The organism is Haloferax gibbonsii ATCC 33959 (assembly GCF_000336775.1).
GTDB classification, from domain to species: domain Archaea; phylum Halobacteriota; class Halobacteria; order Halobacteriales; family Haloferacaceae; genus Haloferax; species Haloferax gibbonsii.
In genome coordinates, this window is record NZ_AOLJ01000022.1 from 1 (window position 1) to 56,023 (window position 56,023).

General features: G+C 67.5%; 57 protein-coding genes and 2 tRNA genes (1 of these 59 cut by a window edge). 34 read left to right on the forward strand and 25 right to left on the reverse strand.

Annotation, left to right across the window (positions count from 1 at the left end):
- Positions 1–167 precede the first annotated feature (167 nt).
- Both C454_RS13860 and C454_RS13865 read right to left on the reverse strand, forming a co-directional pair.
- On the reverse strand, positions 168–1,325 hold the full coding sequence (locus C454_RS13860; RefSeq protein WP_004976563.1) for a hypothetical protein: 1,158 nt from the start codon (positions 1,323–1,325) through the stop codon (positions 168–170).
- A 127-nt stretch (positions 1,326–1,452) separates the two neighbouring features.
- A complete protein-coding gene (locus tag C454_RS13865) occupies positions 1,453–3,804 on the reverse strand; it encodes a DEAD/DEAH box helicase (RefSeq protein WP_004976565.1) in 2,352 nt (783 codons plus the stop codon).
- 106 nt (positions 3,805–3,910) lie between these two features.
- Between C454_RS13865 and C454_RS13870 the strand changes: the two genes are divergently transcribed.
- The 4 genes from C454_RS13870 (at position 3,911) to C454_RS13885 (ending at position 7,127) form a co-directional block, all read left to right on the forward strand.
- Entirely contained in the window at positions 3,911–4,342 is a 432-nt protein-coding gene (locus C454_RS13870; protein WP_004976567.1) for a DCC1-like thiol-disulfide oxidoreductase family protein, read from the forward strand.
- Between the two features lie 21 nt (positions 4,343–4,363).
- The gene (locus tag C454_RS13875) at positions 4,364–4,909 is read left to right on the forward strand and encodes a GIY-YIG nuclease family protein (RefSeq protein WP_004976568.1); all 546 of its coding nucleotides are present in this window, start codon (positions 4,364–4,366) and stop codon (positions 4,907–4,909) included.
- A gap of 234 nt (positions 4,910–5,143) precedes the next feature.
- Positions 5,144–5,932 carry a helix-turn-helix transcriptional regulator gene (locus C454_RS13880; RefSeq protein WP_004976569.1) on the forward strand — a complete coding sequence of 263 codons (789 nt, stop codon included), beginning with the start codon at positions 5,144–5,146 and terminating at the stop codon, positions 5,930–5,932.
- Positions 5,933–6,002: 70 nt separating this feature from the next.
- Entirely contained in the window at positions 6,003–7,127 is a 1,125-nt protein-coding gene (locus C454_RS13885; RefSeq protein WP_004976570.1) for a pyridoxal phosphate-dependent aminotransferase, read from the forward strand.
- Between the two features lie 45 nt (positions 7,128–7,172).
- On the opposite strand, the gene C454_RS13890 is transcribed toward C454_RS13885, so the two are convergent.
- From C454_RS13890 to C454_RS13900, 3 genes are all read right to left on the reverse strand, one after another.
- On the reverse strand, positions 7,173–7,961 hold the full coding sequence (locus tag C454_RS13890; RefSeq protein ID WP_049905186.1) for a CBS domain-containing protein: 789 nt from the start codon (positions 7,959–7,961) through the stop codon (positions 7,173–7,175).
- 187 nt (positions 7,962–8,148) lie between these two features.
- Complete coding sequence (locus tag C454_RS13895) at positions 8,149–11,229, reverse strand: FAD-binding and (Fe-S)-binding domain-containing protein (protein ID WP_004976572.1); 3,081 nt, start codon at positions 11,227–11,229, stop codon at positions 8,149–8,151.
- Positions 11,230–11,408: 179 nt separating this feature from the next.
- Positions 11,409–13,121 carry an L-lactate permease gene (locus C454_RS13900; protein WP_004976573.1) on the reverse strand — a complete coding sequence of 571 codons (1,713 nt, stop codon included), beginning with the start codon at positions 13,119–13,121 and terminating at the stop codon, positions 11,409–11,411.
- Between the two features lie 372 nt (positions 13,122–13,493).
- Here C454_RS13900 and C454_RS13905 point away from each other — a divergent pair, with 372 nt between their 5' ends.
- From C454_RS13905 to C454_RS13925, 5 genes are all read left to right on the forward strand, one after another.
- The gene (locus C454_RS13905; RefSeq protein ID WP_004976574.1) at positions 13,494–14,132 is read left to right on the forward strand and encodes a helix-turn-helix domain-containing protein; all 639 of its coding nucleotides are present in this window, start codon (positions 13,494–13,496) and stop codon (positions 14,130–14,132) included.
- Between the two features lie 122 nt (positions 14,133–14,254).
- A complete protein-coding gene (locus C454_RS13910) occupies positions 14,255–16,087 on the forward strand; it encodes an Nramp family divalent metal transporter (protein ID WP_004976575.1) in 1,833 nt (610 codons plus the stop codon).
- 78 nt (positions 16,088–16,165) lie between these two features.
- Complete coding sequence (locus C454_RS13915; RefSeq protein WP_004976576.1) at positions 16,166–16,669, forward strand: LutC/YkgG family protein; 504 nt, start codon at positions 16,166–16,168, stop codon at positions 16,667–16,669.
- Positions 16,662–18,863, forward strand: coding sequence for an LUD domain-containing protein (locus C454_RS13920; RefSeq protein WP_049905187.1), 2,202 nt, complete (start codon positions 16,662–16,664; stop codon positions 18,861–18,863). The genes C454_RS13915 and C454_RS13920 overlap by 8 nt, the downstream gene beginning before the upstream one ends.
- A gap of 171 nt (positions 18,864–19,034) precedes the next feature.
- Positions 19,035–19,328 (forward strand): PRC-barrel domain-containing protein, encoded by a 294-nt coding sequence (locus tag C454_RS13925; protein ID WP_004976578.1) that lies wholly within the window; start codon positions 19,035–19,037, stop codon positions 19,326–19,328.
- 4 nt (positions 19,329–19,332) lie between these two features.
- Here the strand turns inward: C454_RS13925 and C454_RS13930 are convergent, their stop codons facing one another.
- Positions 19,333–20,790, reverse strand: coding sequence for a DHH family phosphoesterase (locus C454_RS13930; RefSeq protein ID WP_004976579.1), 1,458 nt, complete (start codon positions 20,788–20,790; stop codon positions 19,333–19,335).
- 132 nt (positions 20,791–20,922) lie between these two features.
- Here C454_RS13930 and C454_RS13935 point away from each other — a divergent pair.
- Both C454_RS13935 and C454_RS13940 read left to right on the forward strand, forming a co-directional pair.
- Positions 20,923–20,996: transfer RNA gene (locus C454_RS13935), tRNA-Lys, on the forward strand.
- Between the two features lie 256 nt (positions 20,997–21,252).
- Entirely contained in the window at positions 21,253–21,483 is a 231-nt protein-coding gene (locus C454_RS13940) for a hypothetical protein (protein WP_004976582.1), read from the forward strand.
- A 1-nt stretch (position 21,484) separates the two neighbouring features.
- Here C454_RS13940 and C454_RS13945 read toward each other — a convergent pair whose 3' ends face one another.
- Positions 21,485–21,736 carry a hypothetical protein gene (locus tag C454_RS13945; protein WP_049905188.1) on the reverse strand — a complete coding sequence of 84 codons (252 nt, stop codon included), beginning with the start codon at positions 21,734–21,736 and terminating at the stop codon, positions 21,485–21,487.
- Positions 21,737–21,854: 118 nt separating this feature from the next.
- On the opposite strand from C454_RS13945, the gene C454_RS13950 reads away from it, so the two are divergent.
- The 3 genes from C454_RS13950 to C454_RS13960 all read left to right on the forward strand — a co-directional run bounded on the left by C454_RS13950 (position 21,855) and on the right by C454_RS13960 (position 25,308).
- Positions 21,855–23,162 carry an MFS transporter gene (locus C454_RS13950; RefSeq protein WP_004976586.1) on the forward strand — a complete coding sequence of 436 codons (1,308 nt, stop codon included), beginning with the start codon at positions 21,855–21,857 and terminating at the stop codon, positions 23,160–23,162.
- A 38-nt stretch (positions 23,163–23,200) separates the two neighbouring features.
- Complete coding sequence (locus C454_RS13955) at positions 23,201–23,698, forward strand: pyridoxamine 5'-phosphate oxidase family protein (protein WP_004976587.1); 498 nt, start codon at positions 23,201–23,203, stop codon at positions 23,696–23,698.
- A gap of 170 nt (positions 23,699–23,868) precedes the next feature.
- Positions 23,869–25,308 carry an alpha/beta hydrolase family protein gene (locus C454_RS13960; RefSeq protein WP_004976590.1) on the forward strand — a complete coding sequence of 480 codons (1,440 nt, stop codon included), beginning with the start codon at positions 23,869–23,871 and terminating at the stop codon, positions 25,306–25,308.
- A 14-nt stretch (positions 25,309–25,322) separates the two neighbouring features.
- On the opposite strand, the gene thrS is transcribed toward C454_RS13960, so the two are convergent.
- A complete protein-coding gene (gene thrS, locus C454_RS13965; protein WP_004976593.1) occupies positions 25,323–27,254 on the reverse strand; it encodes a threonine--tRNA ligase in 1,932 nt (643 codons plus the stop codon).
- 206 nt (positions 27,255–27,460) lie between these two features.
- Here thrS and malQ point away from each other — a divergent pair, with 206 nt between their 5' ends.
- The 4 genes from malQ to C454_RS13985 all read left to right on the forward strand — a co-directional run bounded on the left by malQ (position 27,461) and on the right by C454_RS13985 (position 31,506).
- On the forward strand, positions 27,461–28,951 hold the full coding sequence (malQ, locus tag C454_RS13970; protein ID WP_049905189.1) for a 4-alpha-glucanotransferase: 1,491 nt from the start codon (positions 27,461–27,463) through the stop codon (positions 28,949–28,951).
- A gap of 66 nt (positions 28,952–29,017) precedes the next feature.
- A complete protein-coding gene (locus C454_RS13975; RefSeq protein ID WP_004976598.1) occupies positions 29,018–29,962 on the forward strand; it encodes a mechanosensitive ion channel family protein in 945 nt (314 codons plus the stop codon).
- 129 nt (positions 29,963–30,091) lie between these two features.
- Positions 30,092–31,006, forward strand: coding sequence for a DNA-3-methyladenine glycosylase family protein (locus C454_RS13980; protein WP_004976600.1), 915 nt, complete (start codon positions 30,092–30,094; stop codon positions 31,004–31,006).
- A 62-nt stretch (positions 31,007–31,068) separates the two neighbouring features.
- Entirely contained in the window at positions 31,069–31,506 is a 438-nt protein-coding gene (locus C454_RS13985; RefSeq protein WP_004976603.1) for a DUF555 domain-containing protein, read from the forward strand.
- 186 nt (positions 31,507–31,692) lie between these two features.
- Here C454_RS13985 and C454_RS13990 read toward each other — a convergent pair whose 3' ends face one another.
- Positions 31,693–31,929, reverse strand: a complete 237-nt coding sequence (locus C454_RS13990) for a UPF0058 family protein (RefSeq protein ID WP_004041569.1) — start codon at positions 31,927–31,929, stop codon at positions 31,693–31,695.
- A gap of 266 nt (positions 31,930–32,195) precedes the next feature.
- On the opposite strand from C454_RS13990, the gene C454_RS13995 reads away from it, so the two are divergent.
- Complete coding sequence (locus tag C454_RS13995) at positions 32,196–32,603, forward strand: translation initiation factor IF-2 subunit beta (RefSeq protein WP_004976605.1); 408 nt, start codon at positions 32,196–32,198, stop codon at positions 32,601–32,603.
- Between the two features lie 58 nt (positions 32,604–32,661).
- Here C454_RS13995 and C454_RS14000 read toward each other — a convergent pair whose 3' ends face one another.
- From C454_RS14000 to C454_RS21260, 8 genes are all read right to left on the reverse strand, one after another.
- Positions 32,662–32,841: a DUF7836 family putative zinc-binding protein gene (locus C454_RS14000; RefSeq protein WP_004976607.1), complete on the reverse strand. Its 180-nt coding sequence runs from the start codon at positions 32,839–32,841 to the stop codon at positions 32,662–32,664.
- A gap of 89 nt (positions 32,842–32,930) precedes the next feature.
- On the reverse strand, positions 32,931–33,929 hold the full coding sequence (locus tag C454_RS14005; RefSeq protein ID WP_004976608.1) for a transcription initiation factor IIB: 999 nt from the start codon (positions 33,927–33,929) through the stop codon (positions 32,931–32,933).
- A 222-nt stretch (positions 33,930–34,151) separates the two neighbouring features.
- Positions 34,152–35,135 (reverse strand): magnesium/cobalt transporter CorA, encoded by a 984-nt coding sequence (gene corA, locus C454_RS14010; RefSeq protein WP_004976611.1) that lies wholly within the window; start codon positions 35,133–35,135, stop codon positions 34,152–34,154.
- Positions 35,132–35,287 carry a hypothetical protein gene (locus C454_RS20805; protein WP_004976613.1) on the reverse strand — a complete coding sequence of 52 codons (156 nt, stop codon included), beginning with the start codon at positions 35,285–35,287 and terminating at the stop codon, positions 35,132–35,134. Before C454_RS20805 ends, corA begins: the two co-directional genes overlap by 4 nt.
- Positions 35,288–35,334: 47 nt before the next feature.
- Positions 35,335–35,961 carry a DUF6517 family protein gene (locus C454_RS14015; RefSeq protein ID WP_004976617.1) on the reverse strand — a complete coding sequence of 209 codons (627 nt, stop codon included), beginning with the start codon at positions 35,959–35,961 and terminating at the stop codon, positions 35,335–35,337.
- Between the two features lie 117 nt (positions 35,962–36,078).
- Positions 36,079–36,450, reverse strand: coding sequence for a hypothetical protein (locus C454_RS14020; protein ID WP_004976619.1), 372 nt, complete (start codon positions 36,448–36,450; stop codon positions 36,079–36,081).
- Between the two features lie 39 nt (positions 36,451–36,489).
- Entirely contained in the window at positions 36,490–36,912 is a 423-nt protein-coding gene (locus tag C454_RS14025) for a hypothetical protein (protein WP_004976620.1), read from the reverse strand.
- Complete coding sequence (locus C454_RS21260) at positions 36,909–37,043, reverse strand: rubrerythrin-like domain-containing protein (RefSeq protein ID WP_115804898.1); 135 nt, start codon at positions 37,041–37,043, stop codon at positions 36,909–36,911. Before C454_RS21260 ends, C454_RS14025 begins: the two co-directional genes overlap by 4 nt.
- A 112-nt stretch (positions 37,044–37,155) precedes the next feature.
- Between C454_RS21260 and C454_RS14030 the strand changes: the two genes are divergently transcribed.
- From C454_RS14030 to C454_RS14055, 6 genes are all read left to right on the forward strand, one after another.
- A complete protein-coding gene (locus C454_RS14030; protein ID WP_004976622.1) occupies positions 37,156–37,998 on the forward strand; it encodes an NOP5/NOP56 family protein in 843 nt (280 codons plus the stop codon).
- Positions 37,995–38,657, forward strand: coding sequence for a fibrillarin-like rRNA/tRNA 2'-O-methyltransferase (locus C454_RS14035; protein WP_004976623.1), 663 nt, complete (start codon positions 37,995–37,997; stop codon positions 38,655–38,657). Before C454_RS14030 ends, C454_RS14035 begins: the two co-directional genes overlap by 4 nt.
- A 157-nt stretch (positions 38,658–38,814) precedes the next feature.
- A complete protein-coding gene (locus tag C454_RS14040; protein ID WP_004976625.1) occupies positions 38,815–39,891 on the forward strand; it encodes a glutamate--cysteine ligase in 1,077 nt (358 codons plus the stop codon).
- Positions 39,892–39,958: 67 nt separating this feature from the next.
- Positions 39,959–40,423 (forward strand): winged helix-turn-helix domain-containing protein, encoded by a 465-nt coding sequence (locus tag C454_RS14045; RefSeq protein WP_004976627.1) that lies wholly within the window; start codon positions 39,959–39,961, stop codon positions 40,421–40,423.
- Positions 40,424–40,545: 122 nt separating this feature from the next.
- Entirely contained in the window at positions 40,546–41,046 is a 501-nt protein-coding gene (locus C454_RS14050; RefSeq protein ID WP_004976630.1) for a phosphopantetheine adenylyltransferase, read from the forward strand.
- 29 nt (positions 41,047–41,075) lie between these two features.
- A complete protein-coding gene (locus C454_RS14055; protein WP_004976638.1) occupies positions 41,076–41,282 on the forward strand; it encodes a hypothetical protein in 207 nt (68 codons plus the stop codon).
- Between the two features lie 4 nt (positions 41,283–41,286).
- Here C454_RS14055 and C454_RS14060 read toward each other — a convergent pair whose 3' ends face one another.
- A complete protein-coding gene (locus C454_RS14060) occupies positions 41,287–41,595 on the reverse strand; it encodes a cyclin family protein (RefSeq protein WP_004976640.1) in 309 nt (102 codons plus the stop codon).
- A gap of 106 nt (positions 41,596–41,701) precedes the next feature.
- On the opposite strand from C454_RS14060, the gene C454_RS14065 reads away from it, so the two are divergent.
- From C454_RS14065 to C454_RS14095, 6 genes are all read left to right on the forward strand, one after another.
- A tRNA-Leu gene (locus C454_RS14065) sits at positions 41,702–41,784 on the forward strand.
- 867 nt (positions 41,785–42,651) lie between these two features.
- Positions 42,652–43,014 carry a group I truncated hemoglobin gene (locus C454_RS14075; protein ID WP_004976644.1) on the forward strand — a complete coding sequence of 121 codons (363 nt, stop codon included), beginning with the start codon at positions 42,652–42,654 and terminating at the stop codon, positions 43,012–43,014.
- 116 nt (positions 43,015–43,130) lie between these two features.
- The gene (dacZ, locus tag C454_RS14080; protein WP_004976646.1) at positions 43,131–43,940 is read left to right on the forward strand and encodes a diadenylate cyclase; all 810 of its coding nucleotides are present in this window, start codon (positions 43,131–43,133) and stop codon (positions 43,938–43,940) included.
- A 1-nt stretch (position 43,941) separates the two neighbouring features.
- Positions 43,942–44,814, forward strand: a complete 873-nt coding sequence (locus tag C454_RS14085) for a mechanosensitive ion channel family protein (RefSeq protein WP_004976648.1) — start codon at positions 43,942–43,944, stop codon at positions 44,812–44,814.
- A 202-nt stretch (positions 44,815–45,016) separates the two neighbouring features.
- Positions 45,017–45,634 carry a hypothetical protein gene (locus C454_RS14090; RefSeq protein WP_049905191.1) on the forward strand — a complete coding sequence of 206 codons (618 nt, stop codon included), beginning with the start codon at positions 45,017–45,019 and terminating at the stop codon, positions 45,632–45,634.
- A 119-nt stretch (positions 45,635–45,753) separates the two neighbouring features.
- Positions 45,754–46,785, forward strand: coding sequence for a sensor histidine kinase (locus C454_RS14095; protein ID WP_049905192.1), 1,032 nt, complete (start codon positions 45,754–45,756; stop codon positions 46,783–46,785).
- A 36-nt stretch (positions 46,786–46,821) separates the two neighbouring features.
- Here the strand turns inward: C454_RS14095 and C454_RS14100 are convergent, their stop codons facing one another.
- Complete coding sequence (locus tag C454_RS14100) at positions 46,822–47,364, reverse strand: acyltransferase (RefSeq protein ID WP_004976655.1); 543 nt, start codon at positions 47,362–47,364, stop codon at positions 46,822–46,824.
- Positions 47,365–47,453: 89 nt separating this feature from the next.
- Positions 47,454–48,740 (reverse strand): phosphoribosylamine--glycine ligase, encoded by a 1,287-nt coding sequence (gene purD / locus C454_RS14105; RefSeq protein WP_004976657.1) that lies wholly within the window; start codon positions 48,738–48,740, stop codon positions 47,454–47,456.
- 177 nt (positions 48,741–48,917) lie between these two features.
- Here purD and C454_RS14110 point away from each other — a divergent pair, with 177 nt between their 5' ends.
- Entirely contained in the window at positions 48,918–51,047 is a 2,130-nt protein-coding gene (locus tag C454_RS14110; RefSeq protein ID WP_004976659.1) for a thioredoxin domain-containing protein, read from the forward strand.
- A gap of 14 nt (positions 51,048–51,061) precedes the next feature.
- Here C454_RS14110 and C454_RS14115 read toward each other — a convergent pair whose 3' ends face one another.
- Both C454_RS14115 and C454_RS14120 read right to left on the reverse strand, forming a co-directional pair.
- On the reverse strand, positions 51,062–51,832 hold the full coding sequence (locus tag C454_RS14115) for a hypothetical protein (RefSeq protein ID WP_004976661.1): 771 nt from the start codon (positions 51,830–51,832) through the stop codon (positions 51,062–51,064).
- 106 nt (positions 51,833–51,938) lie between these two features.
- On the reverse strand, positions 51,939–52,319 hold the full coding sequence (locus C454_RS14120; protein WP_004976664.1) for a thioredoxin family protein: 381 nt from the start codon (positions 52,317–52,319) through the stop codon (positions 51,939–51,941).
- 128 nt (positions 52,320–52,447) lie between these two features.
- On the opposite strand from C454_RS14120, the gene C454_RS14125 reads away from it, so the two are divergent.
- Positions 52,448–53,368, forward strand: coding sequence for a PLP-dependent cysteine synthase family protein (locus tag C454_RS14125; RefSeq protein WP_004976666.1), 921 nt, complete (start codon positions 52,448–52,450; stop codon positions 53,366–53,368).
- A gap of 21 nt (positions 53,369–53,389) precedes the next feature.
- On the opposite strand, the gene C454_RS14130 is transcribed toward C454_RS14125, so the two are convergent.
- From C454_RS14130 to thiI, 3 genes are all read right to left on the reverse strand, one after another.
- Positions 53,390–53,842 (reverse strand): DUF5804 family protein, encoded by a 453-nt coding sequence (locus tag C454_RS14130; protein ID WP_004976670.1) that lies wholly within the window; start codon positions 53,840–53,842, stop codon positions 53,390–53,392.
- A 42-nt stretch (positions 53,843–53,884) separates the two neighbouring features.
- Positions 53,885–54,139, reverse strand: coding sequence for a hypothetical protein (locus C454_RS14135; RefSeq protein WP_004976672.1), 255 nt, complete (start codon positions 54,137–54,139; stop codon positions 53,885–53,887).
- 200 nt (positions 54,140–54,339) lie between these two features.
- Positions 54,340–55,515, reverse strand: a complete 1,176-nt coding sequence (thiI, locus tag C454_RS14140) for a tRNA uracil 4-sulfurtransferase ThiI (protein ID WP_004976676.1) — start codon at positions 55,513–55,515, stop codon at positions 54,340–54,342.
- A 254-nt stretch (positions 55,516–55,769) separates the two neighbouring features.
- Between thiI and ppk1 the strand changes: the two genes are divergently transcribed.
- On the forward strand, positions 55,770–56,023 hold the 5' portion of the coding sequence (gene ppk1 / locus C454_RS14145) for a polyphosphate kinase 1 (RefSeq protein ID WP_004976679.1). The gene runs 2,281 nt beyond the window's last position; 254 of the gene's 2,535 nt are visible here — the first part of the coding sequence; the start codon lies at positions 55,770–55,772; the stop codon falls past the right edge of the window.

Below are 56,023 nucleotides of genomic sequence, written 5' to 3' on the forward strand. Positions count from 1 at the left end.
GCCATCAGAGATGTGTATAAGAGACAGCATTGATTTAGGTCTCCCTAAATCATTTATACCTACCGATTCGTCGGGCGAAGCGGGCGAATCGCGGGACAAAGAGACGATTGCCGGTCCGCCGGCGCGGGTCGGTCGGCCGACCGATTGGTCACCCGTCGGGCAATCAGTCAGTCGTCAGCCGGCGCGGCGGCCCGCGGCGCGGCGAGGGCGTCGAGGCAGTCCAGCCAGTCGCGCATGTGCTCGCCGACGTAGTTGAAGAAGTCGCCGTTGCGGTAGTCGGACCAGTCGCCGTCCGCGAGGGCGTCGGCCATCGCCTCGAAGACGCCGGCGTAGCTGTCGGCGTCGTCGCCGACCGCGTCGACGACCTCCCAGAGGTGCTCGTTGAGTTCGAGGCCCGGCACCTCGTTGTTGAGGTCGTCGAACGTCGGGCGGGCGGCCTTGTTGTGCTCGCACAGCGGGTAGCCGGTGAGCACGTCCTTTCCGAGCACGTCGGCGGCGCGCTTGAGGAAGACGCCCGACCAGATGTCGTCGAAGCGGCCGACCTCCCACTCGTTGTCGTCCATCGGTAGCTGGTAGAACGCCGGGATGACTTCGCGTTCGAACGCGAGGTTCATCGAGCAGACGGTGAGGTACTGGCCCTCCTCGGCCACGAAGTCGTCGTCGAAGTCGTCGAAGTCGGTCCGGGTCTGAGCCTGCCCTTCGAGGTCGCCGTCCATCAGGATGCGGACCGCGTCGAGGTCGGGGACGTTCGTCCACAGCCCCTGCGAGGCGACCACGTCGCGGAGTTCCCGCGTCCCGGTCTCGACCGTCTCGTCCATCGCCGAGTAGGGGTACCCGCGGGGGTACAGCCCGTGCTCGTCGGCGTTCTGGTAGAGGACGTTCACCCAACGCTCGTCGCTCGACACCGACTCCACCTCGTCGGTGCGGTCGAGGTTCGCCATGTGGCGGCCGAAGAAGTCCCACTCGTCGTGCGGGAGCGTGTCGTCGTCGATGAAGACGCCGTAGTCGAACTCGGGGTGCGCCCACATGTACAGCAGGCCGAAGCTCGTCTGGGCGTGACTCGCCGCCGGGACGAGATGCGAGTACTCCGAGACGTCGTGTTCGTCGTACCACTCCTCGCGGGCGGTCCCGTCGAAGACCGCGCCCGCGACGCCCTCGTCGTCCAGCATCGACTCCATTCCCTCGGCGTCGCAGAAGTCCTCCGTGACGAGGAGGACGAAGAGCCGGTCGAGGTCGAACCCGTGTTCGCGCGCGTTGTCGAAGTACGACCGCATGCACTCGTACTCCCGAATAGTCGGGACGACCACGCAGATGTCCGCGTTCATTGCTCCTATGAATTTAGGCTTCCCAAAAATAGCTGTTGGTTCCGAATAGCGGGCCTGAAATGCCGATGTAGTGATAATTAACCCGGCGGGTCGGCGAGGGCGGGCGATTCACGGCCGTCTCGCTGCCTCAGGCTCGCGTCCCCGTCAACGACTCCAACAGCAGGACCGCCGTGTCCTTCGCCAGCGGGTCGTTCGCGTTCCCGCACTGCGGCGACTGCACGCAGGAGGGACAGCCGTCCTCGCAGTCGCAGTCGGAAATCAGTTCGGCGGTCTGTCGCATCAGTCCCTCGGCGATGTCGTAGCCGGCGCGCGTGATGCCGACCCCGCCGGGGTGGCCGTCGTAGATGAAGATTGTCGATTGGTCGGTGTGGCTGTGGTACGGGGTCGAGAGCCCGCCGATGTCGCCGCGGTCACAGAGCAGTCGGAGCGGAAACAGCGAAATCATCCCGTGTTCCGCGGCGTGGATGCCGCCGTTGAAGCCGTAGTCGCGCCCCTCCGCGCGGTCGCTCGATAGCTCGCGCATCTCCGCTTCCACGTCGCCGGGGACGGTGAAGTACAGCGCCTTCGTCCGCAGGCTCGTCTCCGGCAGGTCGAGCAGTTGCTGGCCGATGGTCGTCCCGCGCTTCGGGTCGCGGCGTTCGAACCCCGTAATCTGCTTGCGCATCGTCACCTCGGCGAACCGGACCTCCACGTCGGACCGTGCCGACAGCGGCTTCGACAGGATGTCCCGCTCGACCGTGATGTGCTTGTCGTGGAGGACGCGGGTGTAGTAGTCCGCCCACGTCGGCTGGAGTCGGGCCACGTCGCGGTCCAAATCGAGCTCCGCGACCTCGTACGTCTGTCCCTGATGGTGGTAGACCGCGCCGGGATGGGCGTCTCGAAGCACGTCGTCGAACGCCAGCGTGGCGATGGTCTCGTCGTTCCGCGTGTCCATCAGTTGCACCTCGCGGTCGGTGATGGTTCGGAGGCTCATCGCGTGCTGCGGGCTCTCGCTTCCGTCGTGGGTCCACCGGAGCCCGTCGTCCGTCTCCCGGCGCGCCAGCGTTCCGTCGGCTTCGAGGTCCGAGACGACGCCGGGGAACGACCCGCCGAAGTACGACTCGTCCCCGGTCGAGAGCCAGTTCTCGGCGGCCGCGCAGGCGACGTGCGAGGGGAGCAGGTGGTCGTTTTCCGGGTCCGAGACGGCCCGCTCGGGGTCGCCGTCGAAGAACTCCGCGGGGTGGTTCAGCAGGTACTGGTCGAGTTGGTCTTCGCCGCCGACGAGGACGACCAAGGCGGGCCTGTCGCCGCGACCCGCCCGCCCGGCCTGTTGCCACGCGGACATCCGCGTGCCGGGGTAGCCGTCGATGAGCACCACGTCGAGTCCGCCCACGTCGACGCCGAGTTCGAGCGCGTTGGTGCTCCAGACGCCCGTGATGTCGCCGTCGTGCAGGCCGGCTTCTATCTCCCGTCGCCGGTCGTGAGTCAGGGAGGCCTGATACGCCGCAATCTCGCCGGCGAGCGCGTGTTCGCCGCGGCTCCTGAGGTCGCTCGCGCTCTCGGAGGCGTACCGTTCGGCCGCCTGTCGGGCGCGGGTGAACGCCAGCGTCTGGTGGCCGCGGGCGACGAGGTCGACGAAGAGGTTCTTGGTCTCGACGTGGCCCGAGCGCCGCCGTCCCGACCCGCCGGCCTCGGGGTTCTCGTACTCCGGCGGGTTCCACAGGAGCCAGTTGGTCTCTCCGGTCCCGCTCGTGTCCTCGTCGACGAGCGCGAAGGAGTCCTCCCGCTCGCCCGTGATGCGCGCGGCGTGTTCGACGGGGTTGCCGATAGTGGCCGAACAGCAGACGAACTGCGGGTCGGAGCCGAACCGCTCGCAGACGCGCTTGAGCCGACGGAGGAGCAGCGCGACGTGGCTTCCGAACACCCCGCGATAGCCGTGGACCTCGTCGATGACGACCGTCTCCAGCGAGGAGAAGAACCACTCCCACAGCCGATGGGCGTGCGGGAGCAGCGCGTAGTGAACCATGTCGGGGTTCGAAAGCAGCACCGTCGGCATCCGCTTTCTGACCTCGCGCTTTTCGGACTTCGACAGCCGGCCGGTGTACTGGTCGACCGAGACGCGGCTGCCGAAGCCGAGGCCGCGAGCGAGGTCCGACAGCGTGTCGAGTTGGTCGGCGACGAGCGCGTTCTGCGGGCCGAGATAGAGCGTCCGGCCGCCGTGGTCCATCGCCCGCTCGAACGCCGGCACGGTGTACGCGAGGCTCTTGCCGCTGGCGGTCCGCGTCGCCAAGACGGCGTTGTTCCCGTCGCGGACCGCCTCGACCGCCTCGGCCTGATGCCGGTAGAGTCGGTCGATGCCGCGGTCTTCGAGGGCCGACGCCAGTCGCGGTTCGAGGTCCACGTCGGCGAAGGCGGGCTCGCGCGCTTCGAACCGGCGGTGGGACCGAATCTGCCCCTCGTAGTACGGTCTGGTCCGGAGCCACTCGATGAGGTCGTCCACACGCCTACTGCGGACGTGGCCGCCCTAACGCTGTCGCAGTTCTGACGTGGTAGCACGAAACACAGTAGCCGCGCCGTTTTTGTTCTTCGCGTCCCGACGGAAGCGCATGAACGAATCCGCGGACGCCGTCCTCATCTACGACGGCGAGTGCGCCTACTGCTCGGTCGCCGCGTCGGCGCTGAAGCGCCTCGACGACGTGGAAGCGATTTCGTGGTACGACGACGCGGCGCAGGCGTTCCTCGACGCCCAGTTCGCGGACGTGCCGTTCGCCATGGTCCTCGTCGACCGTCGGGAGAGCCGCGTCTACGCCGGCCGAGCCGCCGCGAAGGAACTCACCGACCGGGCCGGGATGCCCGGCCTCCTCGGCAGTCTCGTCCGCGACAACTACGACAGAATCGCGAAGGTCGTCGGCGCCGCCAGCGGTCGCGGCCGCGACCCCGACGACGTCCACAGCGTCTACGACCTCGACGCCGACGCGGCCGAGCTGTTTTCGGCCCTCCTCGACAACGCCGAGCCGCGACCCGCCGAGCTTTCGTAACCCGACTGACGCACTCCGGCTATGACCAACTCGAGGAACCCGACCGACGACGACCCGAGGAACTCGCCCGACGAGAATCCGACAGTCCACTCGCTCGACCCCGCGGTCCTCGGCACCGACGACGACCCGCTCGCCCTCGGCTCTCGGTCGCCGGTCGGAACGTACGCGCTGGTCTTCGACGCGCCCGCGGCGACCATCGACGTCGGCGCGTTGGGCGAGCACCGCGTTTCCGCCGGTGCCTACGTCTACGTCGGGAGCGCGTTCGGAACGGGCGGACTGCGACGCGTCCTCCGCCATCGGCGCGTCGCGGCCGGCGACCACGACGCTCGCCATTGGCACGTCGACTACCTCGGCGGCCACCCGGCCGTCGGACTCGCGCGCGTCGTCTGCGTTACCGACCGCGACGTGGAGTGCGCGGTCGCGACCGAACTGGCGTCGTCGCTCGGCGCGACCGCCGTCGATGGCTTCGGCTCGTCGGACTGTTCGTGCGACGCGCACCTCGCGCGCGGTGACTCGGTCGAGACGGCGACACCGCTCGTCGAAGCAGCATTTCGAAGCAAAATGTGAAGGGGGATGTCTCCCCCCTCTGACGCCCGAACCGGACCGGGCACCCCGGTTCGGACGAAAAGCCGGTTGTCAGAGGCACCCCGGCATACCCTCATACTGCTGCTACACGCTTTACTTCACCCATCGCATCACTCAGTCATACCGTGACTCGACGTATATAAATACGCTGTTTCTTTATATACTTGTGTCCGATTCTCCTGTTCTTTAAGTAGTACGACGTTCATGTAGCTCGACATGGTTCGGTCCGAGGCTGACGAGGTGTTCGACGTGCTCGCGTCGCGGGCCGACGTGCTCGAGGCCGTCGTTCGCCAGCCTCGAACCACCGCGGAACTCGTGAACGGGCTCCCGGTGTCGCGCTCGACCGTCGACCGCGGCCTCCGGGAGTTAGAGCGCGCGGGCTTCGTCGAGACGAGCGACCGCGTCCACCGCCCGACGCTCGCCGGGCGAATGGCGCTCGACACGTACTCGAACTTCGTCGAGTGTCTGGACGACATCGACGCGGCCAGTACGGTGCTCGATTCACTCGACGCTGGCGCGCCGCTGGCGCCGGTCTTCCTCGACGGCTGTGAGGCTATCGCCGCCGATGACGGCCTCGGACCCGTGCTCTCGAAGCTCACGTCCTTCGTCGAGGGCTCGACGTCGATACGCGGCCTCGTCCGCGGGGCGCTTCCCTCGCAGGTCGACGCCTACTACCGGGCGGTCGTCGAAGACGGCACCCCGGTCGACCTCGTCGCCACCGACGACGTGGTCCAACGGCTCGTCACCGCCTACCGGCCGCAGCTCGCCGAGGCGTGGTCGGTCAGCTCCTTTTCGCTCCGGTCGGTCGAATCGCTTCCCTACAGTCTCGTCGTCTCCGACCTCCCGGACGGCCCCGTCGCGTTCCTGGTCGCGTACTCCGAACGCGGCCTCGTGGGCGTCGTCTACAACGATTCGCCCGCGGCGGTCGCGTGGGCCAGAGAGCGCATCGAGGACTGTCGGGCGGACGCCTCGTCGCTCCCCCGACCGCCGGTCGACGGGAGCTGACGGCCCCGCACCCGCGGCCGATGTCCGCGAGACCCCAACGACTTACGGGAGCCACCGCGAAGGAGTCCCAATGACGACGACGTTCCCCGAAATCCCCTATCTGGAGTGGATTGTCGACCGGGCGGACGAGGCCGCCCACGACCTCGCGACGAGCGACCTCGGGTCGTCCCGGCGCGGCGACGACCTCGTCCCGCCGGTTCTCTCCGGTCGCTCGGACCCCGAGGACGCGACGCTCGCCGGCCAGCTCGCGGCGCGCTACGGCGTCTCCGAGTCCTCGGTCCTCGTCACCGCGGGCGCGACGAACGCGAACTTCCTCGCCGCCTGCGCGCTCCTCGACCTCGCCACCGACGACGACGAAGACCGCGACGAAGACGCCTCGCGCCCGCAGGTGCTCGTCGAAAAACCCGGCTACCAGCCGCTCGTGGCCACTTCCGAGGCGCTCGGCGCGCGCGTCGACCGCTTCGTCCGCCCGCCGGAGTACGACTACGAACTCGAACCCCACCGCCTCGACGGGGCCTCCACCGACGCCTTCGCCTACGCCATCGTCACCAACCGCCACAACCCGTCCGGCAAACTCACGCCGCGCGCCGAACTCGCCGAGGTCGCGTCGGCCGCGGCCGACGCCGGCGGCTACCTCCTCGTCGACGAGGTGTACGCGCCCTTCGTCGACCCCGCCGCCGACGGCCCCTTCGGCGGCATCACGGCGTCGGGCCTCGAAAACACCGTCGTAACCGGGTCGCTGACGAAGTTCTACGGCCTCGGCGGGCTCCGCGTCGGCTGGATTATCGGCCCCGAAGAAGTCGTCTCCCGCGCCCGCTCGGCGTCGATGTACCTGCCCGCCGTCGCCGAGCCGAGCACCAAACTCGCCCGGCGCGCGCTCCACCACGGCGACGAGATAGAGGCCGCCGCCCGCGAACACCTCTCGGCGAACCACGACCTTCTGGCGACGTTCGTCGCCGAGCGCGACGAACTCGACGGCCGCATCCACGCCGGCGGGACGTTCGCCTTCCTCGACCACGCCTCCGTCGACGGCGACGCCGTCGCCGACGCCGCGTGGGACCGCGGCGTGCTCGTCGTCCCGGGCCGGTTCTTCGACGCGCCGGAGTCGTTCCGAATCTCCCTCGGCGGCGACCCCGAGGCGATGGAAGCCGGACTCGCCGCCTTCGGCGACGCCCTCGACGACCTCGCCGAGTAACCCGGCCCGCCGCTCCGACTCGCACCTCCCGGCGGCGCTTCCGGTCTACTGCTCGGTCTTCTCGATGAGCGGGTGCTGGAGGTAATCGTTGACCTCCACGTCCGCGAGCGATTGGAGGCCGCCGAGGCGGGCCATTCGGCGCAGGCCCAACTCGCCGACCTCCTCCGGCGACACCGTGAGGACGTGCGCGAGCATCCGGTCGATATCGAGCCGCTCCGCGGCCATCGCGCGGTGGTGGCCGTCGACGAGGAGCGTCTCGGGTCCGTGGGAGACGACGATGAGCGGCTCCGCGAGGCCGTTCTGGAGTTCGTACTTCCGGCCTTCGAGTTCGTCGCCGTACACCTCTCGCTGAGTCGGAATCAGCGAGTCCACCTCGACTTCGCGCTCGGCGACGCTGATCGACGCGTCGTGGGTCCGTTCGAGCATCTCGCGGGTGCTCTGGACCTTCGAGGGGGTCGTCCGCTCGATTTGGCTCCGGACCGCGTCGCCGTTCGAAAAGAGGCCGAGCAGCACCCGGTCGTCGTCGACGACGGGGAGGAACTGGTGGCCGGTGCGGAAGATGACGCGCGCGGCGTTCTTCACCGTCATCTCCGGGCGGACGACCACGAGGTCGCGGCTCATCACCGACTCGACCCGCACGTCGCCGTTGACCTCCAAGAGGTCTATCGCGCCGACGAACCCGAGGAGGTGGTCGTCGGCGTCGACGACCGGGAGGCCGCCGTACTGCGGGCCGGCCTTGAGTCGGTCGACCACGTCGGTGACCCACGCGTCGGGCCCGACGGTCTCCACGTCGGTCGTCATGTACGCGTCGACGCGAACGTCGTCGAGTTCCATCGGTGTCATTGGTGGTTCACTCGCATCTCGGTCGTCCCGCGGTTGACCGCGGAGCGCCCTAAACGTATCTGCGACGAAAAACGAGGTGGGAACGACCGGCGTCGCGTCCGAGTCGGGCCCGCGATGCCGCGCCATCGGAGCGCCGTCGGAGTGCCGTCGAAGCACCGTCGAAGCGCCGCGGCGTCGCTTACGCGTCGATGGCGCGCGCGAGCACCTCGACCGGGTGCGGCGGGTCGTCGTCCGCGCCGTCCATGTCTTCGAGTTGGGTCCGACAGGACGCGCCGGGTGCGACGACCACGTCGCCCGGGCTCTCGGCCACTTGGCCTTCGAGGATGTTCCCGATAGCTTTCGACATGGAGTAGTGTTCGGCCTCGTAGCCGAACGACCCGGACATCCCGCAGCACGTCGAGTCCAGCGGGTCCACCTCGAAGCCGGCGCGGCGGAGGACGCCCACCGCGTGGTGGTCCTTCTTCGTGGACTTCTGGTGGCAGTGGCCGTGGTAGGTCAGGTACTCGTCCTGCGGGAGGAACGACAGCGACTCGTCGAGCCGGAACGCGTCGACGTACTCCATGACGCCGTAGGCGTTGGCCGCGACGGTCTCCACGTCGCCGCCGGAGAGCAAGTCGAGGTAGTCCGACTGGAACATCACCGCGTCGGAGGGCTCACAGAGGACGACGTCCCAGCCCTCCTCGACGTAGGGCGCGAGCACCTCGACGTTCTGCTCGGCGTCGGCGCGGGCCTTGTCGAGAAAGCCCTTCGAGTGCGGCGGCCGACCGGAGCCGGCGACGCCCTCCGGAATCCGGACGTGGACGTTCGCGGCCTCCAGTGCCTTCACGGCGGCCTTGCCGACCTCGGGGTGGTTGTAGTTCGTGTAGGTGTCGGGGAACAACAGCACCCTGCGGTCGGCCTGCGCCTCGGGGATGTCGGCCGACCCGCGGCTCTCGAACCAGTCCACGAAACTCGTCGAGTGGAATCTCGGGAGCGAGCGCTCCTTGGCGATACCGACGGTCTTCTCCATGACCGTCCGCGCGCCCGGTACCTTCGTCGCCGCGTTGGCGAGCGGGGCGAACGCCGACCCGAGCTTCGACAGCGAGTCGATGTTGGCAAAGAGCTTGTCGCGGAGGCTGGAGCCGTTGCGCTGGTGGTACTCGTGGACGACCTCGGCTTTCATCTTCGCCATGTCGACCTCGCTCGGGCAGTCCTTCGAACAGCCCTTACAGCCGACACAGAGGTCGAGCACCTCGTCGACGAACTCGTCGGTGAACAGCTCGTCCTCCGGGAGCCCGCCGCTCATCGCCTGCCGGAGCATGTTGGCGCGGCCGCGGGTCGCCTGAATCTCCTCTTCGGCGGCGCGGAACGTCGGGCACATGACGCCGCCGACCGTGGACTGCTGGCCGCGACAGCCCGCACAGCCGTGGCAGAGTTCGACCATGCCCTCGAACCCGTTGTCGTTGTCCCAGTTCAGCGCCGGTTCGAAGCCGGCGTCGAACTCGTAGTCGGGCGAAAACCGGAGGTTCTCGGTCATGTCGTAGTCGCCGCAGATGTTCCCCGGGTTCAGGAGCCAGTCGGGGTCGAACGCGGTCTTGAGGTCGCGGAAGACGTTCCAGAGGTGGTCGCCGTACAGCTTGCGGTTCCACTGGGTCCGCGCGCGGCCGTCGCCGTGTTCGCCCGAGACGGAGCCGCCGTACTTGACGACCAGGTCCGTCACCTCGTCGGCGATGGCCTCGAACGTCTCGACGCCCTCGGCCGTCTTCGTGTTGACGAGCGGGCGGATGTGCAGGACGCCCGGCCCCGCGTGGGCGTAGTACGACGCGAAGGTGTCGTGTTCGTCGAGGATGTCCTGGAAGTCCGAGACGTACGCCGGGAGGTTCTCGGCCGGGATGGCGGTGTCCTCGATGTACGCGATGTGCTTTTCGTCGGTCGTCCGACCGAGGAGAATCGGGAGCCCCGACTTGCGCATCTTCCAGAACTTCGCGCGGGTGTCGGCGTCGTGGGCCTCCATGAAGTCGGTCGCGCGGCGCTCCGTTTCGGTCACCGAGGCCGAGCCCTCGTCGGGGTCGAACTCGGTGCCGTCGGGGTCGATGACGCGGTCTTCGATGAGGTTCGCCACCTTCTGTTTGCCGTCCTCGTCGGAGTCGGCGTAGAACTCCACGAGGAGCGTCGAGTCAGTGCCCTCGGGGAGCATGCCGACCACGTCCGCGAACTCGGCGGTGTCTCGCGCGAGGTCGAGCAGCACGTCGTCCATGACCTCGACGGCCGCGGGCTCGTGTTCGAGGATGGGGGCGACGTCGTGCATCGCGTCGATGACGTCGTCGTAGGTGAGAAGCGCCACCGACGCGGTGTTCGGAATCTCCTCCAGCGAGACGGTCGCCTTCGTCACGATGCCGAGGGTGCCCTCGCTCCCGGCGACGAGTCTGCCGAGATTGACGCGGCCGGCCTCCCAGTCCTCGTCGATGCCGGTATCGTCCGGCGTGCGGCGCTCGCCGCGCATCTCGTCGACGAGCATGTCGAGGTTGTAGCCCGAGACGTTGCGCTTCAGGTCGGGGAAGCGCTCGGAAATCTCGTCGGCCTCCTCGTCGAGTATCCGCGCGACCTCCGCGTGGACGCGCGCTTCGAGGTCGCCGTCGGGGTCGCCGGCCTCGCGGAGTTCGTCGACGCTCACCTCGCCGAACGTCGTCACCGTGCCGTCCGCGAGGACGAGTTCCAGCTCTTCGATGTAGTAGTCGGTCTTGCCGTACTTCAGCGAGTGCGAGCCGGTGGAGTTGTTGCCGATCGCGCCGCCGAGCGCGGAGCGGTCCCCCCACGCCGGGTCGGGCGCGAACTTCAGGCCGTGGGGGGCGAGTTCCTCGTTGAGTTCGCCGAGGCGGACGCCCGCTTCGGCCGTGGCCGTCCGCGCCTCCGGGTCGATTTCCTCGACGCCGCCCATGTGGCGGACGAGGTCGAGGACGACGGCCTCGTTGACGGTCTGGCCGGCGAGGCTCGTGCCGCCGCCGCGGGGGAGGACGGGAATCTCGCGGTCGGCGCAGTACTCCATCACCGCCGCCACGTCGGCCGTCGAGGTCGGCATGACGACGCCGATGGGGACTTGCTCGTACGCCGACGCGTCGGTCGCGTACAGCGTTCTCGTGTAGGAGTCGAAGCGCACGTCGCCCTCGACGAGGGACTCGAGGTCTTCGACCAGCCCCGGCCGCTCGACGTCGTCGCTGACGTAGTCGTAATCGCCAGCGAGCGCGGGGTCGGTGGCCGGTTCGTGCGTGTTGGATGCCATTGATTAGCTCTGTCGTATGTCGGTTTGCGTGAACGGATAAAGACACCCGGTGACGGGTGTCGGTCCGGGTCGCGCGCGGTTGGTTTGCGCGTCGATTCGCGACCCGAACCGAGTCGGTTCGGTCCGGTTCGAGTCGGGCCGGGACGATTCAGGTCGGTTCCGTCGGGAGTCCCGACCGGTCAGAACACGCCCGGGAACAGCACGTAGCTGAACAGGAGCGTGAGGACGCCGGTCGCGGTCCCGTAGTACAGAAGCGGGATGAGTTCGAGGCGGATGACGCGACCCTCCTCGCCGACGAGGCCGACGACCGCGAGCGCGGCGACGACGTTGTGGACGGCGATGAGGTTGCCGATGGCCCCGCCGACCGCCTGCGCGCCCAGCATGACGGTCTTCGACGTGCCGATCTGGTCGGCGACGCCGTACTGGAAGGTGCCGAACAGGATGTCGGAGACGGTGTTCGACCCCGCGAGGAACGCGCCGAACGCGCCCACGAAGGCGGCGAAGAACGGGTAGGCACCGCCCGCGATGCCGGCCATCCCCTCCGAGAGGACGATGAGCATGCTGTCGGTGCCCGTCGCGTTACCCGACTGGAGCATTATCTGGACGGTCGCGACGGCGAACAGCAGCGCGATGACCGCCGGGGTGACTTTCTCGATGGTCTCGGCCCACGTCGCTTTGACCGCCGCCGTGTCCATGTCGTGGAGGCCGATGGTGACGAGATGGACCGCGAGGAACACCGCGCCGGGCAGGTAGAGCAACTGGAAGTCGCCGGTCAGCCCCGTGCCCCAGATGTCCGCGTACTCGAAGACGAGGTTCGACGTGAGGAAACTCGTCAGCGGGTCGAACACCCGGGTGACGACGAGCAGGGCCGCGACGAGGACGTACGGCGTCCACGCCTTCCAGAGCGACATCTGCTGGGCGACGCCCCCGTCGGCGGCGACCGCACCGCCGCGCTCGCTCGTCTCGCCGGGCTGGATGTCGCCGACCCAGTGGTCGGGCCACTCGGCCCGCGGCGCGAAGTCCCACTCCTCGTCGGGGTGGAAGAAGCCGGCCTTGAGCGCGGAGACGGTGAGCAGCAGTCCGACCATCGCGCCGACGAGGCCGGGGAACACCGGCCCGAGGAAGTAGGCCGTCAGGAAGTACGGCACCGAAAAGGACGCCCACGCGAACAGCGTGAGGGGGAGGACTTCGAGCGCCGGCTTGATGGAGCGCTCCTCGCCGAAGAAGCGCGTCATCATGGCGACGCCGATGAAGGGGAGCACGACGCCGACGACGACGTGGTTCATCGCCGCGAAGACGGCGATTTCGGACACCCACTGTTCGACGCCCATGCCCTGCGCGTCGAGCGCGTTCGTGATGACCGGCACGTCGTCGAAGATGTCTATCATCCCGATGATGAGCGGCGTGCCGACCGCGCCGAAGGTGATAGCCATGAGGTTCCCCGTCAGTGCGACCACGACGGCCGCGAGCGGCGGGAAGCCGAGGCCCACGAGGAGCGGGCCGACGATTGCCGCGGGCGTGCCGAAGCCGGCGGCCGCCTCGATGAACGAGCCCATGAGGAACACGAGCAGGACGACCTGCACGCGGCGGTCCTCGCTGATGGAGGCGAAGCCGTTGTTGATGGCGTCGAACGCGCCCGTCTGCTTGAGCGTGTACAGGAGCAAGATGGCCCCGAAGACGATGTACAGGATGTTCGAGGCGGTGATGAAGCCGTTGATGGTCGACGCGATAACCCACTGCGGCGTCATGCCCCAGCCGAGGACGCCGGCCCCGATTGCGACGACCCACGCGACGGGCATCGCCCGCGTCGCGGGCCAGTACCGCCCGACCATCAGATAGGCGATAGTGATGAGCGGGAGCAGGGCGATGAGCGCGTCGGTCGCGTTAACCATGCCGCACACCCCCACAGTTCGTTCCAGCCTGTGCCGTTCCAGATTCGTGCCTGATGCGGTGCATCGTGGAATCCGCTACACAACTTTTGTGATATATATCTATCGTTCGTCGCTATTCCTGACATCTCTGTGGCGGTCGTCTTACCCGGAGTACACAACCCAGTACACTCGAAGATACCGAGCCAAATACGGCGTTAAACGCCCAATTCGCATTCTACACGGTCTATCCTGTCGGTTCGCGGCCGGAGCCGAATCGGAAAAATCGATCCCCGAAACGACCGCTTCACACGTGTTTCTCGGCCATAACACACGACTGAATCGGGAGTTCACTCGTGTGCAAAGGCTTATGCAGTCGTGTGGAAAGGACATATCATGGAAGATGAGTCTCGCGCGCGCTCCCGAAACGAGCACGGACAGTACGTGGGACGCATCTCGCTGGACGCCGTCTTGGAGGTGTTCGAGGCGCGCGACGACGCGGCCCGTCCGCTGACCGCCACCGACGTGATGGAGGCGCTCGACTGCTCGCGGCGCACCGCGCACAACAAACTGAACGAACTCGAAGAACGCGGCGACCTCGCCACTCGGAAGGTCGGCGCTCGGAGCCGCGTGTTCTGGATTCCGATGGCCGCCGACGCGGACTCGACTGCGCGGGCCTCGGATTCGACCGCCCCCGACGCATCCCCTGAAACTGCGACCGCGGACGAGTCCGACGACCCCGACGGCCTCGACCACCCGCCCGCGGTCTCGTCCGCTATCGAGCGCGCGGACCTCCCGGGGAGCGGCCCGATGCTCGACGCCCGCCGCGAGGCGCTGTCGGCGGCGTACCAGTACCTCACCGACCACCCGGAGGCGAAGAAGGCGGACTTCCTGCGGGACGTGTACCACGACTACCCCGCCGGCTTCGAGTCCGCCGAGGGCTGGTGGAACGCGATTCAGCCGGCGCTCAAGCAACTGCCCGGCGTCGACCCGCCGGAAGAGCGCGGCCACATCTGGCACTTCCTCGGCGGGTAGTCCGGCTTTCGAACGCGACAGCCACCCTACGAATTTATACACCATCGGGCCACAATTCCGGCAAACGCATCGATGTCAAGCGATTCGCCGTCCGATAGTGCCGTTCTGGGGTGTCTCGTCTCGTGAGCGACGGTCGCCCCGGTTCCGACGCGGACGCGTCCGCACGCTCGGACGCGCTCGACGACTCGGACGACGCGACCGTGGACTCGGAGTCCGCGCCCACGACGGAACCGAGCGTCGCCGGCGGCGACGACGTCTACGCCTCCGAAGTCGAGGGAAAGCAGTACCGCGGCACCTGGTATCTCCCGCTTCGCTACGAGGAACTCGAGGAGTCGGACGACTCGGACGACTACCCCGAGTCGGGCGAAGGCGGGTCGTTCCGCCTCGCCGACCTCCCGCGCGTCCCGCGGGTCGGCCACGTCGTCGGCCCCTCGGCCATCATGCTCGGGGCGTCGCTCGGGAGCGGCGAGACGCTGTTTTGGCCCGTGTTGACCGCGCAGTACGGCTGGGCGGTGTTCTGGGCGTTCGTCGTCGGTGTCTTCACGCAGTTCCTCATCAACACGGAGCTGCAGCGCTGGACGCTCGCCACCGGCGAGAGCATCTTTCGCGCGTTCGCCCGCGTGGGCTCGTACTGGCCGTGGGCGTTCCTCGTCGGCGGCCTCATCAGCCTCGGCTGGCCGGGGTGGGCCGCCGGCGCAGCGCAGGTCGCCACGACGGCGCTCGGACTGGACGGGTCGGTCGCGCTCTTCGGCGCGTCGCTCGCGACGTGGAAGCTCGTCGCCGCCGTCCTCATGGGCGTCATCTGGCTGTCGTATCAGGTGTCGTCGGTCATGTACAACGCCGTCGAGGTGTTCCAGATCGGCCTTCTGTTCGTCGCCATCGGCGCGGCCCTGTTGCTCGTCGCCGTCACCGGCTCGTGGGTCGAGTTCGCGGACCTCCCCGCGGTCGCGGGGTCGGTCGGAACGCTCCCCGAAGGTCTCGACATCGCGGTCTTCCTCGGTGGTCTCGCCTTCGCCGGCGCGGGTGGCTACCTGAACCTCTCCCAGAGCCTCTGGATGCGCGAGAAGGGGTACGGCATGGGCAACTATCAGGGGCGCGTGAAGAACCCGCTGCGCGGCGACGACCCCGAACCCATCGAGCGCGACGGATTCGCGTTCCGTCCGACGCTGACGAACCTCCGCCGCTGGCGCGGCTGGTGGCGCGTCGTCCAACTCGAACACCTGCTCACGTTCGTCCTCGGCCTGCTCCTCGTCGCTCCCGCGCTGATGAGCGTCGCCATCCGCTACGCGTCGGGGTCGACCGCCAACGCCATCCAGATGTGGCTCGGCGACGTCGTCCCGCTGCTCGGCCCGGTCGGCTCCTTTCTCGTCTTCGCCGTCCTCTTCGTCGCGCTCTTTACCACCGAGTACGCCATCGTCGAGTCGTTCGTCCGCAACAGCGCCGACGCCCTCTACGAGTCCTACGGCCGGGAGGCCGGCTGGGACCTCCCGAAGCTGTTCTGGCGGCTCCTCACCGCCTTCTGCGTCTGGGGCGTCGTCATCATCCTGCTTTTCTCCTCGCCGTTCGAGGGCCAAGAGCCGTTTTTCTTCCTCGTCGTCGGGGCCGCGATGTCCGGCGTGATGATGTGGCCCTACACCGCGCTCGTCCTCGTGATGAACACGACTCGGCTCCCCGAACACGTCCAACCCGGCTGGGCGCGCGTCGTCGGTATGTGGTGGGCGACGGGCTTCTACGGCTACTTCAGCGTCCTCCTCATCGGGACGTGGCTGACCACCGTCGGTCTCGAGACGTTCCGGACGGTCCCGACGGTCCTCGGGAGCGGCACCGGCGGCTACCTCCTCTGGGCGGGCTACTTCGTCGTGCAAACGTACGCGGTGACGAAGTCCGCCGCCGGCAAGCGCGAGGCGGCCGGAACGGTCGCCGACGCGGACGAGGCGGTCGGCCGGTTCTCCTGACTCTAATCCTTCATAATTAACCGACAGCGTGGTGCTCGAACCCGAAGAACGATTATGTAGAACGCGCTAGCTCAACGTATGTCAACCGGCACGGTTGCGACGTTCGAGGACTCGCTCGAACGACTCGAAGTAGGCTGGACGCACGCGTCACCCGACGAGTTGGCGGACGTGCTCGAAGGCGTCTGTTCGGACCCGACCATCGGCGTGGAACTCCCGTACGACGGCGTCGACCTCCCCGACTGGGTGAACACGGACCCGACCCCCGCGGACCTCCGCGAGGCGAACGCCGGTATCACGGCCGCGGGATTGGGTATCGCGGACTACGGGAGCGTCGTCGTGCAGGGCACGCCCGACGGCATCGAGCCGGTGAGTCTGTTCGGCGACCTCCACGTCGCCGTCCTCCGGCGGTCGGACATCGTCCCCGGCATGCCCGAGGCGTTCGACTGGCTGGGCGAGGAGTTCCGCACGGGACACTCCTCGGCCATCATCGCCACCGGCCCCAGCGCCACCGCCGACATGGGCGCGCTGGTGAAAGGAGCGCACGGTCCGAAGGAAGTCCACGTGGTGATTCTCGATGAGTAAGGCGCGCGAGGCCAAGGCGGCGAAGATTCGACAGTTGATGGAGACCGAGGGCGACGCCGTCGGCACGAGCACCCGCGGGTTCAACGAGGGTCGCTACCAGTCGGTCCAGACGCTCGACGACTACGAGGGGCTGAAGTCCGAAGCGCGGGCCATCAAGGAAGACGCCATCGAGCGCCTCCCCGAACTCATCGACCAACTGCGCGAGACGGTCGAGTCCAACGGCGGCACGCTCTACATCGCCGACGACGCGGCCGACGCGAACCAGTACATCCGCGAGGTCTGCGAGGACAAGGAGGCCGAACGCGTCGTCAAGTCGAAGTCGATGACCTCCGAGGAGATAGAGGTCAACGAGGACCTCGAAGCCGCCGACATCGACGTGGTCGAGACCGACCTCGGCGAGTGGGTGCTGCAGGTCGCAGACGAGTCGCCGTCCCACATCGTCGCGCCCGCCATCCACAAGTCGCGGGAGGCCATCGCCGACCTGTTCAACGAGACGTTCGAACCCGACGAGCCCCTCGAGACCGCGGAGGAACTCACGATGTTCGCCCGCGAACAGCTCGGCGAACTCATCGAGGGCGCGGACGTTGGGATGACCGGCGCGAACTTCATCACCGCCGACACCGGGACGATGGCGCTCGTCACCTCCGAGGGTAACGCCCGGAAGACGGCCGTCGTGCCCGACACGCACGTCGCGGTCGCCGGCGTCGAGAAAGTTATCCCGACCGTCGAGGACCTCCGCCCCTTCGTCGAACTCATCGGCAAGTCGGGAACGGGACAGGACATCACCTCCTACATCTCGCTTCTGACCCCGCCGGTCGAGTCGCCGACCGTCGACTTCGATGCCCCCGACGCGCCGCTTTCGGAGACCGAGACGGACCGCGATTTCCACCTCGTCCTCATCGACAACGGGCGGTTCGACATGCGCGAGGACGACCAACTGCGCGAGACGCTCTACTGCATCCGGTGTTCGGCGTGTTCCAACGTCTGCGCCAACTTCCAGCACGTCGGCGGCCACGCCTTCGGCGGCGAGACCTACTCCGGCGGCATCGGCACCGGCTGGGAGGCCGGCGTCGAGGGCCTCGACAGCGCCGCGGAGTTCAACGACCTCTGTACCGGCTGTAGCCGGTGTACCACCGCCTGCCCGGTCGAAATCGACATCCCGTGGATAAACACGGTCGTCCGCGACCGGGTCAACCGCGGCGAGGTCTCCGAACTCGACTGGCTCGTCGAGGGGCTCACCCCCGACGAGGAACCCGGCGGCGTCAGCCTCCAGAAGCGCTTCTTCGGCAACTTCGAGACGGCCGCGAAGGTCGGGAGCTTCTTCGCGCCCGTCTCCAACTGGGCGGCCGGACTCGGCGTCTCCCGCGACCTCATGGAGCGGTTCCTCGGTATCGACGCCCGCCGCGAACTCCCCGCCTTCCAGCGCGAGACGCTGAAAGACTGGTTCGAGAACCGAACCTCGCGGGTCGACGACCCGGTCCGGACCGCCGTGCTCTACCCCGACGTGTACACGAACCACGTGCAGGTCGAACGCGGGAAGGCCGCGGTCCGCACGCTCGAAGCCCTCGGCGTCGACGTAATCGTCCCCGACGTTCGCTCGTCGGGCCGCGCCCCGCTCTCGCAGGGCATGATTGCGACCGCGGAAGACCACGCCCACGACGTGTACGCCGGCCTCGCGGAGCACATCGACGACGGCCGCGACATCGTCGTCATCGAGCCGTCTGACCTCGCGATGTTCCGAAGCGAGTACGAGAAGTTCCTGCCCGAGAAGTCCTTCGAGCGCATCTCGGAGGTCAGCTACGAGGTCATGGAGTACGTCTTCGGCCTGCTGGAACACGGCGCGGACGCCGACGCGCTCTCGACGAGCGAGGGAGAGGGCGTCGCCTACCACAGCCACTGCCAACAGCGCACCCTCGGCCTCGAAGGCCACACCGAGGCCGTCCTCTCGGACCTCGGCTACGACGTCGCCACCTCCGACGTGGAGTGCTGCGGCATGGCCGGCTCCTTCGGCTACAAGTCCGAGTACTACGAACTCAGCGTCGACGTCGGCTCCGAGCTACAGGGGCAGTTCCAGTCCGACGAGAACAGAGACCGCACGGTCGTCGCCAGCGGCACCTCCTGTCTGGAACAGCTCGATTCGCTCCTCAGCCGGCCGACGCAACACCCGATTCAACTGGTCGCGCCGCGGCGGTAACGACCCCGCGAGCGAGCCGTCACCCGCGACGGCTCGAACGTCTTCTTTCAACTGAATATCACGACTCCATCCGGCGATTTCCCGCCGGCGTCGGACGCCCGTCTGCCGCGTGTCTGCGCCCCGAGCCGCGGGCTACGAACAATTAAGACCCGGCATCCCATGTTGGCGGATATGGACGGGACGCCCGAAGAGATTACGACGCTCGTAGGCCGGGAGGTCTACTCGAACAACGGTGTGTTCGTCGGCGAAGTCGAAGACGTCCGCCTCGACCTGGACCACGAGACGGTCACCGGTCTCGCGTTGACGGCGCTGAACGACGAACTGTTCCGCAATCAAATCGAACCCGGGAAGGGCGTTCTCATCCCGTATCGGTGGGTCCGCGCCGTCGGCGACATCATCCTCATCAACGACGTCATCGAGCGCCTGAAGAATCCCGAAGAAGACGAAGAGTCGCTCGTCGTCTGACGTTCTAGCTTCCGTTTCCGCTCTCGCCGCCCTCCACGCCCATCGCACGGAAGAGCTTGCGCTTTACCGCTTCCTCGGTGAGTTGGAGGAGCGTGTCGCGGTTGTCGTCGTTGGATTCGATGCCCGTGAAGATGCCGAGCGGAATCTCGACGGACCCCTGCGTGGAGTGGCCGCCGGCCTCGCCGATGCCGGTGAAGGCGTCGCTCAGAATCTTCCCGATGTTCATCCGGATGTCCTTCGACCGCGCCGCGAGGTAGATGGTGTCGTCGGCGATGCCGAAGACGGCGGTCGTGGTGATGCCCTCCAGGTTGAGGAGGTGTTGGGCCGCCTGCGTCAGCGCGTCGCGGTCGCGGATGAACCCCGCGTTCGAGACGAGGTGCGAGCCCTGCACGTCGCGGTTCTGGATGGCCTCGGCGAGCACGTCCAGCGTCTCGGGCGACATCGACGGCGACTCGACCTTCTCCAGCGTGTCGTGGTCGGCGAAGGGGTAGAGGTACGCCGCGGCGGTCAGGTCCGCGGGCGTCGTATCGCGCTTGAAGTCGAGCGTCTCGGCGCGGATGCCGTAGAGGAGTGCCGTTGCCACCGCCTGCGACGGGCTGAGGTCGAACTCCTGGATGTACTTCGTGAGAATCGTCGAGGTCGAAGAGACGTTCGGCCGCACGTCGGTAAAGCGGGCGTCGATGCCGTCGTCGGGCTCGAAGTGGTCGATGAAGACCGTGATATCGGCGTCACCGAGGTCGGGCATTCCCGACTTCATGTGGTCGACGAGCGCGACCGCGCCGTACTCTTCGAGCGGCTTCGAGTCGGCCCGCGGGGTGAGTTCGATGCCGAGGATGTTCACGAACGCCCGGTTCTCCTGGTGGCCCATGTCGCCCGAATAGAGGATGTCGGCCTCGACGTCGTATTCGCGGGCGATGGCCTGTAAGGCGACCGCCGACGCGAGCGAGTCGGGGTCGGGGTTGTCGTGGGTGAGGATGGCCATCCCGTGGTCGGTGTCGCGCAGGAGGTCGGCCAGTTGGCGGGCCTTGTATTCGAGTTCGCCGGACTCGACGCTCCGGAGCGCCGAGTCGGCGATGACCTCGGAGGGGTTGATGACCACGTCGGCACCGAGTTTCGTCAGTTCGTCCTCGGAGACGGGGTCCGACGCGCGGACGACGATGAACTGGTCTTCGCCGCGGTCGCGGATGGTCGAGACGGCGGCTTTGTTGGCCTCGACGTCCGACGAGAGGATGAGAATCACGTCGCGTCCGGTGACGGCGCCGGCCAGTTCCGGGTCGGTGATGTCCGTCGTCTGCGCGTTCAAGTCCTGGTCGCGCAAGGCTTCGACGCGGCTTTCGTCCTTGTCGAGGATGAGGACGTCTTTTCCCTCGTCTGTCAGTTCCTCGGCGACCGCGTGCCCGACGCTCCCACAGCCGAGTATCGCGTACGTAGACATCGAGGAAATGCTGACCCCTGCGCTCATCGTTGCCCGCTACTCCGGTCGGCCGCCACTTAACACCCACCGTTTGTCCGTTGTTTCGTGCGTGTGCGTCCCTCCCGTCGTCGTACAGAAAGGAAAGTCATTTTACCTACCGGCAGTTACGAGAGATTGCAAGGGCCGGTAGCTCAGTTAGGCAGAGCGTCTGACTCTTAATCAGACGGTCGCGTGTTCAAATCGCGTCCGGCCCACTACCTTTCCGATGGAATCACAGTCCCCAGAGAGCGGCTGGGCTTTCAGTGTGTGCCCACGTGGACTGTGCGATTTGAACTAGGGAGCGAAGCGAACGAAGTGAGCGGAGAGAGTGGAGTTCAAATCGCGTCCGGCCCATTCCTTCATCCCAGACTTACTCCGGCAGTCGGGGCTCCGGCTCGGCCGTTCGTGTCGGCTCCCCGACTCGCTCGCCACCCTCGGGTGTTTTATGTCCCGCTCCGAACGCTACCGAGTATGAACCAGAGCGACAGGACCGAACTGGTCCTCGTCTTCATCACGCTTCTCGTCGCCGTCGTCTTCGGGCTGGCTACGGGCGTCGGGGAGCGCTTCGACCCCGACCGGTTCGTCGCCGCGCTCACCCCGGACTTCGGTGTGTTGTTCGGGGCCGACGTCGTCGCCGGCGCGGTGCTCGTGACGCTCTTCGGCGGCCTCGCGGTCGGCGCAAAACTCCTGTTCGATTCCTGACTCAGCGCCCGAGCGCGACCCACGAGTTCCCGCGGCCCGGCGAGGGCGCGAGCCGTAACGGGAACTCCGACCCCACCGTCGCCGAGGCCAGTCGGGCCCGAAGGTCGGAGGTCGCACACGCCACCACGGTGCGGAGCTCTCCGGTTTCGGCCACGCGGACGGTCATCGCCCCGTGGTCGTTCATCTCCCGCTCCACTCGGATGAGGCGCGTCTCCACACCTCTCGCCACCGTTTCACCATCCACCAGTTCCATGGTAACATGTCTCTCGCCGTGAAGGATAAAGCTCACCACCGTTATCCGGGGGCTTTAGGTCAGCTTCGTCGACGGCCGGTTCCGGAACTTCTTTTCGCCGGTTAGCCGCACACAGCCCATGGACCGCACCCGTCTCAGGTTTTGGACGCTGTATCTCACTCGGTTCGCCGGCGGCTTCGGCTTTATTACGCTCGTCACCCTCCTCCCGAAGTACATCAACGAACTCGACCCGGGTGCGGTCGCCGTCCCCGAACTCGCGCTCGGCGGACTCGCGCTCGGCGGCTTCTCCCTCTCTCGCGGCTTCGTCATCGGGATGTTCACCACCGGCTTCACGCTCGCCCAGACCGTCGCCGTCGTGCCCTTGTCGTGGGCCGGCGACCGCTACGACAAACGTCTCGTGCTCGCGGGGACGGTCGGCCTCGGTGCGGTCGTCTACGCCGCGTTCCCGCTCGTCGACTCCAGTCTCTCGTTTATTCTCGTCCGAGCCGCACAGGGCGTCGCCGTCACCGGCGCGGGGCTGATGTCGCTCGCGCTCGTCGGCGAACTCGCCCGCGAGGGAACGCGCGCGAACCACATCGGGAAGGCGAACGCCGCCCGCTTCGCGGCCTCCATCCTCGGGAGCATCAGCGCCGGTATCCTCTACGACCTGTTCGGCTTCACGCCCATCTTCATCGTCATCACGATTCTCCTGACCATCGCCGTCGTCGCCATCTGGGTGTTTCTCCCGCCGGACGAGACCCGCGTCCACGGCTTTCCGTTCACGGACCTCGCGCTCAACGAGCGCATCCTGACGATGGCGACGTTCCGCGTCCAGTACGCCGTCGCGGTCACGCTCGTCCGGACGTGGGTCCCCATCTACGCCGGCGTTTCCGCGGCCTCCGGCGGCCTCGAATACGGCGGCATCGCCGTCGCCGCCACCGTCGTCGCCGAGAAGTTCACCAACATGCTCTGTCAGCCGTACACCGGGCGCATCTCCGATTCGTACGGCCGGGCGCGGTTCGTCTTCGTCGGCGGCGGCCTCTACGGCCTCATCGCGCTCGCCGTCCCCTTCTCGCCCGCGGTCGGCGAGGCGCTCGCGCTCCCTGCCGCCTTCCCCTTCCTCGGTCCGCTTTCGCCCGCGTTCCTCCCGCTCGTCGGTCTCGCCGGCTTGCTCGGCGTCGCCGACAGCCTCCGCGAACCGGCCAGCATGGCGCTGTTCGCCGACGAGGGTTCCGGCGGCGCGGGGGTCGCCAGTAGCTTCGGTATCCGCGAACTCCTCTGGCGGCCCGGCAGCGTCGTCGCGCCCCTCCTCGGCGGCTACCTCATGGCCGAAGTCGGCATGGAGTGGGTGTTCTTCGTCGGCGGCGCGTCGGCCATCACCGGCGTCCTCGCCTTCCTCGCCGCTCTGACGTGGTCCCACGGGACCGACGCGCTCACGACGTGGTAGGGCTCAGCGCTTACTCTCTCGCGGCCCCTCTTTCTCTCATGCCCGACGACGCGCCGCCCGCGACGACCCGCGACCGCCCGGTGACCGAACCGAGTTACGGCATCCCCGAATCGGAAGCGGGGCTCTTGGAGTGGCGCGTCGTCGAGACCGCGTTCGCCGACGACGAGGTGTTCTGGGTCACGACCACCCGCCCCGACGGCCGACCGCACGCCCGCCCGGTCTGGGGCGTCTGGGTCGACGGCGCGTTCCACTGCGGCGGCGGCGAGCGAACCAGATGGGTCAGGAACCTCGCGCGCGACCCGCGCCTCGCGGTCCACACCGAAAGCGGGACCGACGTAGTCATCCTCGAAGGCGTCGCCGAGCGACTGGACGAGGAGACCGCCGACGACGCCACGCTCACCCGCGTCGACGACGCCTACGAGGCGAAGTACGGGATTCGCCACGGGACGCCGGTGTTTCGGATTCGACCCGAGCGCGTGCTGGCGTGGTCCGGTTTTCCCGCCGACGCGACGCGGTGGCGGTTCGATTCGGCCTGAGCGCCGTCGTCTCGTTCCGCTTCGATTCGTCTGTTTTCCCCGCGAATCGGATTTCATATCGCGCTATTTGATTTAGTAGTTCGAGAGGCCGGTCCCGGTACCACTCCGGCCGTTCTCACTCCCTGACATGCGGGCCTAGGGTCATTATCGTGTCACTCGTATCACACGGCATGGACCACCTCGAAACCCCGGCGGTACACCGGTTGCTCACCTCGCCCGCCGGCCGATTGTTGACCTCGCGCCCGTTCGAGGCGTTCAAGACTCGCTCGCTCCCCCGCGAGTTCGGCGTCGTCCGCGCTCGCGCCGCGGCCGACGTCGCGCTCTCGGAGGGCCCGGAAGCGTATCTCCGCGAAGTCGGCTCGCCGCCGGCACCGCACCTCCACGACCGAATCGAACGCGCCCTCGCGCAGTACGCCCGCCTCCGCGGCGCGTACGACGAAACGATGGAACGCTGGGACAGCGTCTTCTGGGGCGACGCCGAGTCGACGCCCGACGAGCGCGTCGCCGTCGAGCGCGAGCGCCGCGAGGTGTCGGAACGGCGGGCCAAGCCGACCGACATCTTCGGCTTCCTCCCGAAGGAACACCTCGTGCCGCCGGTGAAGTTCGAGACGCCCTCGCCCGAGGACGCGCGGACCCGCTGGCACCACGAACTCGCCGAACCCGAGCGACTGTACGGCTTCGCCGAGTCCAGCGCGGCCGAGGAGTTCCCCCGCGTCGAACGCTCTGCGACGGTTCGCGGGCCGGGAACCGTCGAGTATCTGCTTCGCTTCCGGTCGCCCTCGCCGCACCTCAGCGACCGGGCGACCGCGCGGGTGTACGAACCCGTCGACGCCGCCGACGACCTGCCGACGCTCGTCTTCCACTCCGGCTGGGGGATGTTCGACGACCAACTCACCTACTGGCCCGAAGAGGAGTACGTCGCCCGCGCGCTCGCCCCCGAGGGGTACCGGGTCGTCCTCCCCGACGCGCCGTGGCACGGCCGGCGCGAGCTACTCGGTCGATACAGCGGCGAGCCCTACATCGCCCGCGCGCCCGTCGGCCTGTTCACGCTCTACTCGGCGGCCGCGCTGGAGACCGCCGTCCTCACCGACTGGGCGCGGACCGAGGGCGCGCCGGCCGTCGGCGTCGGCGGCGTCAGCCTCGGCGGAACCGTCGCGCTCCACGTCGGCGGTCGGTGCGGCGACTGGCCCGAATCGATGCGCCCCGACCTGCTGTTTCCCGCGGGGATGCCCGGCGCAATCGACCAGACGCTCCTCGCTGGCGGCCTCACGAAACTGCTCGACATCGACGCCGCCCTCGACGGGGCCGGCTGGACCGGCGAGGCGCTCCACGAGTTCGCGCCGCTGTTGAATCCGCCCAAAGACCCGTGTCTCGCGCCCGAACGCGTCTTCCCGTTCGTCGGGACCCGCGACGAGATGGCTCCCGCGTCCACGGCCCGCGCGCTCCTCGACGAGTGGGGCGTCCCGAGGCCGAACCGCCGCGAGTGGGACTGCGGACACTTCGGCGTGCTCGCGAACCTCATCAGAGACGAGTCGTTCCGGACGACGGTCCGGCGAGAGTTGGACGCGGCGGCGCGGAACCGCCGGAACAGAAAATCAGTTACTGCCTGAGTCGGCCGTGTTCCTCACTCCGCGTCGGCGAGGAAGTCGGGCTCGGGGCGCTTTTCGTCGTACTCGCTCCGGAGGTGGTCGCGGAACGCCTCGACGCTCACGTCCTTGGCCTCGCGCTCCTTGCGGTCGCGGACGGAGATGGTCCCGTCTTCTTCCTCGTCGCCGCCGACGATGACCATGTACGGGACGCGGTCGGTCTGGGCCTCGCGAATCTTCCGGCCGAGCGTCCACGAGCGGTCCTCGATGTCGACCCGGAAGTCGCCGAGTTCGTACTGGAGCTTCTTCGCGTAGCCCATCTGGTCGTCCGAGATGGGCAGGATGCGGACCTGCTCGGGCGCGAGCCAGAACGGGAACTTGCCGTTGAAGTGCTCGATGAGCACCATGAAGAAGCGCTCGTAGCTGCCGTAGAGCGCGCGGTGAATCATCACCGGCTGGTGGTCCTCGTTGTCCTCGCCCGTGTACGTCAGGTCGAAGCGGTCGGGCATGTTGAAGTCGAGCTGGACCGTCGGGCCGTCCCACTTGCGACCGAGGGCGTCCTTGAACGCGAAGTCGATTTTCGGGCCGTAGAACGCGCCGTCGCCGGCCTCGATGCCGTAGTCGATGCCGCTGTCGTCGAGGACCGCGCGGAGCTGCGTCTCCGCCTGCTCCCAGATTTCGTCGCTCCCGACGGACTTCTCGGGCCGCGTCGCGAGCGCGACTTCGGCGTCGAGCCCGAACGTGTCGAAGACCGTCAGGATGTTGTCGATGATGAGGTTGATCTCGTCTTCTATCTGGTCGGGGCGGACGAACAGGTGGCCGTCGTCGATGGTAAAGGACCAGACGCGCGAGAGGCCCGACAGCTCGCCGCGCTGTTCTTTCCGGTAGACCTTCCCGTCCTCGAAGTAGCGCACCGGCAGGTCGCGGTAGGACCACGACTGCTGGTCGAAGATGGTCGCGTGGCCGGGGCAGTTCATCGGCTTCAGACCGTACTCCTCGTCGTTCACGTCGAGGAGGAACATGTCGTCGACGTAGTTCTCGTAGTGGCCCGACTTCTTCCACAGCTCCGTCCGGAACAGGTGGGGCGTTTCCACGGGGTCGTAGCCCGCGTCGAGGTTGAGTTGCTTCGCGTAGTCCGCGAGCTCGTCGAGGATGCGCTTGCCGTTCGGCTGGTACAGCGGCAGGCCCGGTCCGGTCGTCTCGTCGATGGCGAACAGGTTCAGTTCCTGTCCGAGCTTCCGGTGGTCGCGCTCCTTGGCCTCCTCGCGCATGTCGAGGAACGCTTCGAGGTCGGACTCGGACTCGAACGCCGTGCCGTAGACCCGGGTCAGCGTGTCGTTTTCCTCGTCGCCGCGCCAGTAGGCCGCGGAGATGTTCAGCAGTTTGACCGCGCCGATTTCGCCCGTCGATTCGACGTGCGGGCCCTTACAGAGGTCCTCGAACTCGCCCTGCTGGTAGAACGACAGCTCGTCGTCGCCGGCGGCCTCGTCCTCGAGGATGTCGCGCTTGTAGGGGTTGTCGGCGTACTTTTCGAGGGCCTCCTCGCGGTCGACGAGGGCGCGCTCGATGTCGAGGTCCTCCTCGATGATGTCGCGCATCTCGTCTTCGATGGCTTCGAGGTCCTCCTGTTCGAGGTCGACGCTCGTCACGTCGTAGTAGAAGCCGTCGTCCGTCCACGGGCCGATGGTCAGTTTGGCCTCGGGGTGGAGCCGCTGGAGGGCCTGCGCGAAGACGTGAGCCGCCGAGTGGCGGAGCACGTCGAGATACTCGTCGGACTGGTCGGTGACGATGACGAGGTCCGCGCCGTCGTGGAGCGGCGTCTCCTTGTCCACGAGTTCGCCATCGACGACGCCGGCGACGGTGTCCTTGCCGAGGCCGGGGCCGATTGCGAACGCGGCGTCTCGCACCGTCGCACCCTCCTCGACGGAGAGTTCCGTCCCGTCGGGGAGGATGACAGCGATATCACTCATACGCGCACGGAACGGACGGGGGAGAATAAGTGTTGTTGAGACGAGCGCGAGCGACGCCCGCTCGCGACCGATTTCGTGCTGTTTGCTAGCACGACAGAGAGTGGGTCGGCGGTCCGACGTGGCCCCGTTGACGCGCTCGCCGCCTCGCCTTCGGCCCGCTGTTTCGACCCAAAGTACCAATTGGGTCGCACGCGGACCCTGTGGGTATGCGACTTTCTCGACAGAGCGGGGTGTTCATGCACGTCACCTCGGTCCCGGGGCCCCACGGCATCGGCGACCTCGGCGACGGCGCCCGCGCCTTCGTTGACTTCCTCTCCGACGCCGAACAGTCGATGTGGCAGTTCTGCCCCCTCGGGCCGACGGAGCCGGCCATGGCGAACTCGCCGTATCAATCGACCTCCTCGTTCGCCGGCAATCCGCTTCTCATCGACCTCACGGACCTCGTAGAGCGCGGGTGGCTCACCGAGGACGACCTCGAACCCGTTCCCGACTTCGACCCCCACGCGGTCGACTACGAGCGCGTCGGCGAGTACAAGCGCTCGCGGCTCCGCACCGCCTTCGACCGCTTCGAGGCCGAGGCCGCCGAGGACGACCGCGCCGCCCTCGACGCCTTCCGCGAGCGCGAGGCCGGGTGGCTCGAAGACTACGCGCTGTTCGCCGCCCTCAAAGACGAGTTTCGGCGGGCGTGGATAGACTGGCCGACCGAGTTGAAGACCCGCGACCCCGACGCGCTCGCCGACGCCCGCGAGGAGTACGCCGACGAGATTCGCTACCGCGAGTTCGTCCAGTTCTGCTTCGACGAGCAGTGGCGCGCCCTCGCCGACTACGCCGACGAGAAGGGCGTCACCCTCGTCGGCGACCTCCCCATCTACGTCGCGCTCGACAGCGCAGACGTGTGGGCCGCGCCCGAGGCGTTCGACCTCACCGAGTCGAACGAACCCGCCGTCGTCGCCGGCGTCCCGCCGAACCCGAACGACTCCGGCCAGCGCTGGGGGAACCCGCTGTACGACTGGGAGACGCTCCGCGAGGACGGCTACGGCTGGTGGCTCGACCGCCTCCGCCGCCTGTTCGACCTCGTGGACGTGACCCGCATCGACCACTTCAAAGGCTTCGACGAGTTCTGGGCCATCGACGCCGACTCCGACGACCCCGGAAACGGCGAGTGGCGCGACGCCCCCGGCCACGACTTCTTCGAGACGGTCGAGCGCGAACTGGGCGACCTCCCCTTCATCGTCGAGGACCTCGGCTTCCTCGACGCCTCGCTCGTGGACCTCCGCGACCGGTTCGCCTTCCCCGGCATGCGCGTCCCGCAGTACGCCGACTGGTGCAGCGAGGGCGACATGTACCAGCCGATGCACTACCCGGAGAACTCCGTCGCCTACACCTCGACCCACGACACCGACACGTTCGTCGGCTACTACCGCGACCTCGACGACCGCACCCGCGACTGTCTCCACTACAACATCGGCGCGGACGGCTCGGAGATTCACTGGTCCATCATCGACGCCGTCTGGAACTCCGCGTCCGTCCTCGCGTTCACGACGACGCAGGACCTCCTCGGACTCGGCTCCGACGCCCGGTTCAACACGCCCGGCACGCAGACCGGAAACTGGGAGTGGCGCGTCACCCGCGAGGGCCTCGACGACGGCGTCGCCGACCACCTCGCGAACCTCACGGACCTCCACATCCGCAACTGAGGCCGCCGCCGACCCTCGGCTCGGTTCGACTACACCTTTTTCAGTCGCCCACCCGACGGCAACGGTATGTCTCGCCGCCTCGGCCTCGGCGCGTTCGCCGCCGGGCTCATCGCCGCGGTTCTCTCGGCGCTCGTCCGCGCGACGACCCCCCTTTCGGACTTCGACGTGCCCAACGCCGACCTGCTCCTCTCGAAGGGGCTGTCTGCCGCCGCGGTCGCGCTCGTCGCCTACGGCGTCTACCGGTTTCTCGCCGCGTTCTTCGTCGGGCGCATCGCCGACCGCCGCCGGGCCCACGACGTTCGGAACGTCCTCCGACTCACCCTCGGTGGCGTCGCGCTCGTCGGCGTCTTCGGGGCGTTCACGGAGCAGTGGCTCGGCGTGTTGGTCTCGTTCGGCGTCATCGGCTTCGCCGTCACCTTCGCGCTCCAACAGCCGATTCTCTCCTTCATCGGCTGGTTCTACATCCTCGCGAAGCGACCGTACGCGGTCGGCGACCGCGTCAACATCGGCTCGGTCTCCGGCGACGTGGCCGAGGTCGACTTCCTCGTCACGACGCTCTGGGAGACCGGCGGCACCCTCGCGTCGAACCAGCCGTCCGGCCGGACCGTCACCGTCCCGAACTCGCTCGTCCTCTCGTCCGAGGTCGTCAACTACGGCGCGCTGTTCGACCGGGTCTGGACCGAGGTACCCGTGCAGGTGTCCTACGAGACGGACCTCCCGTTCGTCCGCCAACTCCTCTTGGACGTGGCCGACGAGGAACTCGGCGACGACATGGACGCCGCGATGAAACGCTACCGGGCCAGGCTCGCCGAGTCGCCGCTGGACCTCGACGTGGCCGGCGGCCCGACCGTCAACGTCGCACAGGAGGAGTCGTGGGTCGTCTTCCGACTCCGCGTGCTCGTCCCGCCGACCCGCGCCCAGCGCGTCAAAAACCGGCTCTACGAGCGCATCCTCGACCGGCTGGGCGACCACCCCGACCGCGTCAGTTTCCCGGTGAGCCGCAACCGCTGAGCGCGACGCGGCTCGCCGCGACTTGCTTCGCTCGTTGCCGCCCCGATTCGTCGCCTCTCGGCTCGCCGCCGTCCCGTCTCGTCCGCCGGCATCGAAACCCGCAAATCCCCCGCGCCCAACGTGGAAGCGATGGAGACGGGTGTCATCGACCTCGCGAGCCTCGACGGAGCGTTCGACCTCCAATCGACGCTGGAGAGTGGCCAGTCGTACCTCTGGGACCGTCCCGACGGCCGGATGTACGAGCGCGACGCGGCCCACGGCGGCGACGCGTGGTACCAGACGGTCGTCCCGCCGCTCGACGGCGTCGCCGACGAGTCGGCCGTCGTCAGGGTCCGCCAGACCGACGGCGCGCTGGAGTGGGAGTCGAACCTCGACGCCGTCCCGCTTCTCACCCACCTGCTCCGCCTCGACGACGACCTCGACGCCATCGTCTCGGAGATGCCAGACGAACCGCTGGTCCGGCGGGCCTACGAGGCGTACCCGGGCATGCGACTCGTCCGCGACCCGCCGTTCGGCTGTCTCGTCTCGTTCATCTGCTCGGCGCAGATGCGCGTCTCGCGCATCTTCGGGATGCAGTCGCGGCTCAGAGAGACCTACGGCGAGCGCGTGGAGTTCGACGGCGAGACGTACTTCGCGTACCCGACGCCCGAGCGACTGGCCGAGGCCACCGAAGACGAACTCCGCGACCTCAGCCTCGGCTACCGCGCGCCCTACGTCCGGCGGACGGCCGAGATGGTCGCCACGGGCGAGGCGACGCCCGCCGAGGCCCGCGGCCGCGACTACGAGGACGCCCGCGACTTCCTGACGACGTTCGTCGGCGTCGGCGACAAGGTCGCGGACTGCGTCCTGCTGTTTTCGCTCGACTACCTCGAAGCCGTCCCGCTGGACACGTGGATTCGGTCGGCCATCGAGGAGCACTACCCCGACTGCGACCGGGGGAACTACGCCGACACCTCACGGGCCATCCGCGAGCGCCTCGGCGGTCGCTACGCCGGCTACACCCAGACGTACGTCTTCCACCACCTCCGCTCTGGCGGGGAGTGAGCGGGCGCGAGACGGAGTGGCAAGAAGGTTGATACCCTTCGGCACACAACCTCATCGTAACCATGGACTGCAGAGTCGTCGTCGAGGCCGCGGTCCCGGTGTACGACGTGGAAACCGTCGACGAGGCGATTCGCATCGCCATCTCGAAGACCGGCGAGATGCTCAATCCCGACCTGAAGTACGTCGAGATTAACATGGGCTCTCGGACCTCGCCCGGCGGCGAGGAACTCCCCCCCGCGTTCATCGCCGCGGACGAGGCGCTCGTCGCCCTCGAACTGGAGATGACCGTCTTCAACGTCGAACAGGAGGAACACGCCTCGCGCATCGCCCGCAAGGAGATCGGCCAACGCCTCGAAAATATCCCGCTGAAGGTGCTGTCGGTCGAACGAGTCGACGACGATTCGGTCGAGACGGACGGCGAGGGCGACACCCGCGCCGAGACCGGCGCTTCGGACGACGACGCGCTCGTCGACTTCGACGACCTCGTCGACGACCGCTGAGGCCGTCGCGTCCCGCGTCGTCGCGTCGTCGTCCCGGCCCCGCCCGACTGTTGTTTCTACCCGCGCGTGGAACTCATCCAATTAGCTCGGCACGGCGGTCGCTCGGGAGCGTCGTCGCGCGAGAGAACGGCGCGGTCGCTCTCGGATGTGTAGGGTCGTAGAGGAGAACGCGTTTCTTTTCTCGGTTCAGTCGGCTTGCGGTGCGAGCGGCTCTGGTTCTGCCTCGCGCATCGCTCCGGTGATTCCTTTCGCCAGTTTAAACACGGCTGCTTTGTGGTCCGTTTTGGACTTGTGGATGGATGTCGGTCGTACGCCGAGTTCGTTGTACTCGACGAGACTGATTTCCTCGTCCTCCCAGGCCTCAATCTGGGTGTGGACTTCTGCGAGCAGACCGTGCAGGTGGATGAGTTCCTGCTTCTTCATGAGCAACCACGGCTTGAGACCGGAGGGATATAGTATTATCTTGAGTCACGTTAGCATCCGACTCCCTTAAACCGCCGATTATGGGGGTCTCAGCGGAAATTTCGTGTTCGAACGTTTTCAATTCGTTTGTTGTTTCGCTCCTCGATAGCGAGCGTCGGCGGAATCTCACGAGTGGCTTATATAGCTATGTAGGGCGCGCGCCGAGCGCCGGTCGCGCGCGCCGGGGGTCGTGAGAATTTTACCCCGGCGTGTGCGTACTGTCGCGCATGGACTACGACGACCAACTGGACCGCGCGCTCTCGGAGTCGCCGGACGTCGCGGAAGGTGGCGACCGCTTCAGCGTTCCGGAGCCGACGGTCCGCCAGGAGGGGAACGTCACGGTCTACGAGAACTTCGCGGCGACCCACGACCGCCTCGCGCGCGAGGCGGCGCACGTGCTGAAGTTCTTCCAGACGGAGTTGGGGACGAGCGCCCAGATCGACGACAGGGGCCGCGCGCGCTTTACCGGCGAGTTCCGCCAGCGCCGCATCGCCGACGCGCTCGACGAGTACGTCGAGTCGTTCGTGCTGTGTAGCGAGTGCGGGTCGCCCGACACGAAACTCGTCACCGAACAGGGTGCCGAGGTGTTGAAGTGCGACGCGTGCGGCGCGCTCTCGACGATTCCCGACATCTAAAAAACGAACGCCAGCCGGGGACGCCCCGGTCGTGCGGCGACCCCTCTCTCGCTCCTCGCTACTCGAACTGTTTGAGCGTCTGGAGGTCGCGCTCCGTCCGCATGAACTCGGCCGTGCGCCGCGTCGCGCCGCATCCCTGACACGAGTAGTTGTCGCGGTGAGCGGGGAGGTCGGTCGGATTCGTCTCCCAGTCCTTTCCACATTCGGGGCACAAGAGTCGGACGAACGCTTCAACCATACCCCGTATATGCTTCGGGGGTGCGGATAAATGTTGTTACGGTTTGGCACGACCGAGAAAAAGTGCGGGCCACCGAGCCCACCGAGCGTTTACGCGAACAGGGTACCGTCTTGGACTTCGAGCAGCTCCTTGTAGCGGTTGCGGATGGTGACCTCGGAGATGTCCGCGACCGTCGAGACCTCGCTTTGGGTCACCTTCTCGTTGGTGAGGAGGGCGGCGGCGTAGACGGCGGCGGCGGCGAGGCCGACCGGCGACTTGCCGGAGTGGATACCCGTCTCCTTCGCGTCGCGGAGGAGCTTGCGGGCCTGCCGCTCGGCCTCGTCGGAGAGGCCGAGTTCGCTGGCGAACCGCGGGACGTACTGCTCGGGGTCTGCGGGCTTGATTTCGAGCTTCAGCTCGCGGACGACGTAGCGGTACGTCCGGGTGAGTTCCATCTTATCGACGCGCGAGACCTTCTCCAGTTCGTCGAGCGAGCGGGGAGTGCCCGCCATCCGGGCCGACGCGTACAGCGCCGCGGTGGCGACGCCCTCGATGGAGCGGCCGGGGAGCAGGTCGTCGTTGAGCGCGCGGCGGTAGATGACCGAGGCGGTCTCGCGGACGTTCTCCGGGAGACCGAGGGCCGAGGCCATGCGGTCGATTTCGCCGAGCGCCTGCTTGAGGTTGCGCTCCTTGGAGTCGCGGGTGCGGAACCGCTCGTTCCACGTGCGGAGCCGCTGCATCTGCTCGCGCTGGCGCGGCGAGAGGGACTTGCCGTAGGCGTCCTTGTTCTGCCAGCCGATGTTGGTCGACAGCCCCTTGTCGTGCATCATCTTCGTCGTCGGCGCGCCGACGCGGGACTTGCTGTCGCGCTCTGCGGAGTCGAACGCGCGCCACTCCGGGCCGCGGTCGACCACGGTGTCCTCGACGACGAGGCCGCAGTCCTCGCAAATCGTCTCGCCGTGTTCCTCGTCGGTGACGAGGTGGCCGCTACACTCGGGGCAGACCTGCGCTTCGTCCTGCTGTTTTTCGTCTCGCTCGGACTCGCGGGGACGGACGTCCCTGGCCTTTGCGTCGGTACTGTAGGTTCGGGTGGTTATGGTGTCGCTCATGGTGGGGTGGTAGGCGCGGATACGTCTCGGCCGGGAAGACCACAGAAGACGAAAGAATAATCCGGCTTGGACTGGCCTTACCATCAGTAAGTCCGAAAAGCATATAAACCTTTCGCCGAAGTCATGCGGGTCAATCGCACGATGTAGCCGCTCTGTCGTCACCTCGCCGACGCGAACCGAGCGCCAGACGTGAGCAATCGGGTAGTATATCTCTTTCGTCGCTCAGAGCCAGCTCTCCCGTCGGAAGTAGACGAGCAGGACGACGGAGACGAGCGCCATGCCGAGCATCGTCGCCGGATAGCCGTAGGCCCAGCCGAGTTCGGGCATGTTGAACGCCGACGCGCCGGGGTCGAAGTTCATGCCGTAGATGCCGACGACGAGCGTGAGCGGGAGGATGATGGTCGCGACGACGGTGAGCGTCTTCATCACCTCGTTCGTCGACTGCGAGAGCGTGTTGAGGTAGATGTCCCGCGCGCCGCGCGCGAGGTCGCGGTACGTCTCCGTGAGGTCGACCAACTCGACGAGGTGGTCGTACACGTCGCGGTAGTACTTCTCCGTCGACTCGCGGACGTAGTCGGGGTCGCCGCGGGAGAGCACGCCGACCGCCTCCCGCGTCGGCCACACGGTCTTTCGGAACGACAGCAGGTCGCGCCGGACCGCGTTCAGCCCTTCGAGCACCTCCGGGTCGGGCCCCTCGAGGATGATGTCCTCGATGAGTTCTATCTCCTCGCCGACCTCGTCCAACAGGCCGAAGTACTCGTCGACGATGCGGTCGATGACGCGGTAGGCCACGAAGTCCGGCCCGAACCGGAGCATCCGGGGCTCCTCCCGCTCGATGGCGTTCCACACGTAGTTTATCGGCTCTAACTCCCGGCGCGTCAGCGTCACGAGCCAGTCGTCGCCGAAGCAGAGTCCCACGGGTCTGGTCTGGACCTCCTCTTCGAACACCTGTTCGCCGGCGCGGAGCGTCGCCACCCGGACGACGACGAACGTGTAGTCGTCGTACTCCTCGGCCTTCGGGCGGGCGTCGTTCCGAACGTCCTCGACCGAAAGCGGGTGGACGCCGAACGCCTCGGCGACGCGCTCGAACTCCTCCGCGGCGGTCGCGCGGACCCACGTGGTCCCGTCGGCGTCGCGCGCCGCGTCCAACGCGGTCTCCTCGTAGGCCGACACGCCGTCGTCGCCGTAGACGAGCGCCGAAATCACCGCACGTCACCCCCGATTGCCCAGAGCGTGATGCCGACCATGACGGCCGTCACCGAGAACGCCCGGCCCGGGTAGGCAACGAGCGACCCGACGCCGTAGCCGACGACGCCGAGCGCCGTCACCGCGATACCTGCGGTCCGTACGCGAGTCATGAAACCACCGACCCGCGGCGACGAGAAAAAGGCTCGCCCGAGGCGGCTTACGCTTCAGACGGGTGTTCGACCGACCGAATCAGTTCGAGGACGTTCTCCTCCTCGCCGTCGAGCTGTTGGGGGTACAGCCCGATTGCGATGACGAAGTCCTCGTTGTGCTGGACTTTCGTCACGTGGACGTACACGTCGACTTCCTGGCCGCCGAACCGCGCGGTGGCGCTGTACTTCGTGACGTTAGTCGTCTGCCCGAGCATCTGGACGTTCCGCGAACTGACCTGCTGGACGTCGCTGAGGCCCTGATACCGGTTGTCCACGAGGCGGATGAGGTCGTCGTTCGAGTAGTCGCCGATGGGGTTCCGGGGCTGGCCGGCGACCTCGACCGCGGGCGTCGAGATGACGCTGAACGAGCCGAGTTTGGCCTCGCCGAAGAAGCCGAGGTCCAGCGTCTTCTCGTACGTCGTGATGTGGTTGCTGGCGGCGATTTTACGCTCCTGTCCGCCGAACGAGAGCGTGCGGTTCACCGCGAACGTCTCGGTCCCGTTCGTCTCGTAGCCGGCGTTCTCGGCGACGGTCGCGTCCGTCGTGGCCGGTTCGGATTCGAACGTCAGCGTCTCCTCGCCCGTCAGAAAGCCGATACAGCCGCTCGTGAGCACGAGCGCGGCGAGCGCGAGCACCGCGACTACGCGTCTGGAAGTCATTGCCCCGCCATTTCCCCTCGCCGGGCATAAGTTCGGTGGCCGGGCCGCCGCACCCTCGACGCGACCTCTCCGAGCGGTCCGCGGGTTTTCGCCTCAGTCGTCGAGGTTCCGCGACTCGTTTTCGCGGCGAATCACGCGGCCGCTGTAGAGGTAGTAGGCGGGCGCGACGAACGGGAGCGCGAACGCCGCGCCGAACCAGAGGTGCCGCGACGCGCCCCAGCCGATGCCCTGCCCGCGGAGCGACTTGATGTCCGCGCGGATGAGGCCCGCGTAGAAGACGTGGGTGACGAGGTAGACTGCGAACGCCGGCTCCGGCCCGATGTACAGCGAGACGCCGGTGAACATGACGAACCCGATGGCGTAGATGACCGGCAACACCCCGCGGTAGCGGCCGCGCGCCGGGCGCTGTTTCTGCTGACGCTCGCGCTCGACCGCCGTCCCGCGGCGGTACTCGTCGGTGCTCATGTCGCTACGGTGTGCCCCGCGGGGAAAAAAGTGGTTCGCTCAGCCGAGGTACTTGACGTCGACCTCGTGCGGGCCGTCGTCCGTCGGGAGGGCGACGGCCTCGCAGAGGTGCTCGCGGACCGCCGAGCGCCACGCTCGGACCGCCTCGGTGTGGCGCTCGTGGTGCGTTTCGACCTCGTACGGCTCGGGGCGCGTCTCGTCGGGTTCGGGGTACGCGGGGGCGTCGTCGGCGACGAAGACCCGCGGGTCGAGGTGTATCGGCTCGGGGTCGGCGTAGTCCGAGGCCTCGCCGCCGGTGCGGTGAATTCGCGCCCGCATCCGCCCGTAGAACGGCGGGGTGACGCGAAGAACGACTGGGTCGTCGCCCCGGCGGTTCGCCTCGAGGGCGGTCACGAGGTCGTCGGTCGTGACTGCGAGCGAGCGGACGGCGCTCGGGTCGGACGACCCGCGCGCGTCGTTCAATCTCCGGCGCGTCGGCGGCTCGTCACCGACGTGGGCCGAAGCTCACCGCTGCACTCGGGGCAGGTCGAACGGTACGACGCGGCGCTCACGGTCGTTTGACACTCACGACAGACGTACGAAGCGCGTTCCATCGAGCATTCGTACGAGACATGGTGTGTTAAAACTTACCACAGTATGCCGCGAGCGCCGAACCGCGCCCGCGGGTCCGTGTCCTTTTACCCGAACGGGGCGCAATCCGCCAGTATGACAGACGCATGGTTCGCCGGCGCGGACCCCGACGACCCCGAATCCGGGGCGACGCGAGTCCGAACGGGCCGCGCCTCCGCCCCCGCCGATTGGCCGGCCGAGGCCGTCGACGCCGGGTTCGCCGCCGACGACACCGACTACTACGCCAAGCTTCGCTCGGCGACGCTCGCCGCCGCCAGCGAGGCCGTCGCGGAGCGCGAGCGCGCCGACGACGTGCAACTCGCCCACGCCGTGCGCGCGATGGACGACGCCGAACGGACCGCGAACGAACTCGCCGAGCGGGTCGTCGAGTGGGCCGGCACGCTCTACGAGGACGTCCCGCGCGGCCTCGACGGCGTCCGCGACATCGCCGCCCGCGACCCGAAGACCGCCGCCGAAGAGCGCGTCGTCTCCTACGCCACCCGCGCGGTGGACCTGCTCGACGAGCGCGACGACCTCCGGGCGTTCATCGAGGAGCGCGCGCCCACGACCGCGCCGAACCTCGCCGAGATGGCCGGGCCCGTCCTCGCGGCGCGGCTCATCGCGCTTGCGGGCGGCCTCGAAAGCCTCGCCAAGAAACCGAGCGGAACGGTCCAGGTGCTCGGGGCCGAAGACGCCCTCTTCGCGCACCTGAAGGGTCGCGCCACGTCGCCCAAACACGGCGTCATCTTCACTCACGAGTACGTCCGCGGGACGCGCCCGCAGGACCGCGGGTCGGCCGCCCGCGCGCTCGCCGGGAAGCTCTCTATCGCCGCGCGCATCGACCACTACTCGGGCGACTACCGGCCGGACCTGCACGACGAACTCGCCGACCGGATGGCGACGATTCGCGCCCGCGCCGACGAGGAGGCCGACGAATGAGCGACGACTCCGCCGCCGGGGCCGAGGCCGACCTCCCCGAAGGCGTCGAGCGCCGGACGTTCGGCGGCCGCGAGCGCCTCTCGACCCGGGGCGCGCAGGTCTACGGCGAACCCGTGGACGCCGAGGGCTGGCGCGCGTGGGACGCCGGGCGCTCGAAGCTCGGCGCGATGCTCGAACTCGGGATGGACACGGGTCTCGTCGGCGACGAGTCGGTCCTCTATCTCGGGGCCGCCTCGGGAACGACCGTCTCGCACGTCGCCGACTTCGCCGGGCCGACCTACGCCGTGGAGTTCGCGCCGCGACCCGTCCGCGACCTCGTCGGCGTCGCCGAGGACCGCACCAATCTCTTCCCGCTCCTGAAGGACGCGCGCGACCCCGAATCATACGCGCACGTGGTCGAATCCGGCATCGATTGCCTCGTCATGGACGTGGCGACCCGCGGGCAGGCGACCGTCGCCGTCCGCAACCGACAGTTCCTCGCGGACGACGGTCGGCTCCTGATGGCCGTCAAGGCGCGGAGCGAGGACGTGACCGCCGAGCCGGACGACGTGTTCGACGACGTGGTCGCCGAACTGGAATCCGCGTACGAAATCCTCGACACAGCCCGTCTCGACCGCTTCCACGCCGACCACCTCGGTATCGTCGCCCGCCCGAAGTAGACGGGCGGCGGCGTCACCGTCATCGCTCCGTCTGACGACCGTTCCGAGAGACCTGATTTTCGACCGTCACTATCGTCCGATTCGCTTGCCCGCGGTCGTGCGACGCGTTCGCCGGCTCCCACGGTGTTTTTAATTCGGCGCAACTTACGCCGTTGCGATGGAACTAGGGTCGGCGGACGCCTTCGACCGAATGGGGACGCTCGGCGTCGAAGAGGAATTCTACATCGTCGATGCCGACGGCCGCCCCACCTCGGGCATCGACGACTTAGTCTACGGACCGGAGCCTCCGGAACCGCTCGCCGGACGGCTCGACCACGAGCTGTTCAAGTTCACTATCGAGACGCAGACGCCGCTCATCGAGGTCCCCGACGAGGCCGGCGCGGCCGTCGAGACGGTCCGCGAGGCGCTCGTCGACCACGCCGCGAACCACGGCTACCGCATCGCCGCGGCCGGGCTCCACCCCGCCGCCAAGTGGCGCGAACTCGACCACGCGACGAAGCCCCGGTATCAGGCGCAACTCGACCGAATCCAGTACCCGCAACACCGGAACACGACCGCCGGCCTGCACGTCCACGTCGGCGTCGACGACGCCGACAAGGCCGTCTGGGTCGCCAACGAACTCCGCTGGTATCTCGCGCCCCTGCTCGCGCTCTCTGCGAACTCCCCGTTCTGGAACGGCTTCGATACCGGTCTCGCCTCCGCCCGCGCCAAGGTGTTCGAGAACCTCCCGAACACCGGCATGCCGACCGCCTTCGACGACTTCGAGGACTTCCAGCGCTTCGAGCGCCGGATGGTCGAGTACGGCTCGATAGACGACCGAGGGGAACTCTGGTACGACGTGCGCCCACACACGGGCCACGGGACGGTCGAAATCCGAACCCCCGACGCCCAGACCGACCCCGAGCGCGTCGCCGACTTCGTCGAGTACGTCCACGCGCTCGTCTTGGACCTCGCCGACCGCTACGAGTCCGGCGAATCGGGAACGACGGTCCGTCGGGAACTCCTCGACGAGAACAAGTGGCGCGCGACCCGCTACGGGCGAGACACCGACTTCGTCGCCCCGGATTCCGAGGGCGTCGTGAGCCTCGAATCGTTCGTCGAAAGCGAGTCCGACCGCCTCGGCGTCGACGGCCTCCGGTCGCTTCTCGACGCCGAATCCGGCACCGCCGTCCAGCGACGGATTCACGAGGAGTCCGGGCTCGACGCCCTGTGCGAACACTTGACGCTGGACTGAGTCGCACGCCGACGACCGACAGGAAACATTTTTTAGCGCCCCAGTTTTGACCTTTGCCGTAGCACAAATGTCTGCGGACCAGAGCACAGAGGGGAGCGCGGAGTCGACGGACGAAGAACACTCGGGCGGCGCGGCCGACTGCGCTGTCTCCGAGTTCGACGACGGGTTGGTGGACCTGCTCGCGTGGATTCTCGACACGGAGACCCGCGCGCGAATCTACGTCTACCTCCGACAGCACCCCCACTCGACGAGCGAGGAAGTCGCCGAGGGGACCGGCCTCTACCCCAGTACGGTTCGGGAGGCGCTGGCCGAACTCACCGACGACGAGACGGTCGAGCGCCGCAAGCGGAAGAGTTCCGGCGCGGGCAACAACCCCTACGAGTACGTCGCAATCGCGCCGAGCGACCTCGTGAAGGGCGTCTCCGGACAGGTGCAAGAGCAGTTGAACGCCGTGTTCAACCTCGACCGACACCTCGGAACCGACCGCACCGACGAGACCGAACCGGTCACGATTACGGTCCGCGAGGAGTAGCTCCGCGGTCTGCCGGCTGCTGCGGTGCCTCGCCCGATTTCGGGAGCCCTTCGCTCGCCGCGGGTGCTGGTCCGTTAGGCTAACCCGACCCGCTTAAGTCGCGCCGCATCCACCGCGAGAGTATGCACGTCGCGCTGGGCGGGACGTTCGACCCTGTCCACGATGGACACCTCGCGCTGTTCGAGCGAGCGTTCGAATTGGGTGATGTCACGGTCGGACTCACGAGCGACGAACTCGCGCCGAAGACGCGACACGTCGACCGCTACGTCCGGCCCTTCGACGACCGCAAGGCCGACCTCGAATCCGAACTCCGACCGCTCGCCGGGGAGTACGACCGCGAGTTCGAGGTCCGCGAACTCGACAAACCGACCGGCATCGCGACCGAGGAGGGCTTCGACGTCCTCATCGTCTCGCCCGAGACGCGGGGCGGCGGCGAGCGCGTCAACGAGATTCGAGAGGAGAAAGGCCTCAAACCCCTCCGTATCGAGGTCGTCGAGCACGTTCCCGCAGAAGACGGCGAGCGAATCTCCTCGACCCGAATCGTCTCCGGGGAGATAGACCGCCACGGCAACCTCACGCCCGACCGCGAGGGTCGCGGCCGGACGCCCCCGAGCGACGAATAGTTTTCACGCTCACCGTCGTATCGCCGCCCATGCGACACCCGCTTTTCGCCAGCTTCGCCGTCGGCGTCGTCGCCGCGGTCCTCGTCGGTATCGCCGTCACCGAACTGGCCGCTCGGTGGATTTTCTTCTCGCTTTTCGTCGGTATCCCGGCGGGCCTCGTCGCCGGCGTTCTCGCCGTCGCGGTGACCTACGCGGTCTTGACCCGGCGGATGGCACCGACGCGCTCCTCGGAGTGACCGGCTACCAACTCGGGGGTCGGAAGCCGGCCTCCCGCAGGAGGTCCTTCCAGCGCTGTTGGATGCTGAGCCGCGATACGTCCATCGCCTCGGCGACGGCGGTCTGCGAGCGCTCCTCGCCGGCGATGAGCGCGCCGGCGTAGAGGCTGGCGGCGGCGACGGCCTTCTTCGAGCGGTCCTCGTCGGGCAACTGCGTGAGAAACATGTCCGAGGCGTACGAGCGGGCCTCGCTACCGAGTTCGAGGCCGTCGGCGGCGGCGTCGATGCGGGCCAGCCACTCCTGATTGTCTCGCTGGTCTCGGGCGCTGTACATGGTCGTCGTTGCGGCCGCGGGAGCATAATCCCCGCGGCGAGCCCTCGTGACGTTTATATATCGTTGCGGGAAATGTCAGGCCGAAGGGCGAGCGTCGCCCGATTGCGCGCGGGTAGCCAAGTGGCCAAAGGCGCAGCGCTTAGGACGCTGTGGTGTAGACCTTCGCAGGTTCGAACCCTGTCCCGCGCATACCGTCTCGAACACCGTGAGAGACGTGTCTGCGCGACAGAAGGGTTCGAATCAGGGAGCAACGCGACGCGTTGCGACCGCGGTTCGAACCCTGTCCCGCGCACTGACCAAACGAGCTAAGCGAGGGAGCAGACAGGTTCGAACCCTGTCCCGCGCGCCTTCTATCGACGGCGAGCAACGTGTCGCGGCCGCGGCCGAACCCGGTGGGTAGAAAGTGACACTACAGGCCCCAAGCGTTCGTCATCGAATCGTGTGCTCGCGGACCTCGATGCTCCCGTTTTCGAGGACGGTGAGTTCGAATGACTCCGTGGTACCGACCGGCCGTTCCCACTGTACCGTTCCGTTCACCGCGACGGAGACCGTCTGGCGGGTCGGCGCGAACTGGTCGGTCAGGTCGACCCCGTCGTCACCACCGTAGTCTGAGAACGTCTCGTTGAAGACCTCTTCACCGCCTACTGCGACAGCGACGCGCCCTGTGAACCCGGTCTCTGGATAGAGTGACAGTCGGGTCTCGGGTGTCCGGTCGGTGAGCGCTCCCGTCCGCTCGCGTGCCGAGGTCGACTCAGTCGGAGACTGTGTGGTCGCCGCGGACGGAGGGGTTGTTTCGGCTGTCGTCGTGTCGCGGGCTCCGACTCCCGAGCACCCCGCGAGAATAATCAGAAGAGCCGTCAGCACGACAGGGACCGAATTACGCATCTCTCTAATCACCAACGTCGCAACAGGCTGTCAAACCTCTTGTGGGCCCCCAACCGCGGGGGGTTCAAACAGAACGACCTCTCACCCCCGTCGTGCCCCGCACTCCACGCTTAAACACCCCGAATACGTTCGGAGGAAATCTTACCATCGAGCCGTCCAACTCCCCGACGGATGTCTGCGCAGTCACTCTACGCTCGCATCGGCGGCCGCGAGGCCGTCGAAGCAGTCGTCTCGGACTTCTACGACCGCGTCCTCGCCGACGACTCGGTCGCCCACTACTTCGACGACATCGACATGGTCGAACAGCGCGCCCATCAGGTCAAGTTCATCAGCGCCGTCGCGGGCGGTCCCGTCGAGTACGACGGGGCCGACATGCGGGCGGCCCACGACCACCTCGACCTCTCCGGTGAGGACTTCGACGCCATCGCCGAACACCTCGCGGCGGCGCTCGACGAAAACGGCGTCGCCCCGGAAGACGCCGATGCGATTCTCGACGAAGTCGCCGCGCTCAGAGCCCCGATTCTGGGGCAGTAAGCTCCGTTCGGCCCCCCTCGGGGAGAATCAGTCGCCGGTTTCGACCGGCCGAATCGCGCACGCCACGCGTCAGACGCGACACAACCCTTTTTCTCACCCGGTGTGTCTCTCCACCAATGGCGGCGTTATCCGAGTTATTGGGCGACCTCGTGGCGGACGTCGATGGGCTGTTTCTGTTCACGCCGAGTCACTCCCACTACGAGCAGTTCGCTGAGACGGACGTTCCGACGGTGGTCATCGCGCCGGAGAACACGGTCGAAGCCGAGACGTTCGTGGAACTGCCCCTCCAGTTCCAGAACGTCAAGGACCGCATCCGGTTCGGCGTCGAGGGCGCGATGGAACAGAGTATCGTCGAGGCGGGAGACACCATCGCCTGCAACGTCGGGGTCTTCGGCGGCGACCTCGACTCGCTCGTCCGGGTTCGCGTCGACGAGAACATGCGGTCGGGCATCTACGACCTCTTTGCGAACTCCCGGGCGGACCCCGGCGTCATCCGCGACGTGTTCGAGGTGGCCATCGAACTGGGCAAGAAGGGGCAGAAGGGCGAACCCGTCGGCGCGCTGTTCATCGTCGGCGACGCGGGGAAGGTGATGAACAAGTCGCGGCCGCTTTCGTACAATCCCTTCGAGAAGTCCCACGTCTACGTCGGCGACCCCATCGTCAACGTGATGCTCAAGGAGTTCTCGCGGCTCGACGGCGCGTTCGTCATCTCCGACTCGGGGAAAATCGTCTCGGCGTACCGCTACCTCGAACCCTCCGCGGAGGGCGTCGACATCCCGAAGGGGCTGGGCGCGCGCCACATGGCCGGCGGCGCCATCACCCGCGACACCAACGCCACCGCCATCGTCCTCTCGGAGTCCGACGGACTCGTCCGGGCGTTCAAAGGCGGCAAGATGATTCTCGAAATCGACCCGGAGGCGTACTGAGATGCCGGGGCCCGTTTCGGCGTCCCTCGTCCACTCGTCGGTCGGTCCCGCGCCAGCGTCCACAGCCGCATCCGCCTCCGTCGTCCCGCTCCAGACAGTCGGCGGCGCCGTCGACGACATCGTCCGGATAGTCGGGCTCCGGTTTCTCGGCGTGCTCGCCATCCTGCTTCTCGGGTTGGTGCTCGCGTACGTCGCGGGGACGCTCGTCCGGCGACTCCTCGTCAGCGTCGGCGTCCCGGAGGCCATCGAGGGGACCGCCTTCGAGCGGACTGCCCGCGACTTCGAGACATCGACGGTCGAAATCCTGTCGTGGCTGACGCGGTATTTCGTCCTCGGCATCAGCGTCTTCGCCGCCCTCTCGTTCGCCGGGGTCAACTACGCCGACCGCTTTTGGGGACTCGTCATCGCCATCCTGCCGCAACTGTTCATCGCCATCTTGGTCCTCATCATCGGCGTCGTCGTCGGCGACAAGGTCGAACTCCTCGTCGCCGAGCGGTTCCGCGCGGTCAAACTCCCGCAGGTGAACGTCCTCCCGTCGCTCGCCAAATACACCGTCTTCTTTCTCGCCACGCTGGTCGCGCTCTCGCAGGTCGGCGTCGCCACGCTCGCGCTCATCGTCCTCCTCGCGTCGTACATGCTGGGGCTCATCGTGCTCAGCGCCGTCGCGTTCCGCGACCTGCTCCGCTCGGGCGCGGCGGGGACGTACCTCCTTTTCACCCAACCGTACAGCATCGGCGACGAGATCGTCGTCGGCGAGGTCAGCGGCGTCGTTCAGGAACTCGATATGTTCGTCACCCACGTCGAATCCGAGGACACCGAGTTCGTCATCCCGAACGCCCGCGTCCTCGACAAGGGCGTGGGTCGTGTTCGATAGGTAAACAATACCGACGACTGATGTTTCCGGAAATTTTGTCATACCGTTACCATAACAGTTTAGAAGTGGTCCGAAGATTGTCTCATATCGGCTCCCCCTGAAGACGATGACGGAGAACCTCCCCACCCTCGACGTTACTGCCCCCTCAACCCGAGCGTTTGAGGTTGCAGAGACGCTACTCCGAGGGTTTCACTTTCAGGATATGCGGGAGACACATCTTCTCAGCTGCGACTTCGACGCCGCGATGACCGCCGCGGAGCGTGCGGTACATCATATGTCCGAGGCGTTCGTCGCCGAGTTTCCCGACGTTCCCGCCGAGCGCGCCGAGCACGCCGGCGAACTGTTCATGCGCGCGCTCTTCCTCCAGGACGAAATCGAAAACCGAGACGCCTTCGACGCCTGCTTCGAACACGACGTCCCGCCCGGAGCGTTCGTCTCGTCCGTTCCCGACGACTCCGAGTCGGACGCGATAAACGACGACCCGCGGTGGCGGGACGTTCGAGAACTCCTCGGCACCGTCTGTGACGAACTCGACATAAATCCGGAATACGCGACGCTCCACACCCGCTTTTGGCGACTCCACGGACAGGAAGTCGACGGCTGGGAGACCGTCGCTCGGCGGGCCCACCGCATCAAAGTCGCACGGATGGCCCCCTCGGCAGACGGAAAAACCATCGATAACCTCGCACAGTATTTCGTCGTCGGCGTCACCCGTCACGACGAGTGGGTCCGAGAGAGCCCCGAGCGCGATGTTTCTTCCGCAATCGACATCGTCGCACACTATTACCAACGGCTGTTCGACCTCAGAGACGAGTCATAAAGGGGTCATAAACCAGGCATAAACGAACGCCGTTTGTGATATATAGATGATATATTTTCGGTGGTGAAACGACCGCCGAAAATAAGTATTGGTGGTAGAATTATCTCTGCAGACCGAACATGGAGGATACCGACCCGGAACTGTATCGCGAGGCTTTCCGAAGTGCGGATATCCCCATGTTGATTGCGGATACGAATTTCGCTTTTCGTGACATTAACGACGCCGGATTGGAGTTCCTCGGCTACGACTACGACGACATCGTCGGCGAGTCGGTCGGACTCATCGCCGCCGACGAGGAGATATACTACGAAATCGTCGAGCAGATGATCGCCGGCGAGACGTGGTCCGGGGAGTTCATGGCGCGGCGGAAGGACCAGCAGGTCGTCTACGGGCAGGGGTTCGCCAGCCCGATGGTCGTCGACGGCGACGTTGAGGGGTTTCTCGCCTTCTTCGTCGACACGACCAAACAGCGCCGCTACGAGAACGCCTCGGAGGTGCTCAACCGCCTCCTCCGGCACGACCTGCGGAACGAACTCAACGTCGTCTACGGTTACCCCCAGCAGGTGGCCAGCCGAATCGACGACGAGCAGGCGCTGGAGGAACTCGACCTCGTCCAGGAGAAGGTCCTCGAAATCGTCCACAAGTCCGAGCGCGCCCGCGACCTCCGCGAGCACCTCGAACGCTCCCACGACGTGTCCAACCACCCGGTCCGTCTCGACGTGGTGTTGAACAACAAAATCGTCGACGCCATGATAGAGTTCCCGGACGCCGAGTTCGAGTTCGGGTCGTTCCCCGAGGTCGAGGTCGTCGGCGACGACCTCCTCGGCGAGGCAATCGAGTGTCTGCTGGAAAACGCGGTCATGCACAACGACAAGGAGACCCCGCGGGTCGAGGTCTCGGCCGACCGCGACGGCGGCTTCGTCATCGTCCGCGTCGCCGACAACGGCCCGGGCGTCCCCGAGGAGCACCGCGACCTCATCTTCGGCCGCGAGGAGTACGACCAACTGCACCACGGCACGGGAATCAGCCTCTTTTTCGCCGACAACGTCATCTCGTCGTACAACGGCACCATCTGGGTCGAAGACCGGGAAGACGGCGATGGCGCGGTCTTCTGCGTCCGTCTCCAGGAACAGTCCACGGTCGACGACTGACGCAGACCGCAGCCCGCGGGTCGCGACGACGACCGATTACTCTCCGCCAGTCTCGTCCCCGGACATCGGTCTCGCGGGAACCCCTGCGACCGTCTCACCCGCGGGCACGTCGCGCGTGACGAGCGAGTTCGCCGCGACCTGCGCGCCCTCGCCGATGCGGACGCCCGGCAGGACGGTCGCTTTCGCGCCTATCATGGCCCGCTCGCCGACGACGACCTCGCCGGTCCGGTACTCGTCCTGCAGGAACTCGTGACAGAGGATGACCGAGTCGTAGCCGATGATGGCGTCGTCTTCGATGGTGACGAGTTCCGGCCAGAACACGTCGGGGGTCGCTTCGAGGCCCCACGAGACGCCCGCCCCGACGGTGACGCCGATGCGCCGGAGCGCCCAGTTTCTGACCCGGAGCGACGGCGCGATGCGGGCGACGAGGACGAACACGTAGTTGAGCATCACGCGCCAGACGGGCTTGGCGTCGGTCCAGTACTGCAGCGAGTTCCGCGGGCCGGGCGTCGGGTGGTGCTGGATTCGGTCGTGTCGGCGGGCGTCGCCGTCCGCCGGTGCGGCATCGTCGTCGGTCACGTCCGTCGATTGGGCCGCGAGGGTAAAAGCGCCCTCGCCGCGGCGGCGACGAGAGAATCAGAAAATCGGTCTCGGTGGTCGGTTGCCGCTTACTCGCCGCGGAGTTCGGCCATGTGGTCGATGCGACGCTGGACGAGCGCCGCCGTGCCGATGTCGTGGCGGATGTGGAAGCCCTCGCCGGCGTCGGCGAGCGCGTCCTCCGCGAGTTCCTCCGCCTCGGCGATGCTGTCGGCGACGCCGACCACGGCGAACGAACGGGAGGTCGTCGTGTAGAGGCCGTCCTCGCGGTCGTCGACGCTCGCGTAGAACAGCAGCGCGCCGGCGTCCTCGTCCACCTCGACCGTGATTTCCGCGCCGGCTTCGGGGTCCGTCGGGTAGCCCTCGGGGACGGCGTACTTACAGACCGTGGCGGCTTCGGCGAAGTCGAGTTCGGGCAGCGACTCGCCCTCGCGGGCGGCCGTGAGCACGTCGATGAAGGGCGTTTCGAGGACCGGCAGGGTGTTCATCGCCTCGGGGTCGCCGAAGCGGGCGTTGAACTCGATGACCTTCGGGCCCTCGGTCGTGAGCATGAACTGGCCGTAGAGGATGCCCTTGTAGTCGGGGAGCGCCTCCACGACGGCCTCGATGACCTCGACCGCGGCCTCGTAGTCGCCGTCGGCCATGAACGGCAGGGAGGGCGTCACGTCGGTGTAGCTTCCCATGCCGCCGGTGTTCGGTCCCTCGTCGCCCTCGTAGGCGCGCTTGTGGTCCTGCACGGCGGGGCTGACGCGGAACTCGCCGTTGGCGACGAACGCCTGAATCGTGAACTCCTCGCCGACGAGGCGCTCTTCGAGGACCACGCGCTCGTAGTCCGAGTCGCGGAGGTACGCCTTCGCCTCCTCGGGCGTCACCTGGTCGCCGATGACCTTCACGCCCTTGCCGCCGGTGAGGCCCGCGGGCTTGACCGCGAGGTCGCCGTCGTAGTCGTCGATGTAGTCGCAGGCGGCCTCCATGTCGTCGAAGGTGGCGAAGTCGGGGTTGCCCGGAATCTCCTCGTCGCGCATGAACTGCCGCTGGAACGCCTTGTCCGTCTCGATGCGCGCCTCGGCCGCCTGCGGGCCGAAGGTGTAGACGCCGGCGTCGTCGAGGGCGTCGGAGACGCCCGCCGCGAGGCCGGACTCGGGGCCGACGACCGCGAGCGTCGCGCCGACCGACTCGGCGTAGGCGACGATGTCCTCGGCGGCGGTCTCCGAAATCGTCTCGAAGTCCTCGGCGAGGGCGGCGATGCCGGGGTTTCGGTTGCTGGCGCAGGCGTACAGGTCGCAGTCGGGGGCCAGCGCGCGGGCAATCGCGTGCTCGCGGCCGCCGCCGCCGACGAGAAGGACGGTCTCGCTCATGGTCGCATACCCTGCGCACGGGAGTGTAAAGATTGCTCTTTATCGGCGACGAAATGGGCACGATTGTGGTTATGCACGGTCGCGAACGAACGGGACTCGCCGTCCGACCCGCTCCCCGAGTCGGCCGCGTCGGCCGTCTCCACGCCGCTTTAGTTCCCGGAGCGCCGACTGCGACGCATGTCCGAACCGGTGGGACGCAACCGACTCGACGAGGAGCAGAGCCCGTACCTCCGCCAGCACGCCGACAACCCGGTCAACTGGCAACCGTGGGACGAGACGGCGCTCGACGCCGCCCGCGAGGCGGACAAGCCCATCTTCCTCTCGGTCGGCTACTCGGCGTGCCACTGGTGTCACGTCATGGCCGACGAGAGCTTCTCGGACCCAGACATCGCCGAGGTGCTCAACGAGCACTTCGTCCCCGTGAAAGTCGACCGCGAGGAGCGCCCCGACCTCGACCGCATCTACCAGACCATCTGTCAGCTCGTCACCGGCGGCGGCGGCTGGCCGCTTTCCGTCTGGCTCACGCCCGAGGGCAAGCCCTTCTTCGTCGGCACCTACTTCCCGCCGGAACCCCGCCGCGGCGCGCCCGGATTCCGCGACCTCGTCGAGAGCTTCGCCGAGTCGTGGCGGACCGACCGCGACGAGATAGAAAACCGCGCCGAGCAGTGGACGAGCGCCATCACCGACCGACTGGAGGAGACGCCCGACGTACCCGGCGAAGCCCCCGGTTCGGACGTCCTCGACAGCACTGTGCAGGCGGCTCTCCGCGGGGCTGACCGCGACCACGGCGGCTTCGGCGGCGACGGGCCGAAGTTCCCCCAACCCGGTCGCATCGACGCTCTGCTCCGCGGCTACGCGGTCACCGGTCGCCGCGAGGCGCTCGACGTGGCGCGGCAAAGTCTCGACGCGATGGCCAACGGCGGCCTCCGCGACCACCTCGGCGGCGGCTTCCACCGCTACTGCGTCGACCGCGAGTGGACCGTCCCGCACTTCGAGAAGATGCTGTACGACCAGGCCGGCCTCGCCTCGCGGTACCTCGACGCCGCCCGACTCACCGGCAACGAGTCCTATGCGACCGTCGCCGCCGAGACGTTCGAGTTCGTCCGACGGGAACTCACCCACGACGACGGCGGCTTCTTCGCCACCCTCGACGCCCAGTCCGGCGGCGAGGAGGGCACCTTCTACGTCTGGACGCCCGACGACGTGCGCGACCTCCTCCCCGAACTCGACGCCGATCTCTTCTGCGACCGCTACGGCGTCACGCCCGGCGGCAACTTCGAGCGCAAGACGACCGTCCTGAACGTCTCGGCGACGACCGCCGAACTCGCGGAGGAGTACGAGCTCGACGAATCCGAGGTGGAAGACCGCCTCGAAAAGGCCCGGAAAGCCCTGTTCGCCGCCCGCGAGGGGCGCGAGCGCCCCGCCCGCGACGAGAAGGTCCTCGCCGGCTGGAACGGCCTGATGATTTCGGCGTTCGCGCAGGGGTCTGTCGTCCTCGAAGACGACTCGCTCGCTTCCGACGCCCGCCGGGCCCTCGACTTCGTGCGCGAGCGCCTCTGGGACGACGAGACCGAGACGCTCTCGCGGCGCGTGATGAACGGCGAGGTGAAAGGCGACGGCTACCTCGAAGACTACGCCTTCCTCGCGCGCGGCGCGTTCGACCTCTATCAGGCGACCGGCGACCTCGCCCCGCTCTCGTTCGCGCTCGACCTCGCGCGGGCGACCCGCCGCGAGTTCTACGACGCCGACGCGGGCACGCTCTACTTCACCCCCGAGAGCGGCGAATCGCTCGTCACCCGGCCGCAGGAGCCGACCGACCAGTCCACGCCGTCGAGCCTCGGCGTCGCCACGTCGCTGTTCTTGGACCTCGAACAGTTCGCGCCGGACGCCGACTTCGGCGGCGTCGCGGACGCGGTCCTCGGGTCGTTCGCCAACCGCGTCCGCGGCAGCCCGCTCGAACACGTCTCGCTCGCGCTCGCCGCCGAGAAGGCCGCCAGCGGCGTCCCCGAACTCACCATCGCGGCCGACGAGGTGCCCGACGAGTGGCGCGAGACGCTCGCCTCGCGGTACCTCCCCGGCCTCGTCGTCTCCCGCCGCCCCGGCACCGACGAGGAACTCGACGCGTGGCTTGACGAGCTCGGACTGGACGAGGCCCCGCCAATCTGGGCCGGCCGCGAGGCGGCCGACGGCGAACCGACCGTCTACGCCTGCGAGAACTTCACCTGCTCCGCGCCGACCCACGACCTCGACGAGGCGCTGGCGTGGTTCACGGCGGGCGAACCCGCAGGCGCGGGCAACGACAACTAAGCAGGTCCGCCGACTCAGAGCCGCGTCCCGTCGTACCGCCACCGCAACGACCGCACCGTGTTTGCGACTCGTTCGGCGCGCTCGCGGGTCACGCACGGGACGACTTTCTCACCCGTCGGCGTGTCGAAGACGAGCGTCGTTCCGTCGACGACGTCGAGACCCCGCGCCGAGAGCGCGGAACAGTGGGTCCGACTCCGTCGTTCGTCCAGCGTCGATTGCACGATAGCCGTGGTGTCGAAGCGGTAGGCGTGGTCGTCGGTCTCCCAGCGCTCGTGGACCGTCGACGCCACGAACAGACCGACCCGGTCGGCGAGCAGTTCCTGAACTGACGCCACGGTCCCCTCGGGGAGCGGCGGCGACTCGCCCCAGAGCATCGACTCGTGGGGAATCGTCGTGAGCAGGTCGTCCCCGCGGTCGTCGAGGAGCGTGAGACGAAACACGAAGTTCTCCCCGACCATCGTCGTCGCGACGTCGAGAAGCGCGAACAGCGCGTCCTCGCCGTCGCGGTCGAGAGGGAAGACGCGGGTCCCGTCGTCCGGGCGCTCGGGGTCGAGTGCTTCGACGGTTGTGAGCGCCTCGACACATCGCTCGATGTCGTCTTCTCCGTACGCTCCGTCGAGACAGCTCTCGTCGAGTTCCACCCGAACCGCGCTTGCGACGGGGACGGCTTCGGAGAACACCGGAACGAGGTCGCGGCGGTAGTCGTCGCTGTCGAGGAGATAGTGCCGCGGTTCGTCACCGTCGTTCGGGCGCTCACCCGCGTCCCCACCGCGTTTCTCAGGCATCTTCCGACTCCCGCGACAACTGCGCTCGTCGCATCGCATCGCCGTACCCACGGGTGTCGTATCACGGTTTCGGCGGGTCAAGAGAACAGAGAATTCGAACCGACGCTCAGTTCGAGAGCCGCTCTGCGAGGTAGGCCGCAATCGGAACGTCTTCTTCCTCCACGAAGCGGGCGACCTCTTCGCCGTCGAGTTCGACGACGACCGTCGGGATGAGTTCGATGTCGTACGCCTCGACGAGCGGGCCGACCTTCGAGCCGTCGTCGGCCTTCTCGACGGGGTAGTGGTCGATTCGCTCGGCGGGGACGCCGGCGGCGTCGAGGGCCGCCGCGAAGTCGGGAAGCTGTCCGCGGCAGTCGCCGCACCAGTCGCCGCCCCAGACTTTGAACGTGTAGTCTTCGGCCGCGAGGGCGTCGACCACGTCGGGGTAGGACGCCGCGTCCCACGCGGGGTTCGGTTGCATCGTTTCGAGCGTCTCGGCTTCGGCCATGGGAGGGCGTACCGGCCGCGCGGATTTAACGGGTGCGCTCGCGGCGGGGCTCGCCGTCCGCCCCGAGACGGTGGCCGTATCGTCCGCCTCCGCCAGTCGTTTAGTGTCGCACCGTCAACGGAGGGTCGATGGACGACAGTATCCTCGACGCTATCGGGTCGCCGCTGGTCCGCGTCGACTCCCCCGAGGGGTCGACAATCGCGGCGAAGATAGAGTCGAAGAACCCGGGGGGGTCGGCGAAGGACCGCCCCGCGCTGGCGATGGTCGAGGCGGCCGAGGAGGCGGGCGACATCTCGCCGGGCGACCACCTCGTCGAACCCACGTCCGGGAACACCGGTATCGGACTCGCGGTCGTCGCGGCGGCGAAGGGCTACGACCTGACTATCGTCATGCCGGACTCGATGTCGCCCGAGCGCCGCGAAATCATGCGCGCCTACGGGGCGACCATCGAACTCGTCGAGGGCGACATCTCCGCCGCGAAAGAGCGCGCCGACGAACTCGAAGCCGAGGGCATGTACCAACTCCGGCAGTTCGAGAACCCCGCGAACCCGGAGGCGCACTACCGGACGACCGCCGAGGAGATTCTCGAACAGGTGGGCGACCGCCGCATCGACGCCCTCGTCGCCGGCATCGGCACCGGCGGCACGATTTCGGGCAACGGCCGCCGCCTCGTCGAGGAGTTCCCCTCGATGCGCGTCGTCGGCGTCGAACCCGCCGAGAGCGCCGTCCTCTCGGGCCACGAGGTCGGCAACAACGACTTCCAGGGGATGGGGCCGGGCTTCGTCAGCCCCAACCTCGACACCGACCTCATCGACGACGTGGAAATCGTCGAACTCGCGGACGCCGAGGCCGAGTGTCGTCGCCTCGCCCGCGAGGAAGGCATCCTCGTCGGGCAATCGTCGGGCGCGTCGCTCCTCGCGGCCAAGCGCGTCGCCGAGCGACTCGCCGACCCCGACGCGGACGAGGAAGACCGACCGCTCGTCGTGACGGTCTTCTGGGACTCCGGCGAGCGCTACATGTCCACCGGGATGTTCGACGCCGAGGAATAGCGGTCTCTCGACGGCCGGCTCTCACCGACCGAACTCGTCTTCCGCGACTCTGACGACGAGCGTTCGCTCCACGTCTCTGAGGTCGTAGTCGGGGACCGAGCCGTCGACGCGCGTCACGTACATCGGCTCGACGAGGCGGCCGTCTTCGACGCCGTAGATGGCGAGGTGGTCGCCGGTGTCTTCCGGCTGGACCGCCCCGTCTCGAATCTGTCGGGCGAGGTCGCGAGAGAGCCACTCGTCGGGCGAGACGGAGGGCTCGCGGACCAGCGAGAAGTCGGCGAAACGGACGAGATACCAGTTGAGGTCGTTGAGAAGCGAGACGGCCGCGCCGAGGCTCACCGTGTCGACCGAAAGCGAGTTGTCGAACGGTTCTGCGATGTCGTAGGTCGAAAGCGCCGCGCGGGCGGTGTCGCGCGACAGCAGTTCGTACTGGAGGTGGACGTCCTCCGCGCCGACGATACAGACCTGCGTCACGTCGAGAGGGAGGGTCCGGACTCGGTAAAGCGGTTCCGGTACTCAGGCGGTCGATTCCCACTCGGCGGCGCAGGACTCGTCGCAGAAGACGACGCGCTCGCGTTCGAGGGTTATCTTACCGGGCTTATCGATGTCCCGCTCGAGGAGGACCTGGTAGTGGGCTTCGCTCATGTCGACGCGGGCGCGGCAGGCCGCGCACCGCTCGACGGTGTCGCTCCAGTCGGTCCGCGACGCCCGGTGGCTGACGCGCCACTCGGGGCCGGGGCGGCCGTGACCGGGATGCGATGTTTTCGACATGAGAGAACCCTAGCGCTCACGGTAAATAAAGCCATTTTTGTGCAATTGTTCATTCGAAACGAATCTAAACGTTTGAAGAATCGTGACTATGTTGGTCGTTTGCACGGTTCGTATGTGCGTCGGTACCGCACCTCGGTGGGCCTGACGACGGGCCGCGCTTCGGGCCTCTCGCCGGCGGCTTCCACCTCGCGCTCCCGCGCTCAGTCGCCGTCGGGGGACACGACGACGCGTTCGCGGGCGGCCTCGGCCGCGAGGTCGAACAGGTCGTCGGGTTCCGCGGCCTCGACGGCCGACAGCGAGGCGTTCGTCTCGGGGAAACTCGGTGCGACGCGCTCGCAACCGACCGGGAGCGTCGAGTCGTCGTAGGTGCCGAGGTCGCGGGCGGCCGCGACGATATCGGTCTTGTCGCGGGTCAAAAGCGGGCGGTGGACGGGGTAGTCGACCGCGGCCTCGGTGACGGCGAGGTTCTCGCCGGTCTGGCTCGACTTCTGACCGAGCGACTCCCCGGTCACGATTGAGTGGGCGTGCTCGTCGGTGGCGACCTCGGCGGCGACGGCGAGCATCGCGCGCCGAAGCGAGAGCATCCGGGTGTCCTCGACGGTCTCCATCAGTCGCTCGACCACGTCGCCGGCGGGGACGACGTGGACCCGCATGTCCGCGTTCGGGGCGCGGCGGGCGATGGTCCGCACGGTCTCGATGGCTCGCGCGCGGTGGTCCGCACCGCCGTAGTCGCCCAGGTCGACGTAGACGGGGACGATTTCGCAGCCCCGGCGCATCAGCTCCCACGTCGCCACCGGCGAGTCGATGCCGCCGGAGACGAGCGAGACGGCTCGGCCCTGCGTCCCGAGCGGGAGTCCGCCGGGCCCGTCGAACCGCCGCACGGAGAGATAGGCCGTCTCCTCGCGGCACTCGATTCGGTAGGATCGGTCGGGGTCGTCGAGGTCGACGGGCGCGCCGGTCGCGTCGACGACGGCGCTCCCGGCCTCGCGTTCGAGGTCGGAACTGGTGAACCCGTGTTGGTCGGCGTCGCCGACGCGGTCGGCGTCGACGGCGAAACTCGCCCCGTCGGGGTGGTCGGACGCGAGGGTTCGGCAGGTCGCGACGATGTCGTCGAGGACGGGGTCGCAGGCGACGCAGGGGCGCGCCCAGACGACGCCCGGCACCTCGGCGCAGGCGGCCGCGACGGCGTCGGCGTCGGCCGCGTCGCGGACGAGCAGGCGGGACCACTCCCGCTCGACGCGGCCCGGAAGCGAGCGGTCGTCGAGGACCGCCTGGAGGTTCGTCCGCAGTCTGGCCTCCATCTTCGCCCGGACGCTCGAACTCTTCGTGCCCACCTCGCCGTAGCCGACGAGGACGACGTGCGCCGTCTGATTCACGGTCGACGTTCTCCGCGGGAACCCTTCAGCGTCTCGTTTCGCGGGGCGTCCGCGCCCGACTCGACGCGACTCCCTCCGTCGCTATTAGTGTTATATATCTGTACATAGTACAATTTACTGAACCGTAGACAGACGGCGAAACAATATAAACCGCTTAATAGATTTCACCCCGTTTCCCTCTCGTACAACCGCCGACCGCCCCGCGGCCGCTCTCGACGAACAACTGCCGCCACCTCGATGCCCACTCGATGCCAATGACCGACGAGTCGCCAGCCGATATCGACCTCGCAGCCCCGCAGTACTATCTCAACCGCGAGCTGAGCGAACTGGAGTTCCAGTCCCGCGTGCTCAACGAAGCGCTCGACGACCGGAACCCGCTTCTCGAACGGGTCCGCTTTCTGTCCATCTTCACGAAGAACTTAGACGAGTTCTTCATGAAGCGCGTCGGCGGGCTGAAACAGCAGATAGACGCCGGCGTGACGGAGCGGACGACCGACGGCCGGACGCC

Coding starts and splice junctions, on each gene's coding strand:
- C454_RS13860 (WP_004976563.1), bottom strand. CDS start 1,325: ATGAACGCGGACATCTGCGTGGTCGTCCCGACTATTCGGGAGTACGAG.
- C454_RS13870 (WP_004976567.1), top strand. CDS start 3,911: ATGAACGAATCCGCGGACGCCGTCCTCATCTACGACGGCGAGTGCGCC.
- C454_RS13875 (WP_004976568.1), top strand. CDS start 4,364: ATGACCAACTCGAGGAACCCGACCGACGACGACCCGAGGAACTCGCCC.
- C454_RS13880 (WP_004976569.1), top strand. CDS start 5,144: ATGGTTCGGTCCGAGGCTGACGAGGTGTTCGACGTGCTCGCGTCGCGG.
- C454_RS13885 (WP_004976570.1), top strand. CDS start 6,003: ATGACGACGACGTTCCCCGAAATCCCCTATCTGGAGTGGATTGTCGAC.
- C454_RS13890 (WP_049905186.1), bottom strand. CDS start 7,961: ATGGAACTCGACGACGTTCGCGTCGACGCGTACATGACGACCGACGTG.
- C454_RS13895 (WP_004976572.1), bottom strand. CDS start 11,229: ATGGCATCCAACACGCACGAACCGGCCACCGACCCCGCGCTCGCTGGC.
- C454_RS13900 (WP_004976573.1), bottom strand. CDS start 13,121: ATGGTTAACGCGACCGACGCGCTCATCGCCCTGCTCCCGCTCATCACT.
- C454_RS13905 (WP_004976574.1), top strand. CDS start 13,494: ATGGAAGATGAGTCTCGCGCGCGCTCCCGAAACGAGCACGGACAGTAC.
- C454_RS13915 (WP_004976576.1), top strand. CDS start 16,166: ATGTCAACCGGCACGGTTGCGACGTTCGAGGACTCGCTCGAACGACTC.
- C454_RS13920 (WP_049905187.1), top strand. CDS start 16,662: ATGAGTAAGGCGCGCGAGGCCAAGGCGGCGAAGATTCGACAGTTGATG.
- C454_RS13925 (WP_004976578.1), top strand. CDS start 19,035: ATGGACGGGACGCCCGAAGAGATTACGACGCTCGTAGGCCGGGAGGTC.
- C454_RS13930 (WP_004976579.1), bottom strand. CDS start 20,790: ATGAGCGCAGGGGTCAGCATTTCCTCGATGTCTACGTACGCGATACTC.
- C454_RS13940 (WP_004976582.1), top strand. CDS start 21,253: ATGAACCAGAGCGACAGGACCGAACTGGTCCTCGTCTTCATCACGCTT.
- C454_RS13945 (WP_049905188.1), bottom strand. CDS start 21,736: ATGGAACTGGTGGATGGTGAAACGGTGGCGAGAGGTGTGGAGACGCGC.
- C454_RS13950 (WP_004976586.1), top strand. CDS start 21,855: ATGGACCGCACCCGTCTCAGGTTTTGGACGCTGTATCTCACTCGGTTC.
- C454_RS13955 (WP_004976587.1), top strand. CDS start 23,201: ATGCCCGACGACGCGCCGCCCGCGACGACCCGCGACCGCCCGGTGACC.
- C454_RS13960 (WP_004976590.1), top strand. CDS start 23,869: ATGGACCACCTCGAAACCCCGGCGGTACACCGGTTGCTCACCTCGCCC.
- thrS (WP_004976593.1), bottom strand. CDS start 27,254: ATGAGTGATATCGCTGTCATCCTCCCCGACGGGACGGAACTCTCCGTC.
- malQ (WP_049905189.1), top strand. CDS start 27,461: ATGCGACTTTCTCGACAGAGCGGGGTGTTCATGCACGTCACCTCGGTC.
- C454_RS13975 (WP_004976598.1), top strand. CDS start 29,018: ATGTCTCGCCGCCTCGGCCTCGGCGCGTTCGCCGCCGGGCTCATCGCC.
- C454_RS13980 (WP_004976600.1), top strand. CDS start 30,092: ATGGAGACGGGTGTCATCGACCTCGCGAGCCTCGACGGAGCGTTCGAC.
- C454_RS13985 (WP_004976603.1), top strand. CDS start 31,069: ATGGACTGCAGAGTCGTCGTCGAGGCCGCGGTCCCGGTGTACGACGTG.
- C454_RS13990 (WP_004041569.1), bottom strand. CDS start 31,929: ATGAAGAAGCAGGAACTCATCCACCTGCACGGTCTGCTCGCAGAAGTC.
- C454_RS13995 (WP_004976605.1), top strand. CDS start 32,196: ATGGACTACGACGACCAACTGGACCGCGCGCTCTCGGAGTCGCCGGAC.
- C454_RS14000 (WP_004976607.1), bottom strand. CDS start 32,841: ATGGTTGAAGCGTTCGTCCGACTCTTGTGCCCCGAATGTGGAAAGGAC.
- C454_RS14005 (WP_004976608.1), bottom strand. CDS start 33,929: ATGAGCGACACCATAACCACCCGAACCTACAGTACCGACGCAAAGGCC.
- C454_RS20805 (WP_004976613.1), bottom strand. CDS start 35,287: ATGACTCGCGTACGGACCGCAGGTATCGCGGTGACGGCGCTCGGCGTC.
- C454_RS14020 (WP_004976619.1), bottom strand. CDS start 36,450: ATGAGCACCGACGAGTACCGCCGCGGGACGGCGGTCGAGCGCGAGCGT.
- C454_RS21260 (WP_115804898.1), bottom strand. CDS start 37,043: ATGGAACGCGCTTCGTACGTCTGTCGTGAGTGTCAAACGACCGTGAGC.
- C454_RS14030 (WP_004976622.1), top strand. CDS start 37,156: ATGACAGACGCATGGTTCGCCGGCGCGGACCCCGACGACCCCGAATCC.
- C454_RS14035 (WP_004976623.1), top strand. CDS start 37,995: ATGAGCGACGACTCCGCCGCCGGGGCCGAGGCCGACCTCCCCGAAGGC.
- C454_RS14040 (WP_004976625.1), top strand. CDS start 38,815: ATGGAACTAGGGTCGGCGGACGCCTTCGACCGAATGGGGACGCTCGGC.
- C454_RS14045 (WP_004976627.1), top strand. CDS start 39,959: ATGTCTGCGGACCAGAGCACAGAGGGGAGCGCGGAGTCGACGGACGAA.
- C454_RS14050 (WP_004976630.1), top strand. CDS start 40,546: ATGCACGTCGCGCTGGGCGGGACGTTCGACCCTGTCCACGATGGACAC.
- C454_RS14055 (WP_004976638.1), top strand. CDS start 41,076: ATGCGACACCCGCTTTTCGCCAGCTTCGCCGTCGGCGTCGTCGCCGCG.
- C454_RS14060 (WP_004976640.1), bottom strand. CDS start 41,595: ATGTACAGCGCCCGAGACCAGCGAGACAATCAGGAGTGGCTGGCCCGC.
- C454_RS14075 (WP_004976644.1), top strand. CDS start 42,652: ATGTCTGCGCAGTCACTCTACGCTCGCATCGGCGGCCGCGAGGCCGTC.
- dacZ (WP_004976646.1), top strand. CDS start 43,131: ATGGCGGCGTTATCCGAGTTATTGGGCGACCTCGTGGCGGACGTCGAT.
- C454_RS14085 (WP_004976648.1), top strand. CDS start 43,942: ATGCCGGGGCCCGTTTCGGCGTCCCTCGTCCACTCGTCGGTCGGTCCC.
- C454_RS14090 (WP_049905191.1), top strand. CDS start 45,017: ATGCGGGAGACACATCTTCTCAGCTGCGACTTCGACGCCGCGATGACC.
- C454_RS14095 (WP_049905192.1), top strand. CDS start 45,754: ATGGAGGATACCGACCCGGAACTGTATCGCGAGGCTTTCCGAAGTGCG.
- purD (WP_004976657.1), bottom strand. CDS start 48,740: ATGAGCGAGACCGTCCTTCTCGTCGGCGGCGGCGGCCGCGAGCACGCG.
- C454_RS14110 (WP_004976659.1), top strand. CDS start 48,918: ATGTCCGAACCGGTGGGACGCAACCGACTCGACGAGGAGCAGAGCCCG.
- C454_RS14115 (WP_004976661.1), bottom strand. CDS start 51,832: ATGCCTGAGAAACGCGGTGGGGACGCGGGTGAGCGCCCGAACGACGGT.
- C454_RS14120 (WP_004976664.1), bottom strand. CDS start 52,319: ATGGCCGAAGCCGAGACGCTCGAAACGATGCAACCGAACCCCGCGTGG.
- C454_RS14125 (WP_004976666.1), top strand. CDS start 52,448: ATGGACGACAGTATCCTCGACGCTATCGGGTCGCCGCTGGTCCGCGTC.
- C454_RS14135 (WP_004976672.1), bottom strand. CDS start 54,139: ATGTCGAAAACATCGCATCCCGGTCACGGCCGCCCCGGCCCCGAGTGG.